Annotated in this window: 51 protein-coding genes and 1 riboswitch (1 of these 52 running past the window's edge); of the genes, 29 read left to right on the top strand and 22 right to left on the bottom strand. The window is 64.3% G+C overall.

From position 1 onward, the window contains the following. Both adh and ACI3K3_RS16635 read right to left on the bottom strand, forming a co-directional pair. Positions 1-405, bottom strand: partial view of an aldehyde dehydrogenase gene (adh, locus tag ACI3K3_RS16640; RefSeq protein ID WP_404915621.1) — the 5' portion only. 1,125 nt of this gene lie to the left of the window's left edge; only the first 405 of its 1,530 coding nucleotides appear in the window; it begins with the start codon at positions 403-405; its stop codon lies beyond the left edge, outside the window. A 170-nt stretch (positions 406-575) separates the two neighbouring features. Continuing rightward, entirely contained in the window at positions 576-1,547 is a 972-nt protein-coding gene (locus tag ACI3K3_RS16635; protein WP_404915619.1) for a GAF domain-containing protein, read from the bottom strand. A gap of 195 nt (positions 1,548-1,742) precedes the next feature. Between ACI3K3_RS16635 and ACI3K3_RS16630 the strand changes: the two genes are divergently transcribed. Genes ACI3K3_RS16630 through ACI3K3_RS16620 form a run of 3 tightly spaced genes read left to right on the top strand, consistent with a single transcriptional unit; the run spans position 1,743 to position 5,325 of the window. Beyond that, a complete protein-coding gene (locus ACI3K3_RS16630; protein WP_404915617.1) occupies positions 1,743-3,341 on the top strand; it encodes a TIR domain-containing protein in 1,599 nt (532 codons plus the stop codon). 9 nt (positions 3,342-3,350) lie between these two features. After that, a complete protein-coding gene (locus ACI3K3_RS16625) occupies positions 3,351-3,833 on the top strand; it encodes a nucleotide synthetase (RefSeq protein ID WP_404915615.1) in 483 nt (160 codons plus the stop codon). 19 nt (positions 3,834-3,852) lie between these two features. Continuing rightward, positions 3,853-5,325, top strand: coding sequence for a TRAFs-binding domain-containing protein (locus tag ACI3K3_RS16620; protein ID WP_404915613.1), 1,473 nt, complete (start codon positions 3,853-3,855; stop codon positions 5,323-5,325). Positions 5,326-5,355: 30 nt separating this feature from the next. Here ACI3K3_RS16620 and ACI3K3_RS16615 read toward each other — a convergent pair whose 3' ends face one another. The 5 genes from ACI3K3_RS16615 to ACI3K3_RS16595 form a co-directional block, all read right to left on the bottom strand. Next, entirely contained in the window at positions 5,356-6,009 is a 654-nt protein-coding gene (locus ACI3K3_RS16615) for a Crp/Fnr family transcriptional regulator (RefSeq protein ID WP_404915611.1), read from the bottom strand. 635 nt (positions 6,010-6,644) lie between these two features. After that, on the bottom strand, positions 6,645-8,315 hold the full coding sequence (locus ACI3K3_RS16610) for a M28 family metallopeptidase (RefSeq protein ID WP_404915609.1): 1,671 nt from the start codon (positions 8,313-8,315) through the stop codon (positions 6,645-6,647). 140 nt (positions 8,316-8,455) lie between these two features. Continuing rightward, positions 8,456-9,298 (bottom strand): LysR substrate-binding domain-containing protein, encoded by an 843-nt coding sequence (locus ACI3K3_RS16605; protein WP_404915607.1) that lies wholly within the window; start codon positions 9,296-9,298, stop codon positions 8,456-8,458. 141 nt (positions 9,299-9,439) lie between these two features. Next, entirely contained in the window at positions 9,440-10,555 is a 1,116-nt protein-coding gene (locus tag ACI3K3_RS16600) for an aminotransferase class V-fold PLP-dependent enzyme (RefSeq protein ID WP_404915605.1), read from the bottom strand. A gap of 3 nt (positions 10,556-10,558) precedes the next feature. Continuing rightward, positions 10,559-11,305 carry a tryptophan 2,3-dioxygenase family protein gene (locus ACI3K3_RS16595; protein ID WP_404915603.1) on the bottom strand — a complete coding sequence of 249 codons (747 nt, stop codon included), beginning with the start codon at positions 11,303-11,305 and terminating at the stop codon, positions 10,559-10,561. A gap of 135 nt (positions 11,306-11,440) precedes the next feature. Here ACI3K3_RS16595 and ACI3K3_RS16590 point away from each other — a divergent pair, with 135 nt between their 5' ends. Continuing rightward, positions 11,441-11,911, top strand: a complete 471-nt coding sequence (locus ACI3K3_RS16590) for an Lrp/AsnC family transcriptional regulator (protein WP_404915601.1) — start codon at positions 11,441-11,443, stop codon at positions 11,909-11,911. A 15-nt stretch (positions 11,912-11,926) separates the two neighbouring features. On the opposite strand, the gene msrB is transcribed toward ACI3K3_RS16590, so the two are convergent. The 4 genes from msrB to ACI3K3_RS16570 all read right to left on the bottom strand — a co-directional run bounded on the left by msrB (position 11,927) and on the right by ACI3K3_RS16570 (position 15,249). Then, complete coding sequence (gene msrB / locus ACI3K3_RS16585; protein WP_404915599.1) at positions 11,927-12,376, bottom strand: peptide-methionine (R)-S-oxide reductase MsrB; 450 nt, start codon at positions 12,374-12,376, stop codon at positions 11,927-11,929. A 67-nt stretch (positions 12,377-12,443) separates the two neighbouring features. After that, entirely contained in the window at positions 12,444-13,739 is a 1,296-nt protein-coding gene (locus ACI3K3_RS16580; protein ID WP_404915597.1) for a glycoside hydrolase family 130 protein, read from the bottom strand. Positions 13,740-13,757: 18 nt separating this feature from the next. Continuing rightward, positions 13,758-14,486, bottom strand: a complete 729-nt coding sequence (locus ACI3K3_RS16575) for a metallophosphoesterase (RefSeq protein ID WP_404915595.1) — start codon at positions 14,484-14,486, stop codon at positions 13,758-13,760. Beyond that, on the bottom strand, positions 14,470-15,249 hold the full coding sequence (locus tag ACI3K3_RS16570) for a hypothetical protein (RefSeq protein WP_313440526.1): 780 nt from the start codon (positions 15,247-15,249) through the stop codon (positions 14,470-14,472). Before ACI3K3_RS16570 ends, ACI3K3_RS16575 begins: the two co-directional genes overlap by 17 nt. Positions 15,250-15,446: 197 nt before the next feature. Between ACI3K3_RS16570 and ACI3K3_RS16565 the strand changes: the two genes are divergently transcribed. Then, entirely contained in the window at positions 15,447-16,787 is a 1,341-nt protein-coding gene (locus ACI3K3_RS16565) for an N-succinylarginine dihydrolase (RefSeq protein ID WP_404915593.1), read from the top strand. Between the two features lie 17 nt (positions 16,788-16,804). Here ACI3K3_RS16565 and ACI3K3_RS16560 read toward each other — a convergent pair whose 3' ends face one another. The 3 genes from ACI3K3_RS16560 to ACI3K3_RS16550 all read right to left on the bottom strand — a co-directional run bounded on the left by ACI3K3_RS16560 (position 16,805) and on the right by ACI3K3_RS16550 (position 20,173). Continuing rightward, on the bottom strand, positions 16,805-17,620 hold the full coding sequence (locus tag ACI3K3_RS16560; RefSeq protein WP_404915591.1) for a universal stress protein: 816 nt from the start codon (positions 17,618-17,620) through the stop codon (positions 16,805-16,807). A 25-nt stretch (positions 17,621-17,645) separates the two neighbouring features. Continuing rightward, positions 17,646-18,842: a Na+/H+ antiporter NhaA gene (gene nhaA / locus ACI3K3_RS16555; protein WP_404915589.1), complete on the bottom strand. Its 1,197-nt coding sequence runs from the start codon at positions 18,840-18,842 to the stop codon at positions 17,646-17,648. Between the two features lie 101 nt (positions 18,843-18,943). Continuing rightward, on the bottom strand, positions 18,944-20,173 hold the full coding sequence (locus tag ACI3K3_RS16550; RefSeq protein ID WP_404915587.1) for a VacJ family lipoprotein: 1,230 nt from the start codon (positions 20,171-20,173) through the stop codon (positions 18,944-18,946). Positions 20,174-20,366: 193 nt separating this feature from the next. Beyond that, a riboswitch (SAM-I-IV-variant riboswitch) is annotated at positions 20,367-20,473 on the top strand. A gap of 35 nt (positions 20,474-20,508) precedes the next feature. Here ACI3K3_RS16550 and metA point away from each other — a divergent pair. Next, positions 20,509-21,450, top strand: a complete 942-nt coding sequence (gene metA, locus ACI3K3_RS16545; protein WP_404915585.1) for a homoserine O-succinyltransferase — start codon at positions 20,509-20,511, stop codon at positions 21,448-21,450. 97 nt (positions 21,451-21,547) lie between these two features. On the opposite strand, the gene ACI3K3_RS16540 is transcribed toward metA, so the two are convergent. Beyond that, positions 21,548-22,177 (bottom strand): LysE family translocator, encoded by a 630-nt coding sequence (locus tag ACI3K3_RS16540; protein WP_404915631.1) that lies wholly within the window; start codon positions 22,175-22,177, stop codon positions 21,548-21,550. A 155-nt stretch (positions 22,178-22,332) separates the two neighbouring features. On the opposite strand from ACI3K3_RS16540, the gene ACI3K3_RS16535 reads away from it, so the two are divergent. Then, entirely contained in the window at positions 22,333-23,469 is a 1,137-nt protein-coding gene (locus ACI3K3_RS16535) for an endo-1,4-beta-xylanase (RefSeq protein WP_404915583.1), read from the top strand. Here the strand turns inward: ACI3K3_RS16535 and ACI3K3_RS16530 are convergent. Further along, positions 23,466-24,239 (bottom strand): class I SAM-dependent methyltransferase, encoded by a 774-nt coding sequence (locus ACI3K3_RS16530; RefSeq protein WP_404915581.1) that lies wholly within the window; start codon positions 24,237-24,239, stop codon positions 23,466-23,468. The two genes, ACI3K3_RS16535 and ACI3K3_RS16530, sit on opposite strands and share 4 nt — an antisense overlap. An 80-nt stretch (positions 24,240-24,319) precedes the next feature. Between ACI3K3_RS16530 and ACI3K3_RS16525 the strand changes: the two genes are divergently transcribed. The 4 genes from ACI3K3_RS16525 to ACI3K3_RS16510 all read left to right on the top strand — a co-directional run bounded on the left by ACI3K3_RS16525 (position 24,320) and on the right by ACI3K3_RS16510 (position 31,143). Then, positions 24,320-25,090 (top strand): helix-turn-helix domain-containing protein, encoded by a 771-nt coding sequence (locus ACI3K3_RS16525; protein ID WP_404915579.1) that lies wholly within the window; start codon positions 24,320-24,322, stop codon positions 25,088-25,090. Between the two features lie 264 nt (positions 25,091-25,354). Continuing rightward, complete coding sequence (locus ACI3K3_RS16520; protein WP_404915577.1) at positions 25,355-28,552, top strand: efflux RND transporter permease subunit; 3,198 nt, start codon at positions 25,355-25,357, stop codon at positions 28,550-28,552. Continuing rightward, complete coding sequence (locus ACI3K3_RS16515; protein WP_404915575.1) at positions 28,545-29,750, top strand: efflux RND transporter periplasmic adaptor subunit; 1,206 nt, start codon at positions 28,545-28,547, stop codon at positions 29,748-29,750. Before ACI3K3_RS16520 ends, ACI3K3_RS16515 begins: the two co-directional genes overlap by 8 nt. Further along, the gene (locus tag ACI3K3_RS16510) at positions 29,740-31,143 is read left to right on the top strand and encodes an efflux transporter outer membrane subunit (RefSeq protein ID WP_404915573.1); all 1,404 of its coding nucleotides are present in this window, start codon (positions 29,740-29,742) and stop codon (positions 31,141-31,143) included. Before ACI3K3_RS16515 ends, ACI3K3_RS16510 begins: the two co-directional genes overlap by 11 nt. On the opposite strand, the gene ACI3K3_RS16505 is transcribed toward ACI3K3_RS16510, so the two are convergent. After that, complete coding sequence (locus ACI3K3_RS16505; RefSeq protein WP_404915571.1) at positions 31,113-32,351, bottom strand: glycosyl transferase; 1,239 nt, start codon at positions 32,349-32,351, stop codon at positions 31,113-31,115. The genes ACI3K3_RS16510 and ACI3K3_RS16505 overlap by 31 nt on opposite strands. 125 nt (positions 32,352-32,476) lie before the next feature. Between ACI3K3_RS16505 and ACI3K3_RS16500 the strand changes: the two genes are divergently transcribed. The 6 genes from ACI3K3_RS16500 to ACI3K3_RS16475 all read left to right on the top strand — a co-directional run bounded on the left by ACI3K3_RS16500 (position 32,477) and on the right by ACI3K3_RS16475 (position 41,197). Further along, positions 32,477-33,154, top strand: a complete 678-nt coding sequence (locus tag ACI3K3_RS16500; protein WP_404915569.1) for a response regulator transcription factor — start codon at positions 32,477-32,479, stop codon at positions 33,152-33,154. Between the two features lie 29 nt (positions 33,155-33,183). Beyond that, positions 33,184-34,557, top strand: coding sequence for an ATP-binding protein (locus ACI3K3_RS16495; RefSeq protein ID WP_404915567.1), 1,374 nt, complete (start codon positions 33,184-33,186; stop codon positions 34,555-34,557). Between the two features lie 108 nt (positions 34,558-34,665). Beyond that, positions 34,666-35,415, top strand: a complete 750-nt coding sequence (locus ACI3K3_RS16490; RefSeq protein WP_404915565.1) for a FadR/GntR family transcriptional regulator — start codon at positions 34,666-34,668, stop codon at positions 35,413-35,415. Positions 35,416-35,502: 87 nt separating this feature from the next. Then, on the top strand, positions 35,503-37,863 hold the full coding sequence (locus ACI3K3_RS16485) for a beta-L-arabinofuranosidase domain-containing protein (RefSeq protein WP_404915563.1): 2,361 nt from the start codon (positions 35,503-35,505) through the stop codon (positions 37,861-37,863). A gap of 8 nt (positions 37,864-37,871) precedes the next feature. After that, entirely contained in the window at positions 37,872-40,706 is a 2,835-nt protein-coding gene (locus ACI3K3_RS16480; RefSeq protein ID WP_404915561.1) for a DUF885 family protein, read from the top strand. A gap of 329 nt (positions 40,707-41,035) precedes the next feature. Beyond that, positions 41,036-41,197: a hypothetical protein gene (locus ACI3K3_RS16475; protein WP_404915559.1), complete on the top strand. Its 162-nt coding sequence runs from the start codon at positions 41,036-41,038 to the stop codon at positions 41,195-41,197. Between the two features lie 80 nt (positions 41,198-41,277). Here ACI3K3_RS16475 and ACI3K3_RS16470 read toward each other — a convergent pair whose 3' ends face one another. From ACI3K3_RS16470 to ACI3K3_RS16460, 3 genes are all read right to left on the bottom strand, one after another. Then, the gene (locus tag ACI3K3_RS16470) at positions 41,278-41,544 is read right to left on the bottom strand and encodes a DUF2171 domain-containing protein (protein ID WP_404915557.1); all 267 of its coding nucleotides are present in this window, start codon (positions 41,542-41,544) and stop codon (positions 41,278-41,280) included. A gap of 129 nt (positions 41,545-41,673) precedes the next feature. Next, on the bottom strand, positions 41,674-42,549 hold the full coding sequence (locus ACI3K3_RS16465; protein WP_404915555.1) for an oxygenase MpaB family protein: 876 nt from the start codon (positions 42,547-42,549) through the stop codon (positions 41,674-41,676). Between the two features lie 13 nt (positions 42,550-42,562). Then, complete coding sequence (locus tag ACI3K3_RS16460) at positions 42,563-42,952, bottom strand: copper resistance protein CopC (RefSeq protein WP_404915553.1); 390 nt, start codon at positions 42,950-42,952, stop codon at positions 42,563-42,565. Between the two features lie 174 nt (positions 42,953-43,126). Between ACI3K3_RS16460 and ACI3K3_RS16455 the strand changes: the two genes are divergently transcribed. The 7 genes from ACI3K3_RS16455 to ACI3K3_RS16425 all read left to right on the top strand — a co-directional run bounded on the left by ACI3K3_RS16455 (position 43,127) and on the right by ACI3K3_RS16425 (position 49,269). Next, positions 43,127-43,396: a hypothetical protein gene (locus tag ACI3K3_RS16455; RefSeq protein WP_404915551.1), complete on the top strand. Its 270-nt coding sequence runs from the start codon at positions 43,127-43,129 to the stop codon at positions 43,394-43,396. A gap of 2 nt (positions 43,397-43,398) precedes the next feature. Continuing rightward, positions 43,399-43,839 carry a periplasmic heavy metal sensor gene (locus ACI3K3_RS16450; protein ID WP_404915549.1) on the top strand — a complete coding sequence of 147 codons (441 nt, stop codon included), beginning with the start codon at positions 43,399-43,401 and terminating at the stop codon, positions 43,837-43,839. Positions 43,840-43,844: 5 nt separating this feature from the next. Next, positions 43,845-44,411, top strand: a complete 567-nt coding sequence (locus tag ACI3K3_RS16445) for an RNA polymerase sigma factor (protein WP_404915547.1) — start codon at positions 43,845-43,847, stop codon at positions 44,409-44,411. A 25-nt stretch (positions 44,412-44,436) separates the two neighbouring features. Next, positions 44,437-46,200 (top strand): copper resistance system multicopper oxidase, encoded by a 1,764-nt coding sequence (locus ACI3K3_RS16440; RefSeq protein WP_404915545.1) that lies wholly within the window; start codon positions 44,437-44,439, stop codon positions 46,198-46,200. Continuing rightward, positions 46,200-47,105 carry a copper resistance protein B gene (locus ACI3K3_RS16435; protein ID WP_404915543.1) on the top strand — a complete coding sequence of 302 codons (906 nt, stop codon included), beginning with the start codon at positions 46,200-46,202 and terminating at the stop codon, positions 47,103-47,105. The genes ACI3K3_RS16440 and ACI3K3_RS16435 overlap by 1 nt, the downstream gene beginning before the upstream one ends. A 208-nt stretch (positions 47,106-47,313) precedes the next feature. Next, complete coding sequence (locus tag ACI3K3_RS16430; RefSeq protein WP_404915541.1) at positions 47,314-47,832, top strand: lipocalin family protein; 519 nt, start codon at positions 47,314-47,316, stop codon at positions 47,830-47,832. A gap of 126 nt (positions 47,833-47,958) precedes the next feature. Continuing rightward, positions 47,959-49,269, top strand: coding sequence for a glycoside hydrolase family 28 protein (locus tag ACI3K3_RS16425; RefSeq protein ID WP_404915539.1), 1,311 nt, complete (start codon positions 47,959-47,961; stop codon positions 49,267-49,269). A 272-nt stretch (positions 49,270-49,541) separates the two neighbouring features. Here ACI3K3_RS16425 and ACI3K3_RS16420 read toward each other — a convergent pair whose 3' ends face one another. Further along, entirely contained in the window at positions 49,542-49,841 is a 300-nt protein-coding gene (locus ACI3K3_RS16420; RefSeq protein ID WP_404915537.1) for a hypothetical protein, read from the bottom strand. Positions 49,842-50,059: 218 nt separating this feature from the next. Continuing rightward, positions 50,060-50,407 (bottom strand): hypothetical protein, encoded by a 348-nt coding sequence (locus ACI3K3_RS16415; RefSeq protein WP_404915535.1) that lies wholly within the window; start codon positions 50,405-50,407, stop codon positions 50,060-50,062. A gap of 628 nt (positions 50,408-51,035) precedes the next feature. Between ACI3K3_RS16415 and ACI3K3_RS16410 the strand changes: the two genes are divergently transcribed. The 5 genes from ACI3K3_RS16410 to ACI3K3_RS16390 form a co-directional block, all read left to right on the top strand. Then, positions 51,036-51,740 (top strand): Crp/Fnr family transcriptional regulator, encoded by a 705-nt coding sequence (locus tag ACI3K3_RS16410; protein ID WP_404915533.1) that lies wholly within the window; start codon positions 51,036-51,038, stop codon positions 51,738-51,740. A gap of 106 nt (positions 51,741-51,846) precedes the next feature. Beyond that, positions 51,847-52,578: a Crp/Fnr family transcriptional regulator gene (locus ACI3K3_RS16405; RefSeq protein ID WP_404915531.1), complete on the top strand. Its 732-nt coding sequence runs from the start codon at positions 51,847-51,849 to the stop codon at positions 52,576-52,578. 154 nt (positions 52,579-52,732) lie between these two features. Beyond that, positions 52,733-52,897, top strand: coding sequence for a hypothetical protein (locus tag ACI3K3_RS16400; RefSeq protein ID WP_404915529.1), 165 nt, complete (start codon positions 52,733-52,735; stop codon positions 52,895-52,897). A gap of 498 nt (positions 52,898-53,395) precedes the next feature. Further along, on the top strand, positions 53,396-55,363 hold the full coding sequence (locus tag ACI3K3_RS16395) for an OPT family oligopeptide transporter (protein WP_404915526.1): 1,968 nt from the start codon (positions 53,396-53,398) through the stop codon (positions 55,361-55,363). Between the two features lie 705 nt (positions 55,364-56,068). Further along, positions 56,069-56,549 (top strand): BapA prefix-like domain-containing protein (locus tag ACI3K3_RS16390; RefSeq protein WP_404915524.1); only part of this gene is annotated, 481 nt, incomplete at its 3' end.

Genomic DNA, 56,549 nt, shown 5'->3' with positions numbered 1-56,549 from the left:
GATCACACCGGCGTAATAGCGGAAATGGTCGATGGCGAGTGGCACGTCGGCGGCCATGGTCTCACGGATTGGCTTGCCGTTGTCCCAGGTCTCGGCAGTGGCGAGGCGTTCGAGGTTCGCCTCCATACGGTCGGCAACGAGGTTGAGGATGCGGGCGCGCTCGGCCACCGGTGTCTTGCCCCAGGCGTCCTTGGCCGCATGGGCGGCGTCCAGCGCGGCTTCGATGTCGGAAGCGTCCGAACGGGCGATTTCACCGATGACCCGGCCGTTGATCGGAGAGGTGTTCTCGAAGTAGCGGCCCGCCTTGGGCGCCACCCAGTTTCCGCCGATGAAGTTTTCGTAGCGGGCAGCGAAGGGAGCCTTGAGTGCGGCTTGTGCGGCGCGTTCCTGAACGGGGGCGTCCATGGGTCTATCCTCTCTAGCGGCGCCTGATGGCGTCTCGTCGAGGAGGAGTGTCGCGCAATGGAATGGATTGCGAAAGAAGCGGGAAGGGACTGTCCCGGCCGACTGTCTCAACGGCGAGACACTTCGCGTGATCTGAAAGGCCCCCAGTTCGGTACCGCCAGGTTGGCCCTTCAGCGCGAAAGACCGGCCCTTGCCATGCGCCGGTAGAACGTAGCGCGGCCCACGCCGAGAATCCGGGCGGCCGCGCTGGCGTTTCCGCCCGCCTGAGCCAGCGCCTGGCGTAGCGCCGTGCGGTCGCTGTCCTCGAAGGACGGGCCGCGGGATTGCGCGCCCAGCACCTGGTCCAGCGGGCGAGGCGCCCGAAGCATGGCATCGCTCAGTTTCAGGCGCGCCCGCGCCCCGCGACTGGCGCCGATGACCAGATCATCCCGATCCGTGGCCAATAAAGCGGTGCCATGGACCGGATCGTCCGCGAGGAACACGATACGCGATCCGACGTAGTGCATGCAGAAATAATCCCGCTCGATCCGCCGTGCCGCGTCGCGTACGAGCGCGGATACCAGTTCCGCCATGGCCGCGCCGTGGTCCTGACGATAGCTCGATACGTCGAGCGCGCCGGCGAGGCGTCCCTGCGGATCGTGCAGCGGGGCGTCCATGCAACTGATGCCCAGATTGCGACTGGCGAAGTGCTGGTCACGGTGGATGATAACGGGCTTGTCCTCGAACAGGCATGTGCCGATGCCGTTCGTGCCTTCCTCCGCTTCGCCCCAGCGGCCGCCCTCGACCAGGCCGACGGCATCGAACTCTGCCGCATCACCGGCGCCTACCCGGCGATCGAGCACGATGCCGGTGGGGTCGCTCAGCACTACCCCGCAGCCCGACCGGCCGACGGAACGGAAGACCTGATCCAGTACGGGAGCCGCCACCGCCAGCAGGGCGGCATGTTCGCTACGCCGCTGGCCCAGCGTGGAGAGATCGACGCGAGCCCGCTTGGCCCCGGTTCCCGGATCGAGCCCATGATGCAGCAGTGAGCGACACCACGAAGCGGTCACCGTGGAAACGCCCGCGCTGCTGGGCGAGTGTACCGCGTCGAGAACCACATCGATGTGGCGCAGCGCGGGGCTGGTGCCGTTCCGACTCATCGCATCTCCTCAGCGGAACATCATGGTTCAAGCCGGTGAAGTCAAACGGCTCCACGATTCGAGAGGCGAATCGGTGAAGACTACCCGCCGACCGATCGAGATTTCGCAACGCTTTTCGCGCGTTGCGCCGTCTTGCGCATCTGGTAGGGAGAGGCGGCGGGTAATGGGGCACTGGCAGATGATCGTTTGTCGCCGATGATGGCGGAAGAAGACATCGTTGAAAGCGGGGAAGCGCGCCATTACCGCGCGTTCCTGAGCTATAGCCATGCCGATGAGCGCTTCGCCGGCAAGCTGCACCGCTGGCTGGAAGCCTATCGGATTCCGGCGCGCCTCGTTGGTACGGTCAGCCGCGTAGGCGCGCGCCCGGTGCAAGTGCCGCGCCGGCTCACGCCGATCTTCCGCGACCGGGCCGAGCTTGCGGCGGCCTCCAGCCTAGACCAGGAAGTGCGCCAGGCGCTGTCGCAGTCCGACGTGCTGCTGGTGCTCTGCTCCCCGGCGGCGAAGAATTCCCGCTGGGTGGACGCCGAGATCGAGCTGTTCCGCAGCCTTCATCCGGATCGCCCGGTGATCGCAGCTTTGCTGGAGGGAGAGCCGGAGGAAAGCTTCCCGACCTCGCTGGTAGGCCCGGATGCGAACGGCGTCACGCACGAGCCCATCGCGGCGGACTTCCGCGCCGATCACGATGGGGCCAGGCTAGCGCGGCTGAAGATCGTCGCGGGCCTGACCGGCATCGCGCTCGACCAGATCATCCAGCGCGACGCACAGCGTCAATTGCGCCGTGTGATTGCCATCACGCTCCTGACCGTCCTGCTTACTCTATCGATGGCTCTGATGCTGATCTTCGCGCTTCGGGCGCAGAGGGAAGCCGAGCACCAGAGACAGCAGGCCGAAGGATTGATCGAGTTCATGTTGACGGACCTTCGACAGAGGCTGGAGGGCGTCGGCCGCCTCGATGTGCTGGGCTCCGTCAATGAACGGGCGCTCGACTATTATGCCGACCAGTCCGACCTGAACGCCCTGCCTGCGGATTCGCTGGAGCGCCGCGCCCGCATCCTCCACGCCATGGGTGAGGACGATCACAAGCGGGGCGAGTACGCGGGCGCCGTGGCCAAGTTCGCGGAGGCCCACCGTGTCACCGGCACGCTTCTTGCGGCCGACCCGCGCGATCCCTCGCGCATCTTCGCCCACGCCCAGAGCGAGTTCTGGCTGGGCTATGTGGATTTCATGGCCGGGCGTTATGAAAAGGCGCTGCCCCGCTTCATCGCCTATCGTGCCTTGGCCGAACACCTTGTTCGTCTCGCGCCGGAAAATCAGGCCTATTGGCGCGAACTGGCTTACGCGGAAGGCAATATTTGTACCATTGCGGTCACGCTGAAAGGACCGGAAGAGCAGCTCGCCGAATGCGGCAATGCCTTGAAGACGATGGAGCGCGTGGCCAGCATGGTGCCGGACGACCGCAGCCTGGATGCCGACATTGCCAATCGCCACGCCTGGATGGCCGACGCGCTGCGGGTGCAGGGCCGTAATGTCGAGGCGCTTGAGGAGCGGTCGCGTCAGGCGGCGATCGTCCAGCGACTGGTCAAGGAAGACCCCAAGAACGCGACCTATCAGCAGGACTGGATGCTGGCGCGCTATTCGAATGCGCAATTGCTCTATAGTCTTGGCGAAAAGAGCCGGGCGGAACAGCTGCGGGAGGAAGCCATGCAGGACGTGGCGCGGCTCATCGCATCGGATCCGGAAAACAATGACTGGCGACTCTGGCAGGCGAAGCTGGCAGCGCCTTTCGAACATTGAGGTGAATTCATGTCTACGCTCAACTATACGCAATACGGCCTATCGCCGTCGTTCGATCTAGGTCTTTCCGATGATGCGCAGGTCGTGCAGTTTCGCGTGACCCTGGCTGTAGAGGATTGCGCGATCGCGTTGCGATACGAAGTGGTCGGCGAGAAAGACCTGCATTACATTCCCATTACTTGCGACAGCAAGGTGGAAATCGAGCTGGTGGGCGATCAGCTCTATTTCTCGAAGGAATGGGACGCGATTACCACAAAGGAAGCCCTGTCTTCCTATTACGGCGGACTTGAATACAGTAAGTATGACAAGGAATTGGACCGCTATAAGGTAGTACGCTTCCAGGCCCGCTTCAATCGCGGCGGCAAGTTAGGGACCAAGCACCCCTTCAACATCAACGTTGATTTGCTTCAGGGGACGCGCTGCGCGCCGCAGTGGATCGGGCTCACCATCGATCCCGATATCAAGAATCCGCCGCCGCAGGGCGGACAGTAACTCGGCCGGAGGTGCACCCGTGACTCTTCCTGCCCTTGCCAGAATCAGGCAGATCGCGCGTGCCGGCGATACCTTGCGGGCCTGGCGGATGTTCGAAGCATCCGCCTTGCCGCAATCGTCGGCTCCCGAAGCGCTCAGTCTTAAGGGCAGGTTGCTCAAGGACCGCGGGCTGCGGAGCGAGGGGGAGGAAGGGCGAGAGCTGTTGCAGCAGGCGCAGGCAGCCTATCTTGCGGCAGCGGGCGATCGCCGGGCAACCTATCCGCTGATCAACGCGGCGACCATCGCCTTCCTCAACGACCGGGTGGACGAGGCTCGCGGCATTGCCCGGCATATCCTGGAAATCTTGCGCAGCGGCGCGCATGAGCAGGAAACCCGCTATTGGCTGGCTGCAACCGAGGCCGAGGCCTTGTTGCTGCTCGACGATGCCAAGGCCAGCCGCGAGACGCTGGAGCGCGCCATGGCCGCGGCACCGGAGGCATGGGAAGACCACGCCGTCACGCTGCGGCAGTTTCGCCAGATACTGAAGCGGTTGGGCCGTTCGCCGGACCTGTTCGATCATCTGGAGCCGCCGCCGAGCCTTTACTTCTACGGCATCATCGGCCTTCCGGACGATGAAAGCGAGGCTCGGGCAAAGCTGGAGCAGGCGCTGGACGAGATAAGGCCGGGCGCGGTTTTCGGTGCCTTGGCTGCGGGCGCAGACATTCTGGTGGCGGAGCTGGCCCTGGCACGCGGCGCTCGCCTGCATGTGGTACTGCCGACATCGATTGCCCGCTTCCGGGACATATCGGTCCGTCAATATGGGATGCGCTGGGTCGAACGTTTCGACCGCCTTGTCGAGGAGGCCGACGTCGTTGACGTGCTTGGCGGCAATTCAGAGCTTTCGCAGGCTGCCATCCTGGACGGTTCGCGGGTGGCGATGGGGCTGGCCTTGCGCCACGCGCGGATTCTGGCGACGCGAGCGCTGGCCTTGCACGTTTCGCGAGGAACCGATGATGCGGGTGGGTGGGAAGCCGATTGGCGTGCCCGTGGTCTGCTAGTGCGTGAGCTTGTGCTGGACGAAACGCTTCCTCCGAGAGGCGGCGGGCTGGCCCCGGCCTCCAGCCGGGCCATCCTGGGATCGCCCGGTCCGCTGCCCCCGATATCCGGCGGCATTCCGGTCGAGGAAATTTCAGGGGAAGGTGGAACGATCCGTGCCTTCGCGGACCTGCCGACAGCGATGGATCATGCGCTTGCCGTGCTCCGCAGCGCACCCGACCTGCAACTCGGGCTCGATCAAAGAGCCGTCGCATTGGACCACAACCTGGAGATCGATGGCGAACTGGCGATCCTGCTGGCCCGCGCGGCTCCGTCGGGCAGCATTTGCGCATCGTGGCCCCAGGCTGCCGCGCTCGATCTGCTGACACCCGACTGCCGCTTCGAATCGGCGGGAGAGATCGTCACCGCGATGGGGGATGTGCCTATCGGGCTGTTCTGTCCCCGATCCGCCTTCTGAAAAAGCTGCAATCGCGTCCACGATTCGTTTTCAGCAGATCAGTTCCGCAAGCATGCGCGGAGCATTGATCGTCAGCTGATCGTCGTCGCGACTGATGATACCCCGCCTGATCAGCGCTGCTATCGCGCGCGAGGCCGTTTCGCGCGTGGTGTTCGCCCCAAGAGCCAGAGTCGTCACGCGAGGGGGCGGCACGATCCGGTCCCGCCCATCGGCGAGGGCGATCAGTTCGGCATAGACGCGGCCGGCGGCGCTATAGGTCATGCGCGTCACCATGCGGTCCAGCGCGCGATCGAGTTGCCGCGCCAGAAGACGCGCCATGCCGGCGGCGATCTGGACGTTACCACCCACCAGTTCGGCGATTTTCGGCGCTTCGGCACAGAGAAGCTGGCAGTCTAGCAAGGCGCTGATCTCCGCCCGGTGCACCGTGGCGGCGGGATAGGCGCCGAAGAATTCGCCGGGCCCGTGCTGGGCAACCTGCTGTCGCTGGCCCTCAAGGCCATAGGTCTCCACCCGCAGGGCGCCGTCGATCACCAGCCAGCAATAGTGAGAGGGCTCGCCCTGGTGCGCCAGGATGTCCTTGGCGGAAAGACGCTGGGGGATCAAGACGCGCGCAAGCGCCTCAGCGGAAGCCCGATCGCACCGGAAGATCGCTCGTATCGCCTCGATCTGAACTTCGAAATCCAATGAGATGCCCCTCAGCCGCAACGATCACTCGCCGCACGACTGATCCCAGCTTAGCCGATTCAAGCCCGGTAGGGGAAGCAGGACAATAAGGTTTCCTGCGAGGATGCATATGAGAATGCTTATCAAGAAATCCGGCCGGGGTGTGATCCCGGTCACGCACGATCACGGTATGGAGGCGTAAATCAATTTTGCGACCCGAAGGCGGCTCGTACAGAGCAGCCCTATTCCTTGGCCCGAAGGTTTTTGCCTTCGGGCCATTTTTTTCAGAGTTTCACGTCGGAAGACTTTGCCTCTCAACATGAAAGTGCGACCCGAGGGTAGGTATCGAACTGCGCGATGTTCTTTGTTTCGTCGCCATGAATTGCTGCCGCAGAGCACCTCTTGGAACAAGTGAAAATAAAGTCGTTGCGGTGTTAAATTCGCAGTATTCCAAAAGACATCCGCGTCTGCCGATAAGGTAAGGCCGCGGTGCGAAATTGCATTGCAAGCCCGAAGCTATTCATATCGCTGGATTAAAAAGCGCAGCAGGGTTCCTGCGTTCAGACCTCTGCCAAGGTTGCCGGATCGGTCCTTTCTGGTTTCGCGGATCGGGGTCCGTTCCGGCGCGGTTTCCCCGGCCGGAACGGATGCTTTCGTCACTTCCGCGAGGCGCCGCTGGCATCGCGAGCGGCGCGGAACTCGCTGTCCTGCGACCAGTTCGGCCAGTCGCGGCTGTTCGCGAGACGATTGCCGACGCTGTAGAGCAGGGTCATGTCGCTGTTCCAACCCGAGGTGTTCCAGTTGGGATCATACTCGTCGGCGGGCTGGTGATACTTGTCGCGTGTGTACGCATCGGACAGTTCCTTGCCGCGCGCATCGCCGCCGTTGGCCAGTTCACGACCCGGGCTGAACGAGATCGCGGGAACGCCGCGCTTGGCCATCGGGAAGTGGTCCGAGCGATAGAAGCTTCCCGCTTCGGGGCGGGCGTCCGGAGTGTAGTGACGGCCCAGCTTTTCGCCTTCCTCGGTGAGCATCGTCAGCAGATCGAGCTTGGCCGCGCCCGAAATGCTGAAGTTGGTGGTCTTCTCGATCGAGAGCGGGCCATCCATGTTGACCACGCCGGCCGTCGTCGCCAGCGGGCGCAACGGATTGTCGGCATAGTATTCGGAGCCGAGCAGGCCCTTTTCCTCGGCGGTAACGGCCAGGAACAGGACCGAGCGTTCCGGTTTGGACTTGGCGTAGGCGCGTGCCAGTTCGAGCAAGGCCGCAGTACCGGAAGCGTTGTCGCGCGCGCCGTTGTAGATGCGGTCACCCTTGGCATCGGGCAGGCCGACGCCGAGGTGGTCCCAATGTGCCGAATAGATCACCGTTTCGTCGGGATATTTCGATCCCTTCACCAGCCCGGCGACATTGTACGACGTGATGACTTCCGACTTGACCCCATAATTCGCGCTCATCGTTGCCTTGAGCGGAATGGGCCGGAAATCCTTCTTGCGCGCCGCGGCCTTGGCCGCTTCGAAATCGATGCCCGACGTCTTGAGCAACTGCGCCGCGAGATCCTTCTGGATCCAGCCTTCCATCTGGGTGTGCGCGGTTCTGGGATCGGCGCGCACGATGTCGAACATCGTGTTGGTGTTGGAGTTCTTTACGGTCGCCCAGCCGTAGGAAGCGGGTTCGCTTTCGTGAACCACCAGAACCCCTGCGGCGCCCTGGCGCGCGGCTTCCTCGTACTTGTAGGTCCAGCGGCCGTAGTAGGTCATCAGCTTTCCGCCGAAATCGCCTTCGCCGCCTTCGAAGTCGGGGTCATTGACGAGAACGACCATGATCTTGCCCTTGAGGTCGACGCCCTTGAAGTCATCCCAGCCGCGTTCCGGCGCCTTGACGCCGTAACCGACGAAAACCAGCGGCAGATCCTTGAAGTCGACCGAATTCTGTCCGGTCTCGGCGGCCCGGACCGCGATCTGCTCTCCCTGCGAAAGGGGCGTGGCCGCGCCGCCGATCGTCATCGACAGCTTAGGCGAACCCTGGATGCCGGACATGCGCAGGGGTACGTTCTGGAACCAGGAGCCGTTGTTTCCGGCAGGCTGGAGCCCTGCGGCCTTCATCTGTGAGGCAATGTAGTCGATCGTCTTCTTCTCGCCGGCGGTCGCCGGTCCGCGGCCTTCGAATTCATCGCTGGAGAGAACCTTGATGTCGTTGGAAATGCGCTGAACGTCGAACTTCGGCGCGGCCGGGGCGGCCATTGCCATGGCCGATGCGCCGAGCAGGCTGCCGACCGCGAGCAAACGGAGCGACTTGCGCGGAAAACGGATCGTTGAGGAAGTCATCGGTACTCCTTGGCCGGTCGGCCGGATGTTGCATGGCGCGCTGAATCGGTTCGATCCGCTGCCACCGATGTTCACGATCCATCACCATCTTGTCGATACGTGCACTGCATATTTTCGACAGGTCCGCAGCCTCACAGACCTTAGGCCGGTTGCAGCGCGGTAACGACCTCCCGCGCAAGTTTCGCCAGTTGGCCGGTCGGTCCGTCCAGGCCGGGGGCAGTCTGCAGGATGCAGGATACGTTCGGGAGCTTCGGCAGGTCGCTCTCCGTCAGCGGGGCATCGCGAAGGAACAGGGGGGTGCGGCAGGTGAGGCCCAGCCCGGCGTCCACTGCGGCGCGCAGCGCGGTGAGATTGGGTGTCTCCACCGAAATGCGATAAGGGCGGCCCGCATCCTCCAATGCCCGGATCGCCGCTTCGCGAAAGCGGCAGGGCGGCTCCAGCACCGCGATCTGGACGACGTGCTGCTGCGCGAGTTCGGGCTTGCCGTACCAGGCCATCGGGGTGCTGGCGATGGCGCTGGGGTCGTTATTGGCCGAAAATCCCAGGACGATGTCGAGCTGCCGGTTCTCAAGCTGGCCGAGCAATTCGGCAGTCCCAGCCACGCGCGAATATAGCTGAGCATCGGGATGAAGCTCCGCAAACCGGGCGAGCAGGCCGGAAAGCAGCATTTCCGCGAAGTCCTGCACCATGCCGATGCGGGCCGGGCCGGTGAACTGGCCGGCCGTGACCGCAGCTACCGCCTCGTCATGCAGGTTCAGCACCTTGCGCGCGTAGTCCAGCATGAGTTCGCCCGAAGGCGTCAGGGTCAATCTTCGCCCCTCGCGATGGAACAGGGCCTGCTGGAGCAGTTCTTCCAGACGCTTGATCTGGAGGCTCAGCGCTGACTGGCTGACGAAGACCCGTTCGGAGGCATGAAGCATCGAGCCGGTGTCCACGATCGCCACGAAGCTGCGCAGGAGATTGGTAGGCAGGTTGACGGGCATGTTCGGCAAGCTCCGGTAAAACGGGAGACAGCCTTATATGAGGCATTCTCAACTGAAACAGTAGAGAATAAGTTTGCAGATGCAAACATTGCCTGCTGTCTTCGCACTTTCCCGAACCTTGGGCAGAACGGGCCGAACAGCCTAGGACGCCACGCGAAACTCCAGTCCGGCTTCGGCAATGGTACGGCCTAGCAGGATCGCTTCTTCCGGGTCGTTCCATGCATGGAATGAGGCGCGCAGGCATTGACCCCGCACGTCGTAGCGGAAGCCGCGCGGGGCGAGCGTTTCGTGAAGCCGTGCCACGTCTTCGAATTCCAGGCAGAGCGTGCCGCCCCGGCCGTCCATGTCGATGGTGCGATCGACTGCCGCTGCGAAGGCGGCGATGCAGGTCCGGTTGTGGGCGAGGATCGCGGGCTGGCCGATCCCTGTTATGGTTTCGATGCCCGCGAGCGCGAGCGCGAAGGGCGCGATCGAGGGGCTGCCGCCCTGGAACCGGCGCGCATCGGGGGCGTGACGGAACGCGCGGATGTCGAACTCGTAAGGATCCTCATGCCCGAACCAGCCGAGGTCGAGGGGCTCGATCGTCGTCGTCAGGCTTTGGCGCAGCCAGAGCCACGCCGCGCCGGGGCCGCCGCAGAGCCATTTCACGCTCGAACCCACCAGCGCGTCCACGCCCCATTCGCGCGGGGTCACCCGCAATATCCCGGCGGACTGGGCGACATCGACGATCGACAGCGCGCCATGACGGCGGGCCAGGGCGGCGATCTCGGGGATGGGCGAGGTGACCCCCGTGTTCGAATGGACATGCATGGCCACGACCGCGGCAACGCCAGCATCGAGGTGTCGCTCCCAGGTCTCGGCATCGCCGGGCGACTGCGCCGCCGGGATCAGCCGGGTTTCGAAGCCCAGCCGTTCCAGCCCCTGGGCGACGTAGCCCACGGTGGGAAACGCCTGTTCCGACATCAGCACCCGGTTGCGGCCATCGGCGGGACGCAGGCCGGAGAGCAGGGAGAACAGCGCGGAAGAGACGCTTTGCTGGGGTGCGACTTCCGCGATATCGGCGCTGATCATGCCGGCCAGCGCGGTGCGAAAGCCTTCGATCGTCTCCAGCCACGGTCCCCACGCGGCGCCGCCCGTGGTCTCCCAGGGCGACAGATAGCCCGCCTCCAGGACGTTCCGGGCCGAGCGGGGCAGGCAGCCCACCGAATGGCTGAGCAGGTAGGGGCCACCCGGCGGAACGTGGAACAGGTCTTTCATCGGTCAGTGGCTCGCCTTTTCCGCAATGCTTTCCCGGACACGGCCGTAGTCATGGCCCCATTCGTCGGTCATTTCCACGCGCACGTCCCAGAGCTGCGGAAAGAAGCGATGCTTCGCGCCGCTCTGCAACAGGTCTACCGAACGCCCCTTGAGCGAGGCGGATCCCATGCCGATCGAACGGTGGATCAGGAACAGGTGATGCCAACGGAACTTGCCGAACAGCTCGTCCAGTTCCATCAGCGCTTCGGCAACGGCATAGGCTTCGTCATGGGCGTAGCCGTGATCGTAGATGTCCCGCACGGTGCGGCCCGCTCCGGTGGCATAGGCCTGGTCGAACGTCTGCCAGAGATCCGGAATGATCCGGAGCAGGACGCGAAAACCGGGCGATTCCTGCCCACTGCCGTTGCCGAGTTGCAGCCGGATCTGCTGGTATTCCTTGGGTGACATCGTCTCCAGCAGGGCCAGCTGATCGGTCATCATGCGCAGGATCCGGTGGCAGCGGCCGAGCAGGGTGGTGACGCGAAAGGCCTGCTTCTCGCGCATGTGTTCGTCCACGGCGACGATCGTGTACGCCATCAGCTTCATCCAGAGTTCCTCGACCTGATGGACGATCTGGAATTGAAGCTCATCCGCATTGGCCAGATCGTCGAAGTGCTTCTGGCAGGTCAGCAGGCGTTCGGTCTGGAGATAGACTTCGTAGTCTAGCACGGCGGGCGCTTCGAGCAGTTCGTAGACCTTGCGGCGTTCCATGTTGTGTCCCCGGAGTTTGTATGGGAGGACAATAGCACTGCGCATGAGGGACATTGGTCCGAATTCATGGAGGAAGGCTGTGATGGGAAGAACGTTCGTGATTGATATTGGTTCATCAAGGGAACGATCGTTCCGATGAGGGGAGTCCCCGCACTCGATGCCGTCGACCGGCGCATCCTCGCGGCATTGGAGCACGATGCGCGGCTGAGCTTTGCGGGACTGGGGGAGGTAGCGGGCCTGTCCAAGACGCCGAGCTGGAAACGCGTGCAGGCTATGGAGAAAGCCGGGGTGATAACCGGCTACCGCGCGGTGATCGAACCTTCCGCCATCGGACTGGCAACGAGCGCGTTCGTGCATGTCTCCATCGAGTTCGATCGTCACGAAGCGTTCGAGAGGGCCGTGGGCGAGGAAGCGGCGGTGTTGACCTGCCATGCCGTCGTCGGGGATTTCGACTATATGCTTCATGTCATGACAGGCGGTGTGCCGGACCTCGACGATTTCCTGCGCAACCGTCTGCGTCGCCTGCCCGGTGTGCGCCACTTCAATACCACGCTGGCGATGCGCAACGTGAAGCCGCGCGCCTATCTAACCGATGCGGCAAGATAGGCGCGCGATCGGATATCAGTCGATTTCCTCGACCTGATCGAGATAGCTGGCGTAACCCTCTTCCTCCATCTCCTCGCGCGGGACGAAGCGGAGCGAGGCGGAATTGATGCAATAGCGCAGGCCGCCGCGATCGATCGGGCCATCCTCGAAAACGTGGCCGAGGTGGCTGTCGCCATGGGCGGAGCGGACTTCGGTGCGGACCATGCCGTGGGTGCGGTCCACCAGGTTGTTCACGTTGGCCGGTTCGATCGGCTTGGTGAAGCTGGGCCAGCCGCAGCCGGACTCGTACTTGTCGGAGGACGCGAACAGCGGTTCGCCGGAGACGATATCGACGTAGATGCCCGGCTTCTTGTTGTCGAGGTACTCGCCGCTGCCGGGGCGTTCGGTGCCGCTGCGCTGGGTGACGTGGAACTGTTCGGGCGTCAGGCGCGCGATGGCCTCTTCGGTCTTCTCGTAAGTGGGCATGGGTGGTTCTCCTTGGAGGCGAACATGGTGATGGCCGGGCGTCGTGGGAAGAGGGGAATTGGTCGGATCAGGCCGGAACGAGGACGCTCAGCAGATCGTCGAGGTCCGCCACCGCGAAGGCGGTAAGCTCGTCTCCCACCCCGTAGGGCAGGAGGACGCGGCGGTTATGGACGAGCGCCCCGCAGCTGTAGGTCACGTTCGGAACGTATCCGCCATGCTGTTCGGCGCTGGGGAAGATCAGCGGCGCGCGCGTGCGCATCAGCACGCGCGAAGGATCGTCGCGGTTGAGCAGGCAGGCGCCGATGCAATAGCCGCGCACCATGCCCACGCCATGGGTGAACACAAGCCAGCCCTCTTCGATCTCTATCGGGGAGCCGCAATTGCCGAGCTGCACGAACTCCCAAGGGTAAGCCGGGGCCATGATCGGCGTGCCCGTCTGCCAGGTGAAGAGGTCTTCGGAGCGCAGGAGCCAGATGTTCTCGCCATCCTGGCGGCCCAGCATGACGTATCGGCCGTCGATCTTCCGGGGGAACAGCGCCATGCCCTTGTATCCGGTCATGTCTCCGCTCAGCGGGCGCATCTCGAACGTCCGCAAGTCGACCCCTCGCAGGATTTCCTGTCGCGTCTTGAGGCCGTCGTAGGCGGTATAGGTACCGATCAGGAAGCGCTGTCCGTCGTCTTCGGTGAAGACGACCATGCGCAAGTCTTCCACGCCCTGGCGCTGGTTGGCAAGGACGGGGAAGATCACGGTTTCCGAAACCTCCCGGCTATCCTCGCATTGTAGCCGGACCCAGCCTTCGTTGTCGCTCTCGATACGGGGCGGGAAGCAATTGGGGCTGGCTGCGTCGATGGTGACCGTTTCGCCGCCGTCCCAGCATCCGGTGCGGAATGTCACGGAGGAGATATGGCCTTCGCCGATGCCGCGCAGCGACAGAAGAAAGCGCACCCCGTCCTCTTTCGCCGCTGCCTCTTCCTCCATGGGCAGGCGCACGATGCTGGGGTTGAACAAGGCTGCTGATTCGAAGGAATATTCCTGGCTCAGATAAGCGCCGAGTAGCAGCCGATCGCGCCGGTTCAGGCCCGAGATGTCGCCCAGCTCATGCTCCAGCCCCTCGATCTGCCGCAGGAAAACCGCCTCTGCATTGCGATGGCGTGCCTGCATCGGACCCATCACGAAGCCGATCATGCGTTCCCGCACGTCGTTCTCCAGCGAGAGCAGGCGCTCCACGATCACACGCGGGCGGGGCGGGCGCTGCCCCGCGAAGGCGGGTGGGTATTCGAAATGGAACGGGCGGATCACCGTCCGGCCGGGATCGGGCCGCAGTTCAAGCTTCAGCTTGGTGAAGACTTCGGCCGCTTCCATCTTGCCGTGCCTGGCGCCTCAGACGTCCAGCAATGCGTAAGGTCGGCCGAACTTCGCCGAGACCACGAACTGGGCGCAGTTGAAAACCGGCACGCCGCGCATCGTCTTGCCCTCATAAGTGCCGCGATGCGCGTGGCCGTGAACCACGGCTTTGACGTTCTCGAACCGGTCGACCGCATCGGCCAATCGCGACGAGCCCAGGAAGGGGAATATTTCCGGCGGCTCGCCTTCCACCGTCTCGGCTATCGGGGAATAGTGCAGCACGGCCACGGTGCGCTCGGTCCTGAGCGAGCGCAGCCCGTTCTCCAGCTTGCGCGCCTCGTTCAGGGATTCGTCCACGAAAGTCTTGATCGCAGCTTCCCCGAAAGCGCCGAGTTCCCCGCGCCCGAAGCCGCCGACGAAACCCTTCACGCCCGCGAAGCCGACGTCCTTCACCACTACCGCCTGCTCGCCCAGGATCGTGACGCCCGCGTGGTGCAGGATATTCGCCACTTCCTCTGGCTGGCCGCATTCGTAGTCGTGATTGCCCAGCACGCCCACGACGGGGATCGAGCAGGCGGAAAGGTCGGCGGCAAGGCGCTCCGCTTCGGCGGTCTTGCCGAAATTGGTGAGGTCTCCGCAAAGCGCCAGCACGTCGGCATTGTCGGAGATTTCGCGGAACAGGTCGCGATAGGAGGCGCCGTCCTGCTCGGTGACGTGCAGGTCGCCGATCGCCGCAAGGCGGAGCGTGTCAGACATGTCGTTCATGCTTCTCGTCCAGTCCCTTGCCCACGAGGTCCGCGAAACCCCATTCGCTGATGTCGATCACGTAGTCTCGCGGAGAGAACAGGCGTCCACGGCAGATACGCACCTCGGCCGGGGGCAGTTCGGCCTGCGCGCGGATGCGCTCCATCAAGGTATCGAACAGCCAGCGGGGGATCGCCTCGCGCTCGGTGGGATAGATGAAGCGGAAATTGAGCACATGGAGCAGCAGCACTTCCCAGTGCAGCTCCATCAGCGAGAGCAGGCGATGCCAGTCGATCCGGTCGTGCATGCGCAGGATGGTGTGGGCAATGTCGGCCCCGTCGTAACGGTAGCGATCCTGGATGAAGGCCTTGGAGACGATGAATTCGGTGGGCGGCGTGATGCGCACTTCCGTACCGTAGACTTCGGCGGTGAAGACTTCGCTGAACCAGGCGTCGGTGATCGGGATCGAGGCCGAGGACATGTTGAAGATGACGTCGAAGAAGCTCTTGCCGGACCAGACCTTGGCGATCCAGCGCTCATCCTCCACGGTTACATCGTAGCCGGCTTCCTTGAACCGGGCGAGCAGGCGGGGGGCATCACCGGGCTTGCAGAACACGTCGATGTCCTTGGTGGGCCGCACCACGCCGGTATGGCAGGTAAGCGCATACGTCCCCGACAGCAGGTAGGGGATGTCCCATGAGCCGAGCAGCTTCAGGCTGTCGGCATAGAACGCCGCGGCCTCGGGCGGCGGGTCGAAGCTGTGAGGCTCGGTGGAAGTCGGCATTTCGAACATGGCAGGGGGACGCCCGATAAAGGAATGTCCTCGATCAACCGTGCGCCGGGCCGCTGGTTCCATTACAGATCATGGCTGGATGCCGCATGGCGCAGGGCGGCTTTTCCCGGCGACCATCGTGGTTCATTCCTGAACTCACTGGATAACCCGTGTTTTCAGGCTTTCTAAACCAGGCGCGATCGGAAATCATGGCGAACAGGCAAATGTCGCAGGAGGCGCCGGGAATGCGTGAGATCAATTTCGACGGGCTGGTCGGCCCGAGCCACAATTACGCGGGCCTGTCGCTTGGCAACATCGCCTCCGCAGTCAATGCCGGAGCGGTTTCGGCTCCGCGCACAGCCGCCTTGCAGGGCCTGGGCAAGATGCGGCGGATGCTGGAGCTTGGCCTGCCGCAAGGCATTCTCCTGCCCCATGCCCGCCCCGACGCCGACTGGCTGCGCAGCCTCGGCTTTTCCGGAAGCGACGATGCGGTTCTGCGGGCCGCGTGGCAGGAGGAGCCGGCCCTGCTGCGCAACGCTTTCTCCGCATCGGCCATGTGGACCGCCAATGCCGCCACGGTGTCTCCCGCGCCCGACACGGCGGATGGGCGCTGTCACCTCAGCGTGGCAAATCTCTCGACGATGCTTCATCGCGGTATCGAGGCGGAGCAGACCTTCCGCCAGCTTCGCCTCGCCTTTTCCGACGAGCGCTTCTTCGCGGTTCATCCGGCACTGCCGGCGGGGCTGGGAGACGAAGGCGCGGCCAATTTCATGCGCCTGGGCGAAAGCCATGCCGCGCGCAGCCTGGAAATATTCGTCCATGGCGAAGGGCCGGTGCGGGCCGGCGACGGACGGATCTTTCCGTCGCGCCAGCACCGTGCGGCCAGCGCCGCCGTCGCCCGGCGGCATGGCCTTGCCGCAATAGACCACGCCATGGTTCCGCAAAGCGAGATTGCCATCGCTGCCGGCGCCTTCCACAACGATGTCGTCGCCGTCGCCAACGAAACCGTGCTCTTCACGCATGAGCAGGCTTTCGGCGACCGTGCAGCCGTGCATAGCATCCTGCGCGAACGGGTGCCCGGCGCGGTGATCGTCGAGGCACCTTCCGATCGGATCAGCCTGAGCCTGGCGATCCGTACTTACTTGTTCAACTCGCAGCTCGTGACGCTGCCCGAGGGCGGCATGGCGCTGATCCTGCCGCGAGAGGCGCGGGACGAGCCTGCCGTCTGGTCGTGGCTGGAGGACGTTCTGGCCGCCGACAATCCGATACACCGGCTTGAGATCGTGGACGTGCGCGAATCCATGCGCAACGGCGGCGGTCCGGCCTGCCTGCGGCTGCGCGTGGCGGTATCGCCGGAGGCGGAAGCCGCGATCGACCGTCGCTTCCTCCTCGACGAGCGGGCCTGCGACCGCATCGAAACGGTGATAGAACGGGAATGGCCGGAAAGCATCGCGCCGGACGATCTCGGAGAGCCCGATCTCTGGCATCGCTGCCGCGCCGCGCGCGCGGCTTTGCTGGAAGCGCTGGGTTTCGGCTTGGGAGAACTATAGGGCCGGGCAGCCGGCCTTCAGTCCTCCCGCTCCCGCTTGATCACGAGCGTATCGGCCGGAATCCACCCGAGCAGGGCGGACGTGTTGCTTCCGAGGGTAGCCTGCGCCAGCCCGCTACGGTCGCGGCTGCCAAGCACGACAAGGTCGGGCCTGAACCGTTCGATCGAGCGTGCCAGCACTTCGTCCGGAGCGCCGAGATCGAGGTGCGAGGTCGTTCGTTCGGCCAGGCTCCGGGGCAGGGCCGGTTCCTCAAGGAAGGTCCGAAGCCGGGCGCTGGCTTCCCGCCGCAGTTCCTCGCGCATGCCGTCAGAATCGATCCATCCGCGAAACGGGACATGGTAGGCATGGACGACCTCGACCGGCACGTCGGGAAAGAGTTCGGCGGCGGCGGCGAGCGTGTGCAGGGCGTCCGGCGAAAGGTCCACGGCCACGAGCATGCGCCGGTAAGCGCCGCGTTCGCGCTGCTTCACCACCAGCACCGGCGCGGAAGCATGGCGGATGATGTGATCGACCGCAGTGCCCAGGAAATAGTCGCCGACATGGTTGAACCGCGCGACGCCGGTGACGATCAGGGAAGGTGCGAGATCCTGCGCGATGTCGGCGATCGTGTCGGGCGCGGGCCCCCTCGGCAGGAGGACGCGGACATCGGCCGGGTTCGATGGCAGCGTGTCACGGACCTGCCTTTCCTCCACGCGCTCCTCGGACCGGAGGGCATGGACGACGCAAGTTTCGACCTGCCACTGAGCTGCCAGCTGGATCGCCCGATCCACGGCGCGATCGCTACGGGCGCTGAGGTCCGTCGCCACGAGTACCGGTCCACGGCGTTCTGTCATTCGCGCTTCCCCTTCCTTGCGTTGATCAAGCCGTTGCGGCGCGTCCTCCGGCCGTGCCGCGATGACGGGCGGCAAACCGCAATACCGCGAAGCCCGAGAGCGCCGACAGGATCGAACCTCCCAGCACCCCGATCTTGACCTCGTCGATCAGCACCGGGTCGCTGAAGGCCAGGCCGCCCACGAACAGGCTCATGGTGAAGCCGATGCCGCAGAGCAGGCACATGCCGTAAGTCTGCACCCAGGTGGCGCCGTTCGGGCGCCGGGCGATGCCCAGGCGGGCGCAGAGCCAGATGGCCAGGAACACGCCCAGTTGCTTGCCCAGGAACAGCCCTCCGGCAACGCCCAGCGGCAGGGGCGCCAGCAGATGTTCGGCGCCCAGGCCAACCAGCGAAACGCCGGCGTTGGCGAAGCCGAACAGTGGTACGATCCCATAGGCTACCCAGCCGTGAAGGCCGTGTTCAAGGCGGTGGAGCGGAGATTCCGTACTGTCCGGCGTGCCGGGGGTGATGCGGATCGGGATGAGGCTTGCGGCCAGCACGCCGGCTATCGTGGCGTGTACGCCGGACAGCAGCACCGCCAGCCAAAGCATCGCGGCAAGCGTGAGGTAGGGCCAGAGTTGCTTCACTCCGATGCGATTGAGCACGAACATCACGCCCATGATCGCGCCCGCCGCCAGCAAGGCCAGGCCGTGGATCTGCGAGGTGTAGGCAAGGGCGATCACCGCCACCGCCCCCATGTCGTCGACGATGGCGATGGTCGTGAGGATCAGCTTGAGCGAGGCGGGGACGCGCTTGCCCAGCATGGCCATGACGCCGATGGCGAAAGCGATGTCCGTAGCCGCAGGGATGGCCCAGCCGCGCGTCAGCCCCGATCCGGGGCCCACGATCGCCAGGTAGATCAGCGCCGGGCAGATCATCCCGGCGGCGGCGGCGATGGCGGGCAACGCACGATCCGACCAGTTGGCGAGGTGGCCGTCCACGAATTCGCGTTTGATCTCCAGCCCCACCAGCAGGAAGAACAGCGACATCAGCCCGTCGTTGATCCAATGCGCCAGCGACATCGGGCCGATCTTCACGTGAAGCGCGTGAAAGTAGCTGTCTGCAAGCGGACTGTTGGCGACAATCAGCGCCAGGGCCGCCGCGATCATCAGCAGGATACCGCCTGAAGCTTCGCTGCGCAGGAAAGCGCGAAGGGCCGAACGGGGACGCCTGGGTAGGATCATCGATGCGGGGCTGTCTCGTCGAAGCAGGTGGGAGATTGCAGACTAGCCGCAATCATCCCGAATGGCCACCCGGCCCCGAACAGCCCCATTGATCCGCCGTATCAGTATGCAGGAACCGGTGCGGGTGCGGGTGCGGGTGCGGGTGCCTGCTCCGGGGCGGGCGAAGCCGGGGCGGTCTCGCCCGCAGCGGGTACGGCGGGAACGGGGGTTGCAGGAGGCGCAGTCTCCGGCGCAGCCCCGGTCTCCGGCACAGGCGCCGTCTCCTGAGCAGGTTCAGCCTCACCAGTGGCAGGCTGCCCGGCTTCACCTTGCTTGTCGCGATCCTTCTTGCCGGGCACTTTCAGTCCGGGGCCGTAAACCGGCACGACGCCCGGCGTCACGCGGCCGTGAAGCGCGTCGATCTCGGCCTGGCGCTGCTTGAGGTAGAGGTCGCGATAGGTGGCGTAGGGTCGGTCTTCCTCGCGGATCTGGTTGATCCGCTCGTCGAAGGCCGCGCGTTCGCCAAGCTGGCGGACGACGGTCATGGGGATCACCACTTCGGGGTTGGTGAAGGGCTTGCCGATGGCGGCGGGCAGCAGCAGCTTGTCGATCGAATCGCCGATGATGTCGCGCAGGGTCGTCGGGCCGATGATCGGAAGATACATGTAAGGGCCGGGACCGACGCCGTAGTAACCCAGTGTGTTGGCCACGCCGTTGGGACGGTACGGCAGGTTGAACGGCTTCTTCTTGGCCACGTCCATCAGCCCGCCCACGCCGAGCGTGGTGTTGATCACGAAGCGTCCGGCCGTCTCGGCGGCCTTGCCGGGTTTCAGCTGCAGGAGAAAAGCCGCGAAGACCACGGGCTCGCCCAGATTGGTGAAGAAGTTGCGCAGGCCCTTGCGGACGGGGCGCGGCAGGCCCTTGTTGTAAGCCTTGGCCACGGGTTCCAGCACGGCCTTGTCGACGGACTGCACCACCTTGAAGGACTCGGCGTTGATCCGCTCCAGCGGATCGCCGGGCGGCGGCGGCTGCGGCGCGGTGACGACGATTTCCGATTCGGGCTGGTCCGGAGCGGCTTGAGCCGGAGGCGTCGGGGCGGGGGCCAAAGGATCGGCGGCAGGTGGCTGAGCCTGAACGGGATCGGAAGAGGAAGGTGTCGCAATTTCGCCCGTCGTCACCGGCGCGGGAATCGCCGCTCCGGCCGCAGGCGCAGCGGCCTGCGCTTCGGCAAGCTGCAACGGACGCGATGCCGCCTGGAGATCGGCCACTTGCAGATCGACCAGATGTACGGGTGCGTCGGGCATCGACGGGCCCGTCATCAACAACGCCACGGCAGCGGCCGGCAAACTCATTCGAAGATCCTTAGCATAGTGCCGTAGCGGTCGCGAAGCCGAATTCAGTTCGCGCGTGATTTTTGGCTTTGCTGTCCGGCCGCTAGGCTCGATTCCGTCATCCGTCAATCGCGCCGGGGCGGGTATGCGGTCATCGCTTCTAGTCCGATCGAGGCGGGCCGTTGCAAGATCGCGCCGAAGCGTCTATCACCCGGCGCAGCATCAAGAGTTGGGACGACGCCCAACGCCAACCTGCCGATCCGGGCAAGGTGGCACTCCCGGCGGGAGGATGTGGCCGAGCCGGCAACCAACGGATCAAGCCACCAGCGTCGTTCCGGAATGAGGACCGACGCAACGTGCCGATCAAGATTCCCGACGACCTGCCCGCCCGCTCCATCCTGGAGAACGAAGGCGTGGCCGTGATGCGCGAGAGCGATGCGGTGCGGCAGGACATCCGGCCGCTACGCATCGGCCTGCTCAACCTCATGCCCGACAAGGTGAGCACCGAGACCCAGCTCGCCCGCCTGCTCGGTGCGACGCCGCTCCAGATCGAACTGACCCTGGTGCGGATCAGCGACCATGTCGCCCGCAACACCTCGCCCGAGCATCTCGAAGCATTCTACCGCCCCTGGCGGGATGTCGAGCACGAGCGGTTCGACGGTTTCATCATCACCGGCGCTCCGGTCGAGCGGCTGGCTTTCGAGGATGTGCGCTACTGGCCCGAACTTCAGCGCATCTTCGACTGGACGCGTACCAACGTCCATAGCTGCCTGACTATCTGCTGGGCTGCGCAGGCCTTCCTCCACCACTTCCACGGCGTTCCCAAGCACGAGTTGCCGGCCAAGGCTTTCGGCGTCTTCCCGCATCGCAATCGCGCGCCGAATTCGCCCTTCCTGCGCGGGATTTCGGACAGTTTCGCCGTACCCGTGTCACGGTGGACCGAAATGCGCGCGGAGGATCTTCCGTCGGATGGCGGGGTGCAGATCCTTGCCGAAAGCGAGGAGACCGGCCTGTGCCTGCTCCATGACCCGCAGGATCGCGCGCTGCTGATGTTCAATCACCTCGAATACGACAGCGACACCCTGGCCGGCGAATTCGAACGCGACGGCGGCCCGGTTCCGGCCAACTACTATCCTGACGATGATCCGGCCTGTGCGCCGATCAATGCCTGGCGCAGCCATGGGCACCTGCTCTTCGGGAACTGGATAAACGAGATCTACCAGAGCACGCCTTTCGATCGGGCCGAGATCGGGGCGACTACACGTCCGGATGCCGCGGCAGACCTGATCCCGGCGTAAGGGCAAGCTCCAAGCCTTTCTTCGGGACTGTTCGGTGCTTTCCTGCTGGCCCGCGACGCTATCCGCTGACGCGGTTCAGGCCGGTTCAGGCCCGGTTTCAGGCGGCCCGCGAGGTAAGCAGCGCCGCTCCGAAGCCGACGAAGATCGATCCGGTCACCCGGTTGAACAGACGCTTCACCGAAGGCCGCCGCAGATGCGCGGAAAGCGTGCCTCCCGCCAGCGCATAGGTGCAGTACCAGAACATCTCGATAACCGTGAACGTGCCCACGAGAATGGCGAACTGCGGCGCCTTGGGCTGTGCGGGATCGATGAACTGCGGAAAGAAGGCGGCCGCGAACAGCAGTAGCTTGGGGTTGCTGATGGCGATCGTGAACCCGCCGCGAAACAGCGCCATCGGCGAATTGCGCCGGGCCATGTCGGCACCGGCCGGATCTTCAGGAGAGACGTCGGCCCTCCAGGACTTGATGCCCAGATAGACGAGGTAGGCCACGCCGAGATAGCGCAGCACCTCGAAAGCGCCCGGTATGGCCTTGAGCAGCGCGGTCAATCCCGCTGCCGAGGCCGCGAGCACCAGCGCGATCGCCAGCATGCATCCCGCCATGGCCGCAAGGCTGCGCCGGAAGCCCAGTTCCACGCTTCGCGTCATCACGTGGAGCATGTTGGGTCCGGGCGTTCCCGAAAGCAGGAAAACGGCGAAAGCGTAAAGCCACCAGGTCTGGAGCGTCATCATGGGTTTTGCCTAGGCGGCCGGATCGCCTGTCGCAATGGTCTTCCGTGCGTACAGCAGCCCGACCGATGAAAACCCGAGGTTGCATGGCTGGCGCAAATAGCCAGATTACGGAGATGCAGGGCTTTCGATCCTCCAGCACTGTCAACAGCAGGATGACGCGTCGCCGCGCCTTGGCGCTCGCGGGCGGGATGGCCGCTTCGACCGTCCTGGCGCGGGAGCTTGTCCGGCCCGCCGCCGCCTGGGGAGCGCCGACGATGCAACTCGATGCGATCGCCCGTACGAAAGGACTTCGGTTCGGCGCGGCGATTTCTGCAAGTCACCTCGACGATCCGACGTTCGTCCAGTTGCTGCGTCAGCAATGCTCGGTGATCACGGGCGAAAACGAGTTCAAGTGGAAGTATCTGGAGCGGGAACAGGACCACTTCGACCCGTCCAAGGCGCTGCGAATATCGCGCTTTGCCGACGAAAACGGCTTGTTCATGCGCGGCCACACTTTCGCCTGGAACCAGGACGATCGCCTGCCGGCCTGGCTGCTGGACATGGAAGCGGATCTCAAGCCCAACGGGGGCGCCAGGCTGATCACGCTTATGAACCGGCATGCGACTTTCATGGCCAACACTTTTCCCAACATCCGCTCGTGGGACTGCGTGAACGAGGCGCTGCAGGTGCGTGACGGGCAGATGAAGAACTCGCTCTACACCCGTGTCCTGGGAGAAGACTTTTTCGACCTTGCCTTCGAACTGGTGCGCGAACATGCGCCGCGCGCGCAGGGGGTCTACAACGGCAACATGTGCTGGGAAGCCAACGGAGCGCACCGCGCGGGCGTGCTGCGCCTGTTGGAACGGTCGCTCACGCGCGGCGTCCGCGTCGAAGCGCTCGGCATCCAGAGCCACCTTGGCAACACGCTGGGCCGCAAGCGTGACGAGAAAGGCTGGCGCAAGTTTCTGGAGCAGGTCCAGGCCATGGGCCTGCAAGTCATCCTCACCGAACTCGACTGTGCCGATCGCAATCTGAAGGACAAGGATCCCGCGCGGCGCGATGCCGAGATAGCCGCTTTCGCGAAGGGCTATCTCGACCTCACCTTGAGCTTCACCAACGTCTCGCAGGTCGTGACCTGGGGATTGTCGGACAAGTATTCCAATCTCAACCGCAAGAGCTACCCGGAGCGGCGAAGAAGGCCCGATGGATTGCCCATGCGCGGCAATCCGGTGGACGAGAATTTCGAACCAAAACCCATGTTCTCGGCCATGGCCGCAGCCCTTGCCTCCGCCCCGGAGCGCTCCTTCTAGATCGCCTCGATCAGCAATGTGTCGAGCGTGAAGGATCCGTCCGCCTCGATGGCGAAGTGGCTGGAGATTTCGCTGCCGGCAGCGCCCTGAAGCGCGCGGATCGCGGCGATCCGTTCGGGTGGGGTGCGCATGCGGGCGGTCCAGTCCGCGAAGTCCATGCGCAGGCGACCGGGAGTGGTCGAGACGATCGAAAAGCCCGCGCTGCTGAGCATCTCTTGCCACTGTGCCGTAGAATAGTCCCGCACATGCGACAGGTCGCGCAGCAGTTCCACCGCTTGCAGGTGCGTATCGGCAGCCGGATCGGCGGGCGCGATCACGTCCATGAACAAGGCAGGCGCGCCGGGCGTCAGCACGCGGCGGGCCTCTCGCAGGCCCGCCTCGGCGCTGCGCCAGTGGTGGGTGGAAAAGCGGCAGGCGAGGAAGTCGAACGTATCATCCGCGAAAGGCAGGGCTTCGGCGGCGGCGGCTTGCGTGACGATATTGGCGAGGGCGCGCCTTTCCGCTTCGGCGGCGATCACGGCCAGCATCCGGGGGGCGAGATCGCAGGCCGTCACCTGCGATGCGTGCCGTGCCATGGCATAGCTGACATGTCCGCCCCCGGCGCCGAGGTCCAGGGCGTGGCGCGGCTGTGCCTCGTTGGCACGAATGGCGATTCGGTCGAGATCGGTGCCCTCCGCATGGACCTTGCTGGTGACATAGGCGGACGCGTTCGAGCCGAACTGGCCGTCTACCAACTGATGGCGGGTTTTGTGGGTGGGATTGCTGGTCATGGATATCTCCTTGCGGAAATCCGTCTGGCAGGATCATAGCCTGTTACAATGAACATAGTTATCCTGTTATAACGGGCACCATGCAATCTGAAGATCAACGCAAGTCGCTTGGCGCTTTCGTCCGCGCCCGGCGGGAAAGCATGACGCCGGAAGGGCACGACCGTCGCCGCAGAACGCCGGGCCTGCGGCGGGAGGAACTGGCGGCGCGGGCGGCCATCGGCACGACGTGGATCGCCTGGATCGAGCAGGGGCGCGACGTTCGCCCCTCGGCCGAAACGCTTGCGCGCCTGGCAGGGGGGCTCAGTCTCTCGGCCGCCGAACGCGATTATCTGTTCTCGCTTGCCGGACGGCACGATCCGATCGACCTTTCCGCGAGGGCCGGGGCGTCGGCGCCTTCCGCCATCGCCGCGCTGGTCGGGCAGATGGACTGGCCTTGCTATGCGCTCGATCCGGCTTGGTCGATCTGTGCCGCGAACGGGGCTGCTCGTCGGCTGTTCATCGGACTTTTCGAGTATAGCGAAGCGCCCAATCTGTTGCGCTACGTCTTCGCTCATCCTGCGGCGCGGCAGCTTCTCCCCGACTGGAGCGGGCGCGCCGCCCGCCTGCTGGCCGAGTTTCGGCGGGATTACGGCCACGGCATGGCAGACCCCCGCGTGACGAATCTGGTTCTGGGCCTTCAGGACGAAAGCCCGGAGTTTCGCGCCGCCTGGAACGCGCAGACGGTGCTGGCGCGCGAAGGTGGAGAGCGTGTGTTCCAGCACCCCGACGATGGGCGACTTCATTTCACCCAGCACACTTTATCGGACGTGGAACGGGGCGACTTCCGGGTCGTTTTCCTGGAGCCGGGCTGAGCGGAAACGCTCGCAAACCGGGGCAAAGCTGTCACCGACCGGAAACAATCATGAAAATCATTCATGAGAGTATTCCGTTCAGCGCATTTTTCTAACGCGTCATGGGTCGTTAGGGGCTGAACTATTCCAGCAGGATTTCCCGTCCGTTTCCGCGCCGCAAGGCGGGGAGGGTAGCAGCGGCGGAAACCAACCAAAACATGAGCCGGAGAGGAATTCGCCTGTCCAGCGTGCTTTCCGCGCGCCGGGCGGCCCATGGAGTTCTCGATGTTAGGTATCGTCAAGACCGCGCTGCACCGCCCACTGACATTCATCGTCATGGCCATTCTCATTGCCATTGGCGGTTTGCTTGCGGCCTTCCGCACGCCTGTCGATATCTTCCCGGAAATCAAGGTGCCGGTCATCGCCGTGGCCTGGACCTACACCGGTCTGGCTCCGCAGGACATGACGGATCGCATCGTCACGCCTTACGAACGCGTGCTGACGACGACCGTCAACGATATCGAGCATATCGAAAGCCAGTCGTTCCAGGGCATGGGGATCGTCAAGATCTACTTCCAGCCCGGCGCCGATATCCGCACCGCGACGGCGCAGGTCACCTCGGTTTCGCAGACGGTGCTGCGCCAAATGCCGCCGGGCATCACGCCGCCGCTGATCCTCAATTACAGCGCTTCGACCGTGCCGATCCTCCAGCTTGCGCTCTCTGGCGAGGGCATGACCGAGCAGCAGCTGTTCGATATCGGCCAGAACCAGATCCGCACCGGGCTGGTCACCATTCCGGGCCTTGCCATGCCGTTCCCTTCGGGCGGTCGCCAGCGCCAGGTCCAGATCGATCTCGATCCCCAGGCGCTCCAGTCCAAGGGCCTCTCCGCCGTCGATGTCGGCAACGCCATCGCCTCGCAGAACCAGATCAACCCGGCGGGCTTCGTGAAGATCGGGGAAACCCAATATTCGGTCCGCCTGAACAACACGCCTGACTCCATTGCCGCGCTGAACGACCTGCCGGTCAAGGTGGTCAACGGCGCCACGATCACCATGCGCGATGTCGCCTATGTGCGGGACGGCAGCGCCCAGCAGCAGAACGTCGTCCATGTGGAGGGCCGCCGCTCGGCGCTGCTCACCGTGCTCAAGAACGGTGCGACGTCCACGCTCTCCATCGTCGACGGCGTCAAGTCGGCCTTGCCGAAGATCGCGGAAACCCTGCCGGACAGCCTCAAGATCCTGCCGGTGGGCGACCAGTCGCTGTTCGTGAAGGCGGCCGTCAACGGCGTCATACACGAAGGCGCCATCGCCGCCGCGCTGACCTCGCTGATGATCCTGCTGTTCCTCGGTTCCTGGCGCTCGACGGTCATCATCGCCCTTTCGATCCCGCTGGCGGTGCTCGCCGCGATCGCCATGCTGGCGGTCTTCGGACAGACGCTGAACGTGATGACGCTGGGCGGTCTGGCGCTGGCGGTCGGCATCCTCGTCGACGACGCGACCGTGACCATCGAGAACATCAACTGGCACCTCGAACAGGGCAAGGGCGTGATGGAGGCGATCCTCGACGGCGCCGCCCAGATCGTGACGCCGGCCTTCGTGTCGCTGCTCTGCATCTGCATCGTCTTCGTGCCGATGTTCTTCCTGCCGGGCGTGGCGGGCTATCTCTTCGTGCCGATGGCGCTCTCGGTGGTCTTCGCGATGATCGCGTCCTTCGTACTGTCGCGCACCCTGGTGCCGACGCTGGCGATGTACCTGCTGAAGCCCCACGCCCCGCATGGCGAGAACCACCATAACGCCGGAACGCCGGCCTCGCGCAACCCGCTCGTGCGGTTCCAGCGCGGTTTCGAGGCCCGCTTCGAAAAGCTGCGCGACGGCTACCTCGGCATCCTGCACCGCGCGCTCCAGGGCCAGAAGGCCTTCATGCTCGGGTTCCTGGCGATCGTCGTCGTCTCGTTCGGACTGATGCCGTTCCTGGGCAGCAACTTCTTCCCGACCGTCGATTCCGGCCAGATCGCGATGCACGTCCGCGTCCCCGTGGGCACCCGCATCGACGAGACGGCCCTGCGCTTCCAGCGGATTTCCGAGGACGTGCGCAAGGTCATCCCGAAATCGGAACTGGGCTCGATCACCGACAACATCGGCCTGCCGGTCAGCTCGATCAACACCGTCTACAACAACAGCGGCACCATCGGTCCGCAAGACGGCGACATGCTGATCACCTTGAATAAGGGCCATGCGCCGACCGAGGGCTATGTCGAGACACTGCGCCGGGAACTGCCGCGCCAGTTCCCCGGCACCCAGTTCTCGTTCCTGCCGGCCGACATCACCAGCCAGATCCTGAACTTCGGTTCGCCTTCGCCGATCGACGTCCAGATCGCCGGCAAGGACCTGGCCGCCTCGCGCGTCTATGCGCAGAAGCTGATGGCGAAGATGGCCCGCATTCCCGGCCTTGCCGACATGCGCCTTCAGCAGCCCGCCAACTCCCCGCAGCTCGACGTCGACGTGGATCGCGCCCGTGCCGGCCAGTATGGCCTCACCGAACGCGACGTGACCACCAGCCTCGGGAACTCGCTGGCGGGCACCTCACAGACCGCGCCGGTGTTCTTCGTGAACCCCGACAACGGCGTGCAATATGCCGTGGTGGCGCAGGCACCGGAATATGCCGTCGATTCGCTGACCAAGCTGTCGAACCTGCCGGTTTCCGGCGCCGCCGCCGGCACGCGTCCGCAGCCGCTGGGCGCGCTGGCGACCGTCAGCCGTTCGACCACGGCGCCGGTCGTCTCGCACTACAACATCGCCCCGGTCATCGACATCTACGGCACCCCGCAGGGCCGAGACCTCGGCGCCGTGGCAGGCGATGTCCAGCGCGCGATCGACGAACTCAAGGCCGACGCGCCGAAGGGCTCGACGATCACCATCCGTGGCCAGTACCAGACGATGAACACCGCATTCTCCGGCCTCGGCTGGGGTCTGCTGGCGGCGGTCGTGCTGATCTACCTTCTGATCGTCGTGAACTTCCAGTCCTGGCTCGATCCCTTCGTCATCATCACCGCGCTTCCGGCAGCCCTTGCGGGCATCGTCTGGATGCTGTTCGCCACCGGGACCACATTGTCGGTCCCGGCGCTGACCGGCGCGATCATGTGCATGGGCGTGGCCACCGCCAACTCGATCCTGGTCGTCAGCTTCGCGCGCGAAAAGCTCGCCGAACTGGGCGATCCGGTGAAGGCGGCGATGGAAGCGGGCCTCGTCCGCTTCCGTCCGGTGCTGATGACGGCGCTGGCGATGATCATCGGCATGGGCCCCATGGCGCTCGGCCTCGGCGAAGGCGGCGAACAGAACGCGCCGCTCGGCCGCGCCGTCGTCGGCGGCCTGATCTGCGCCACCATCGCAACCCTTCTTTTCGTTCCCACCGTCTTCGCCTTCGTCCACGGCCGTCGCCGCGAGAAGGAAGTCCCCCAGGAAGTGCAGGCCGCCCATGCATGATTCTCTCTCCGAACCCGCTCACTCGCCTACCGGACCGCAGACCCGCACTCTGAAGCGGGTGGGGCTGGGCGCGGCGGTGATCGCGCTGGCCGTGGTCGGCGCGGGTATCGCCACGCGCCTCAGTGCCACGCGTGATCTGGAGGCCGTGGCCGCCGAATCCGCCGTGCCGACTGTCGCGGTGGTCACTCCGGCAGGCGCGGGAGATGCCGGAGGCCTGGCCTTGCCCGGCACCGCGCAGGCCTTCAACAGCGCGGCGATCTATGCCCGTACCAACGGCTATGTCCGCAGCTGGCAGGCCGATATCGGCGATCGGGTCGGCGCCGGGCAGACGCTTGCCGTGCTCGACGCGCCGGAAGTGGACCAGCAACTGGCGCAGGCAAAGGCGGACTACCAGACCGCGCTCGCCAACCAGCGCCTGGCCGCCACCACGTCAAAGCGCTGGAGCGGGATGTTGAAGCAGGACGCCGTCTCGCAGCAGGAAGTGGACGAGAAGGCGGGCGATCTCGCCGCCAAGACAGCGCTGGCCAATGCCGCGCTGGCCAGCGTGCGAGAGCTTGAGGCGACGCGCGGCTTCACGCGGCTCTCGGCGCCGTTCGCAGGCGTCGTGACCAGCCGCTCGGCGCAGATCGGCGCGCTGGTGGTGGCGAACAACGCCGCCGCGCAGCCGCTGTTCACGGTGTCCGACGTGCACCGCATGCGTATCTATGTGCGCGTGCCGCAGATCTACTCCGCGCAAGTGAAGCAGGGCGTCGTCGTCAACCTCACCCTGCCGGAATTCCCCGGCCGCACCTTCCCCGGCACCGTCACCCGCAGCGCCGGTGCCGTCGACGCTCAGTCCGGCGCCGTCCTCGTCGAGGTACAGGCGAACAACAGCGAGGGCGCGCTCAAGCCCGGCGCTTTCGTGGAAGCCCATTTCGACGTGGCGGGCGGCGTGCAGGGCCTGACCCTGCCGGGCAGCACGATCCTTTATACGGAGAATGGCCCGAGCGTGGCCGTAGTCGGCGCGAACGGACGCGTAACGGTGCAGCCGGTCAAGATCGCGCGTGATCTTGGCAAGACGGTGATCGTCTCGGTCGGCGTCAAGCAAGGCGATCGCGTGGTGGACAGTCCGCCCGACTCGATGCGCAGCGGCGATCAGGTGAAGATCCAGAAGCCCGCCGCCGCCACGACCGCCAAGGGGGCGGCTCATGGCGGCTAGGTTCCCCGCAGTCGCGGCGCTGCTGCTCGCCGGATGTTCCGTGGCCGGGTGCTCGATGGCACCCAACTATCACGCGCCTGAAACGGCCGCTTCGCCGGCATTCCGCGAAGTCGAGGGCTGGTCGCAGGCAGCCCCGCGCGATGCGGAAGCACGCGGTGAATGGTGGACCGTGTTTGCGGATCCCGCGCTCGACGATCTCGAGAAGCGGGCCGAGGCCGCCAGTCCCACGCTGGCTGCGGCGCTTGCCCGCTACGACCAGGCGCGCGCCGCTGCCGGTGTTGTCGCCTCCGACCTCTATCCCACGGTGGGCGTCAGCGGCGAAGCCTCACGCGATCGCGTATCCGCCGGGCGCCCGCTGTCGACCGGTACGGCGCGGACTTACGACAACTTCGTGGTCGGCGGCAGCCTGTCCTACGAACTGGACCTGTGGGGCCGCGTGCGCAATTCCGTGAAGGCTGCAAATGCCGAAGCGGTGGCGTCGGGCGGCGATCTCGCTTCCGCGAAGCTCAGCCTCCAGGCCTCGGTGGCGGACGCCTACTTGCGCCTGCGCGGGCTCGATGCCCAGGCGGACCTGCTGAACCGCTCGGTTGCCGCGTTCGAACGGGCGCTGAAGCTCACCGACACGCGCCATTCGGGCGGGATCGCCTCCGGCATCGATGTGAACCGGGCCCGCACGGTGCTGGGGAACGCCAGGGCGCAAGTCTCGGCCGTTGCCAACGAGCGCGCGGCCACCGAGCATGAACTGGCCGCGCTGACCGGCGTGCTGCCTTCGGAGTTCTCGCTGGCCGCCCGCAGCGACATGCTGGACGTGCCGGACGTCGCGGTGGGCGTGCCTTCGGAACTGCTCCAGCGCCGGCCGGACATCGCCGCTGCGGAACGTCGGGTGTTTGCCGCCAATGCCCGTATCGGCGTGGCCAAGGCGGCATGGTTTCCTTCGGTCGGCCTCGGTGCCGCCGGGGGCTGGCAGACGACGCATGGCGATCTGCTGAAGACGCCCAACACGTTCTGGTCGCTCGGTCCGCTCTCGGCGCTGATGACGCTGTTCGACGGCGGCGCGCGCAAATCGCAGGTCAGGATATCGCGCGCCGAATACGAGGAAGTGGCCGCCAACTATCGCACCACCGTCCTCGGTGCTTTCCAGGATGTGGAGGATGCCATCGCGGCGATGCACCACCTGGAAACCCAGGCCTCGGCCCAGGGTGAGGCGGCACAGGCCGCCCAGCGCACCAGCGAGATCGCGCTGTCGCGCTATCGGGACGGCGCGGCAGACTATCTCGAAGTGGTGACCGCGCAGACCGATGCGCTCGACGCGCAGCGGTCCTGGATCAGCGTGCAGACAGCGCGGATGCGAGCGAACGTCGCTTACGTGCGCGCCATGGGCGGGACGGGCTGAAACCCGGCAATGCGCGAGACCGTATCGGCGGCTAGATCGATCGGATCGCCTCCCGTCAGGAAGGGCGTTCCATCGGGCTTCCAGTCCAGGCCGCCGATCGAATAGCGCATGCGCTCCTTCTGCCAGGCCACATAGGCGCGATGGTCCGCGAAGGCCTGGTCGATGGCCGCGATGGGGTCGGCGTCGGGCGTGATCACATCGCCGAAGTGCCACATCGCGTAGTCCTCGGACTCGCGCCACTGCGCATCGTGGGCGTTGACGAACAGGCAGGGGCGTGGGCGAACGAGGAATTCGTAGACCTGGCTGCTCACGTCGCCGAGATAGAGATCAGCTCCGAAGGTGTAGGTCATGTCGTTGCAGCGTGGTGAGCCGAGGTCGATGACGACACGATCCGGAACGGCCAGCGCTTCCCATTCGCGGCGCCGCGCGGCGGACCAGCGCGATGCCAAGCGCACATGCGGCGCAACGACCAGATTGTAGCGGCCGTCGCGCAGGACGGCTTCGATCAGCTTTCTGGCGAAGGCATCGAAGGAATTCAGCTTCTTCGTGAAGTGGGGATTGTAGAGGATGGTCTTGCGGTCGTTGGCGAACAGCGGCGCCCGATCGATCCCGGTGCGCAACATCGCGGCCAGCTTGATGGGGCCTGCTGCGGTGCAATTCTCCGGCGTCACCAGCCCGGCTTCGAGCAGCCGGTCGCGATCCTTGGCGCCCGCCACTATGACATGGTCGAACAGCTCGAAGCGCTTTTCGAAACCCACGGCGCGGTCACCCGCGCCATGGGGAATGTGGACCAGCGGTGGGCATTGTTTCCAGAGGCGCGCCAGGATCGTGGACGTCCGTTCCGCGCAGAGGATGACTTCCGCATCGCGCAGCAGCGGCGACCAGTAGATCAGCCGCGCAAGCTTGCGGGCGAAGCCCGGAACGACGGCATTCAGCGCCTTGGGAAGGCGCATCTCCACCAGGGCCGGCAGCGGAAGGCCCATGGCGGCGGCCAGATCCCGGACTGCCCGCGCATCGGTGGATCGCGGCACGAAGATGGTCACCGTGCCCGGATGACGGCGTTCCAGTTCACAGGCCACCGGCACGATATGCGGCAACTGGTGCGCGCCGCCGACCGCCAGCACATGGATCAGGCCAGGCCGGGCGCTCTTGAGGGTGGACGGCAGGGAAGGCATCGGGACAGGGTGCGAGGCTGCATTGGTAGTCATGCCCCCCATTGCCGCAGAGAGGTCTCCGCTTGATTGCGGAAACATTTGTATTTGCCCATGTGAGCCCGGCGGAGGTACGAAGCCCGTTTCCGTCACTTGCCTGACCCGCGCGGACACCTGGAAGCATGCAGATACTGCTAGTCGAAGACGATGACAGCCTTGCCGCCCATGTCGCGGCGGGCCTGAGGGAGGCCGGGCATGTCGTGGAGCATCGCGCCGATGGGCGCGAGGGGCTGGTCCAGGCCACTTGCGAGATGTATGACGTGATCGTCCTCGATCGCATGTTGCCCTCGCTCGACGGGCTCAAGGTGCTGGCGGCCCTGCGCGCAACGGAAAATGCCACGCCGGTGCTGATCGTCAGTGCGCTGGGCGATGTCGACGAGCGGGTGCGGGGCCTGCGCGCCGGCGGCGACGACTACATGGCCAAGCCTTTCGCCATGTCCGAACTGCTGGCGCGGGTGGACAGTCTCGGGCGGCGGAACGCGACCGTTTCCGAACCCAGCGACCATTTGCGCGTGGGAGATCTGGAAATCGATCTGGTCGCCCATGTGGTCTCGCGAGCAGGGCGCCGCATCAACCTTACGCTGCGCGAGTTGCGCATCCTGGCATATCTCGCCCGGAACGCCGGGCGGGTCGTGACGCGTTCCATGCTCCTCGAAAACGTCTGGGACTACAATTTCGACCCGCAAACCAATATCATCGACCAGCATATCTCGAAACTGCGGCAGAAGATCGCGCATAACGAGGAAGCGCCGTTGATCCACACGATCAGGGGGCTGGGCTATGTCATGCGGCCCGAATGAGCTTGCGCAGTGGCCGGGGTGACGCGGCGATGACCCGGCTTTTCCGCAGCCTGTCGTTTCGCCTGGCGCTGACTTACGCAATGCTTTTCAGCCTTTCCGTAGGGCTGCTGTTCGCGGCGGGCTACTGGTTGCGGGTGATCCAGCCGATGTCCGAGGTCCGCGTCGCGGTGGAGGGCGAAGCGGCGCGGATCGGGGCTGTCTACCGCAAATCGGGGATCGACGCCGCGCGCTCGGCTCTGGACCTGCGGGCGCATACCCCTGCTGCCCGAATGCCGTTTCACGTTCTAGTGGCCCCCGATGGCCAGATCGTTGCCGCCAATCTGCCGAGCTGGGCTCCCGCGGCGGCGAGCGGTCTTTCCGTGATCGAGGCGGACAAGTTCGTCGATGGCTTCGAGATCGATCATTCCGCTTTCGTCCGGGATCGAACCATGCCCGACGGCGGACGCCTGATCGTCGGGCGGGACGTTCAGGACATCGTCGATGACGAGGATCTCCTGCGCACCGGAGCGCTCTGGATGCTGTTCGGGTCGCTGGCGCTGGGAATAACCGGAGGCTGGCTGATGAGCCGGGCCATCGGCAAGCGCATCGATTCGGTGACGTCCACCGCGCTCCAGGTAATGGCGGGCGATCTTTCGGGGCGTGTGCCGGTACGCGGCACCCAGGATGATTTCGACCGGCTCTCCGCGACGCTCAACCTGATGCTTTCGCGGATCGAGGGCCTGTTCGAAACGGTGCGCCGGGTGTCGGACAATGCCGCACATGAACTTCGCACGCCGCTTGCGCGCTTGGCGGGCAAGCTGGAAGTGCTGGAGCAGGACGTCTGCAAGGACGCCGCCGCCTCACCGGCAATTGCCGCCAGCGTGGCCGAGGCGATCGCGGAAGCCAATCGGCTGCGCGGGATACTGGCTGCCCTGATCCGCATCTCGCGGCTCGAAGGGGGCAGGGCGACACTGCACGTCCAGCGCACCGACGTGGTGCAACTGCTGGAAGACGTCGTCGAATTCTACCAGCCGGAGGCGGAGCGCCGGGACATCGCCCTGACGCTGGATGCACATCGCCCGCTGGTGGCGGACCTCGACCTGGACATGGTGTTCCAGGCCATCTCCAACCTGCTCGACAATGCGCTCAAGCACGTGCCCGAAGGAAGCCGCGTCGATGTTCGCGCTGGGCGACAGGACGGCGAACTGGTGCTGGGCGTATTCGACGATGGACCGGGCCTGCGCCCGGCGGACCTGGCCCGGGTGACCGAGCCCTTTTTCCGCGCCGAAGGTTCGACGTCGGTGCCGGGGGACGGCCTGGGTCTCAGCATGGTTGCGGCGATTGCGCAGGTTCACGGTGCCCGGATCGAGTTTTCGGACAATCGACCCGGCCTTGTTGTGGTGCTGCGTTTTCCGTTGCGCTAACCGCATTCATCGCTACTCATAATATACGATATATAATCTGCTCATTTTCTGACTAGCTAAATCGGTTTCGATCTCGCAGACCGTAGCCAAATGACGAGAGCGAACATGATGGCCGATAAAATCCGGGGCACGGGATCGAGTGAGACCATGGAACAGATCCCGCTGATGAACGGCCGCCTGCACCATGCGGTGGCTCAGCGGCTCGCTACGCAGGTCGTCAACGGCAGCTATCCAGCGGGACATGTGTTCCCGGCCGAAGTGGAACACGCGGAGATTCTGGGCGTATCCCGCTCGGTACTGCGCGAAGCATTTCGGATGCTGACGGCCAAGGGCATGGTCAGCAGCCGCCCCAAGGCGGGAACCCGCGTCAACGAGCGCCGGCAGTGGAACCTGCTCGATCCGGACGTGCTTTCCTGGCAGATCCAGTGCGGCGTTACCGATGAATTCCTGCGCGACCTTTTCGAACTGAGGATGGTGGTGGAGCCGCAAGCCGCGGAAATGGCCGCCTTGCGCCGTGACGAGCGGCAATTGCTCGATATGGGTAATGCGCTGGAAGCCATGGAGCGCTACACCCTCACCAACCCCAAGGGACGCGCCGCGGACATCCGTTTTCACGAGCTGTTGATGGAGGCGACGCGCAACGAGATGTTGCAGGCCCTTTCCAACTCGATCTCAACGGCGATCGCCTCCACCACCACGATCAAGCACGCCAAGAAGGACAGCCCGCGCGATCCGATGCCGGAGCATTACGCGCTCTACGCGCAGATCGCGGAACAGAACCCGGCGAAGGCGCGCAAGGCGATGATAACTCTCATCGAACTTGCGCACGCCGATACCCAGGTGGCCCTGCGCCGTTAAGCTTGCGCAATTCTGACAAAGAAAGGATTGACTTCGAACCCCCTCAGTTTATCAATACCGTATACGATATTCGATAGGGGTTTTAAAATGCAGGCCAATCGGCGCGAATGGATGGCTGGCGTGGCGGCGCTGGCTATTTGCTCTGTCCCTCTCAAGGGCTTTGCGGCCGTCGTCGCTCCCAAGTTGCCGATCAAGGCGAAGCCGCTGCCGCTGACCGATGTGCGCCTGGCGCCGTCCGACTACGCAACGGCCGTGAACGTCAACGTCGATTACCTGATGTGGCTCAGCCCCGATCGCTTCCTGCACAACTTCCGCAAATATGCCGGGCTCGAGCCCAAGGCCCCGATCTACGGCGGCTGGGAATCGGACACCATCGCCGGCCACACCCTCGGCCACTACATGACCGCGCTGGTGCTGGCTTGGCAGCAGACCGGCAACCCGGAATGCCGCCGCCGCGCGGACTACATCGTCGATGAACTGGCCGAATGCCAGGCCCAGCGCACGGACGGTTACATCGGTGCCCTCGGCCGCAAGACCAAGGACGGCAAGGTCGTCGACGGACAGGAAATCTTCCCCGAGGTCATGCGCGGCGAGATCAAGTCGGGCGGGTTCGACCTCAACGGTTCGTGGTCGCCGCTCTACACCGTGCACAAGTATTTCCAGGGCCTGCTCGACATCAATGCCGCCTGGGGCAATCCCAAGGCGCTTGCCGTCGTCACCGCTTTTGGCGGGTACTTCGAGAAGGTGTTCGCCGCGCTCGACGACAAGCAGATGCAGGAACTGCTCGGCTGCGAATATGGCGGCCTCAACGAGAGCTATGCCGAACTCTATGCCCAGACCGGCGACCTGCGCTGGCTGAAGGTGGCCGAGCGCATCTACGACAAGAAGGTGCTCGATCCGATCGTGGCGCAGGAGGACAAGCTCGCCAACTTCCACGCCAACACCCAGGTCCCGAAGCTGATCGGCCTCGGCCGCATCCACGAACTGACCGGCAAGGACGAACCCGGCCGCGCCGCGCGCTACTTCTGGGAACGCGTGACCAAGCACCACAGCTACGTGATCGGCGGCAATGCCGACCGCGAGTACTTCTTCGAGCCCGACACCGTGGCGCTGCACCTCACGGAATCGACCTGTGAGCATTGCAACACCTACAACATGCTCAAGCTGACGCGTCAGCTCTACTCGTGGCAGCCCGACGGCGCGCTGTTCGACTATTACGAGCGTGCGCACCTCAACCACGTCATGTCGGCGCAGAACCCCGAAACGGGCGGCTTCACCTACATGACGCCGATGATGAGCGGCACCGCGCGCGGCTATTCCGGCCCCGGCGAGGAAGCCTTCTGGTGCTGCGTCGGTTCGGGCATGGAGAGCCATGCCAAGCACGGCGATTCCATCTTCTGGGAAGGCGATGATACTTTCTTCGTCAACCTCTACATCCCCTCGACCGGGCAGTGGAAGGCGAAGGGCGCTGCCTTTACCATCGCCACCGATTACCCCTTCAAGTCGGACGTGAAGATCACGCTCGATGCGGTGAAGCAGGGCAAGTTCGCCGTGGCCCTGCGCATTCCGGGCTGGTCGAACGGCAAGGCTACCGTGGCCGTCAATGGCGCTCCGGTGCCCTCGACGCCTGTCGGCGGCTACGCCGTGATCGACCGTCGCTGGAAGAAGGGCGATGTGATCACGCTCAACCTGCCGCTGGAACTGCGCCTGGAAACGGCGCAGGGCTCGCAGGACGTGGTTGCGGTCGTGCGCGGCCCGATGGTCATGGCGGCGGACCTCGGTCCGGCCGAGATGGAGTTCACCGGCGTCGAGCCGGCCATGGTCGGCGACAATCCGCTGGCCGCCTTCGCGCCGATCGTCTCGGACCGTCCGCGTTTCCAGACCACCGGCATCATCCGTCCGGGCGACCGCATGTTCGTGCCGTTCTACAGCCAATACGATCGCCGCAGCGCCGTCTATTTCAAGCGCTTCACCGAAAGCGGCTGGAAAACCGAGGAAGCTGCGTTCCTGGCCGAGCAGGCCCGCCAGAAGGACCTGGCTGCCCGTTCGATCGACGTGATGCACCTGGGCGAAATGCAGCCTGAGCGCGATCACGAACTGACCTCGGAAATCTCCTACCCGGTCTCCTATCGTGGCCGCAATGGACGCGATGCGCGCTCGGGTGGCTATTTCGAATTCAAGATGAAGGTGAAGCCCGGCCCACTCCTGCTTCAGGCGAGCTATTGGGGCAGCGAGCGTTCGCGCGTGTTCGACATCCTGGTCGACAATGTGAAGATCGCCACCCAGAAGCTCGACAACGACACGCCGGGCAAGTTCTTCGATGTGGACTATCCGCTGCCCGAGGCGCTGACCAAGGGCAAGAGCAGCGTAAAGGTGCGCTTCGTGCCGCATGACCGCAGTTCGGCCGGTCCGGTGTTCGGCGTGCGCCTGTTTACTGCCAAGAAGTGAGCCTATCCTTGAGTGAAGACGTTGCCCTGACGATCGCGGAGGCGGACGAACTCGCCCGCACCGTGCTCGAAGCCTGGGGCCTCGCGCCCGACCACGCCGCCGCCGTGGCCCACACCATGGTGTCGGGCGAGCGGGACGGCTGCACCTCGCACGGGCTTTACCGCCTCCTCGTCGCCGCCAATTCGGTCGAGCGCGGGGTGGTGGTGCCCGATGCGGTGCCCGAAGTGACCGAACCGGCGCAGGCGCTGGTGCGCGTGGACGGCAAGGGCGGTTTCGCCCAGCTTCCCTTCGAGCGCGGCATGCCGCTGCTGGTCGAGAAGGCACGGAAGTTCGGCATCGCCGCCATGGCGCTGAACAATGTGGTTCACTTCGCCGCGCTCTGGCCCGAGGTCGAGGCGCTGGCCGAGCAGGGCCTCGTCGCCTTCGCCTTCACGCCCAGCCATTCCTGGGTTGCGCCTGCGGGCGGGACCAAGCCGGTGTTCGGCACCAATCCGATCGCCTTCGGCTGGCCGCGTCCAAGTTACTCTGATGGAACGAAGCGGGCGCCCTTCGTGTTCGACTTCGCCACCAGCGCCGTCGCGCGTGGCGAGATCGAACTGCATCGCCGGGCGGGCAAGGAAATTCCGCTTGACTGGGGTTATGACGCGGACGGCAATCCGTCGAGCGATGCCAAGGCCGTGCTCGACGGCGCCATGCGCACTTTCGGCGGACACAAGGGCTCTGCGCTCGCGGCCATGGTCGAACTGGTCGCGGGGCCGCTGATCGGCGACATGACCAGCGCGGAATCGATGGCGGCGGACAAGGATCGCGGCGGTTCTCCGATCGGCGGCGAGTTCATCATCGCCATCGATCCGGCAGGCTTCCTTGGCGCGGGCGTGGAAGAGCACTTGCGCCGGGCGGAAGCGATGTTCGACATGATCGAAGGGCAGGGCGCTCGCCTGCCGGGATCGCGCCGCCTGATCGCGCGCGCGCAATCCGACAAGGAGGGGCTGCGCATTCCCGCCAAGCTCCACCAGGACATTCTCGAGGTTCTCGAAAGGGGAAATGACGTGAAGAATTCGGTTGGCCGGGCCATGATGATGGCCGGCGCCGCGCTGGTCGCCACGCCTGCGGTTTCGGGCACGGCAGCGGCCGCTCCCGCCGCGAAGGTTTCCCAGAAGCAGACCGCCGACCAGGCCTTCGAGGCGATCTACACCGCCGAATACGAATGGCGCCAGAAGCAGATCGGCCCTTGCGAGGATACCCCCAAGGACACCAAGATCGTCCTTCCCGAACTTGGCCCGAAGGCCCAGGCCGATCGCCTCGCCTGCTGGACCAGGGTGGAGGGCCAGTTGGCCGCCATCGACCAGAACCAGCTCTCGCCCGCAAACCGGATCAACTTCGCGGTCTACAAGGGGCAGGTCGACGCGCTTCTGGCCTCGCAGCGGTTCCGCGATTACGAAAAGCCCTTCAACGCCGACACCAGCTTCTGGGGCGATCTGGCCGACTGGGCGCGCAACCCGGTGAAAGACCAGGCGGCCGCCGAGAACTACCTGGAGATGCTGCGCGAGATCCCGCGCTACTACGACCAGCAGATCGAGAACATGCGCGCGGGCCTGAAGCGCGGCTTCACCGGCCCGCAGATCACGCTGACCGGGCGTGACAAGGGCATCGAACTGGTGACCCAGGCCAAGTCGGTCGAGGCTTCGCCGTTCTACGAACCGTTCCGCAAGCTGCCCGCGACGATCCCCGCCGCCGAGCAGGAAAAGCTGCGCGCCGAAGCCCGCAAGCTGATCTCGGACGGGGTCGTGCCTGCGCACGTCAAGCTGCTCTCCTTCATGCGTAACGAATACGAGAAGGGCGCGCGCAAGACGCTGGCGGCTTATGACCTGCCGGACGGCAAGGCTTACTATCAGTCCAAGATCGCCGAGTTCGTCACGCTCGACAGGACGCCGGAACAGATCCATGAGACCGGCCTCAGCGAGATGGCGCGCATCCGTTCGCAGATGAACGAAGTGATGAGCCAGGTGGAGTTCAAGGGCGATCTCAAGGCCTTCCTGCACTTCCTGCGCACGGATCCGCAGTTCTATCCGAAGACCCCGAACGAGCTGCTCTATCGCGCGGCCTGGATCGCCAAGCAGTTCGACGGCAAGGCGGACCAGTTCTTCGGCCACATGCCGCGCAGTCGCTTCGCCATCAAGCCGGTGCCGGACGACATCGCGCCGTTCTACACCGGCGGTCGCGGTGGTCCGGGCATCTACCTGGTCAATACCTATGACCTGCCCAGCCGCCCGTTCTACTCGCAAGTCGCGCTGACACTGCACGAATCCGCGCCGGGCCATGCCATGCAGATGCCGCTGGCGATGGAGAACAAAGACTTGCCTGCCTTCCGCCGAGACACCTATCTCTCTGCCTATGGCGAGGGCTGGGCGCTCTATTGCGAGGCATTGGGCGAGGACATGGGCATGTATGAAACGCCCTATGACCGCTTCGGCATGCTGAGCTATCAGGCCTGGCGCGCCTCGCGTCTGGTGGTCGATACCGGCATCCACGCCATGGGCTGGAGCCGCGAGCAGGCGCAGCAGTACTTCCGCGACAATACCGCGCTCTCCGATCACGAGATCGAGACCGAAGTGGACCGCTATATTTCCTGGCCCGGCCAGGCGCTGTCCTACTACATGGGCCAGCTGGCTTTCGTGGATGCGCGCAAGAAGGCGGAGACCGCGCTCGGTCCCAAGTTCAACATTCGTGCCTTCCACGATGCCGTTCTCGAACTGGGCGGCGTTCCGCTTCCGGTGATCGACCAGCGTGTCGACCAGTTGATCAAGGACGGCGGTAAGGGGCCCTATCCCGACGAGGAATGAGCCGGGAGCAACTTCTTCGCGAATGTTAAAGCTCGCGCCGCCGGTCCCTCCGGCGGCGCGAGTTTCTTTTCGCACATGCAAAATTGCGATACTTGCAACAATGATGGCGCGGGGCATTCTGCCGCCCGAAACTTGATCCGTTGCCTCGGGAAATACGTCTGCTCGGAGTTTGCCATCGCTGAATCAACAGGCGTTCACTAGGCGATCCGCTGTAATTGCGCATAATGCAACCCATGACGATTTGCTTGCATTTGCGGCAATCGCGAAAACCAGCCACATCACGGCAATGTTGCATTGCAGCACGATGCTGCGCTTTCAGGTGGTTTCAGATGTTTTCGCTCGTATCGCTTTATTTCGCCTATCGCCGCGACGTCGTCATGGCAGAGCGTCACATCCCGGCATTGGCTCAGGCCCCGGTTTCCGATCTTGCCGAACAGGCCGGTGAGATCGAGGTTTCCGCCGAGCAGCGCGAACTGCCGCTGGCTGCCTGAAACGGCCTGGACCTGACCCTCTTAGGCCCAACCCGCTCCGGTTCAAGCCGAAGGGGAAGGGCGCGATGGGGGACGGGACTTCAGGCGCCGCGTTCGGAGATGCCTTCTCCGCCCTGTTCCTCCTCGAACAGGATAGCCACGTCGCCATTGGCAGATAGCCGCACCTGGCCGTCGTCAATGGCAGCCACGAGCCCTCCGGGAATGTAGTGGTGGTGGCTCTCGTGGGAGCCGCTGTCGGCTTTCGTCAGCTTGATCCTATCGCCCTCGACCTTGTCGACGGTGCCGATATGGACGCCGTCCGCGCCGATGACTTCCATGTGTTCGGCGATATTGCTCAGATCTGCCATTGAGAACCTCCTTGTGGAACACGCCCTCCTGCTGGAGCACGCGTGGTGACACGATGAGGAACGCGCGGAGCGAGCCGATCTATCCTTGCGCGGCGGCCGTTCGGCTTACGCATAACGCCGTTCCTCGCGTCAGCGCGTTCCCGCAAAGGCCCAGCGCACGATCCCGGCCATCGCTTTCGTCCCGGCGAGGGCGGGCAGGACGGACATTCCCGGCCGCCGCAGCCCCAGCATCGTCCGGGAGAACGGTGGCAGCAGATCGACAGCAGCTCCGCCTAGCGTGCGCATGACGGAACCGGGACGGCGGCTCGCGCTCCCTTCCAGCAGGAATGCGGCAACCTCGCGGGTCGCGGGGCTGCTCCGCAGATCGTTTCGCATTTCCGACATGAGCATCTGCGCCTCCGCGCGGCTGCGGGGAACGGGAGCGGCCCCCAGCATTCCGGCGACGACGGCCGTCTGTCGGAAATAACGGTCCTGCGCGTCCGGCGCCATGCCGGGATCGCCATAGGCCAGATAGGCTTCCAGGAAGCTCGTCGTCTCGGCGAGATGGACCCAGCCCAGCACCCGGGGATCGGTTGCGGAATAAGGAGCGCCGTCCGGCAGGGTTCCGCGCACGCGGGCGTGGATCGCGTTCACCGCAGCGATCGCCCGTGCGGCCTCGTCCCGATGGCCATATGTCGTGACGGCGATGAAGCGGGCGGTGCGGCGCAACCGTCCTTCGACATCCTCACGGAAGTCCGAATGGTCCAGCACCCCCTGAAGCGCCGCAGGATGCAGCATCTGCAACAGCAGCGCCCGCATGCCGCCCACCATCATCGCGACGACATCGGCATGGACCATGCGGACAGGACTGTCGGGCTCGAAGAGAGCCTGGGGAGAAGGCAATACCGGCGTTTCGCCCTTGGCACGGTCGTTGAACACGGCGCGCACCTGCCGCCGCAGCAGCGTTCGCAAGGCATCGGCAGGACGCAGGGCATCGGCAAGAGTGGGCGGGTGGAGCGCGGCCATGGCGCATTATGCCTTACCGCACGGTGAAGGTGTAGCTCCCCCGCGCATTCTCTCGGTCCGCACCCGCCGCATGCCAGGTCAGAAGGTAGGTGCCGGTCGGCAAGGGGCGGGGAAGGGCGACGACCAGCTTGCGGCCCTCGGCCCGAGGCGCGATGCCCTTTATCGGCATCGGTTCATGATGCGCCATGCCGGGCATGGCGGTCATCACCAGATCGATACCGGAAAGCGGTGCTTCCAGCTCTTCCGAAAAGGTCAGGACGATCGATACCGGCTTCGCGACCGTTCCATCTGCGGCGGGGGTTGCGGCCACAAGCGCCGGACGGGCCTGAGCGCTTGCGGGGATCACGGCGAGGGTCGCCGCGATGGCAGCGGTCAAAGCAGCGATAGAGCCATTGGAACGCATGAAAACTCCCGGATTTCGATATGCGGGCAAACCTGCTTGCCCGAACTTGCTGGAACCCATACGCAGAAGGCGATCCCCATCCCTCGTTCCGCCACGCTTTTTTGCTTCGGCCGCGAGGGATGCGGTGCGATCCGCGCGTAAGGTAGATCGGAAGCGCAATTGGAACCGGGCCAGATGAAACAAGTCGATCAAATGCTGTCGCTGCTGCGCAACGAGCCGCTGCCGGTCGCGCTCAGTACGATCGAAGTGTCGGTCATGGCGGGGCTGGCTGCGGGACGCGAGCGGGTGGCAGGGCGGCGCGGGTTCGCCCTTGCCTGCGGCGTGGCGGCGGTGGTGGGGCTCTGGGGCGGACTTTCCACCCCGGCTTCGAGCTTGCGGGATTCTCGCGCCGAACCGGTGCTGGGCGTGCCGGCCGCCGCGCCTTCGCACTTGCTGGCATCCTGATCATGGCGCAGGCCTACCGTTATGTTCTCGTGGCGCTGCTCTCCTTCCTGGTGGCTCTGGGCGCGCTCTGGATCGGGCGAACGCTGCGCGCGGATGTGCCTGACCGCGGCCCCATTCATGCCGTCATTCATGGCGACCTGGACCTCGATCGCGACCAGAAGCTGCGGATCGAGGAACTGGAGAAAGGCTTTGCAGCGCGTCGCGGCCAGTTGGAGCGGGAGCTGAGGGCCGCCAATGCGGATATCGCCCGCGCCATCGAGCACGAGCACGCCTATGGCCCCGATGTCGAGAAAGCGATCGATCGTTCTCACGTTGCCATGGGCGAATTGCAGAAAGCCACGCTCCGGCACGTCCTGGCAATGCGCGCGGTACTTCGTGCCGATCAGACCCCCCGTTTCGACCGGGCCGTTGGCCAGGCACTGACTGCCGCACCTCAGGATTGACCGGGATGGCCCGGCCAGGACCGTCGTCGGCTTCCGATGCCGACGCCGTCGAAGCGGCGCTCGCCGGCCGGCAGGCAGGCTTCGCCGCGCTGATGGAGGTGCATCGCAGCGCTGTGTTCCGCATGGCTCATGGGCACCTGGGCAATGAGGCCGATGCCCTGGACGTAACGCAGGAAAGCTTCGTGGCCGCCTTCATGGCCCTGCATCGCTACGATCCGGCGCGGCCGTTTCGGGCGTGGATACTGCGCATCGCGCTCAACAAGTGCCATGATTGGGCGCGGCGGCGGAAAGTGCGGCGTTTCTTCGCTTTCGCGCTGCCGATCGAAGAAGCTGCGGGCGTTGCCGACGAGGGAGGCGATCCCGAGCAGGCGCTTGCCTCGCAGCGCGAGGTGGCACAGATCCACGCCGCCATCGCCGCCTTGCCGGATGCACTGAAGGAACCCTTGCTGCTCTGTGCCGTGGAGGGCCTGTCGCAGGAAGAGGCCGCGTCGGTACTGGGCATCAGCCGCAAGGCGGTGGAAACGCGGATCTATCGCGGCCGACAGAAATTGTCGCACCTGACCGAGGGATAGCCGCCGCGCAGCCGTATGGGTTTGCATGGCATCTCAGGATAATTCGCAAGGCGCCCTGCTGGAACGCAGGCGCTTTCTGGCACTCGGCGGCGGTCTGGCTGGAAGCCTGGGCATGTTTCCGGCCTGGGCGAGGAGCGGCACGCCGGGAACGGCCCATGCCAAGACGGGCTTCGAGACCCTTTCCGGCGATGCCATCGCGCTGGAAATCGGCGAGACCCACTTCTCCACCGGTGGGCGTTCGGGCCACGCAGTGACCGTCAACGGCACGCTTCCGGGGCCCCTCCTGCGGCTGCGCGAAGGGCGGACTGTCCGCATCGCCGTTACCAATCGTCTCAAGGTGCAGACCTCGATCCACTGGCATGGGCTGCTGGTGCCGTTCCATATGGATGGAGTTCCGGGAGTGAGCTTTCCCGGCATCGATCCGGGCGAGACGTTCGTCTACGAGTTCCCGCTGACCCACTCGGGCACGTTCTGGTACCATTCGCATTCGGGAATGCAGGAAGCGGAAGGCCTGTTCGGGCCCATCGTGATCGATCCGGCGCACCTCGACCCGATGGCGTCCGATCGGGAACATGTGCTGGTGCTGTCCGACTGGAGCCCGATCCACCCGCATGAACAGATGCGCCGGCTCAAGATGATGGGCGGCTATTTCAACCGGCAGCGGCAGACCTTGTCGAGCCTGCTGGCAGGCAAGGACCAGTCGCTGGCCGACCGGCTCGCCTGGGCCCAGATGCGGATGGACGCCACCGACATTTCGGACGTGACCGGGTCGACCTACAGCTTCCTGATCAACGGTCACGGCCATGCCGAGAACTGGACCGGCCTTTTCGCCCCCGGCGAGAAAGTGCGGCTGCGGGTGATCAATGCTTCGTCGATGACCAATTTCAACGTTCGCATTCCCGGCCTGCCGATGACCGTGGTCGCGGCCGACGGCAATCCGGTCGCCCCGGTCGAAGTCGACGAGTTCCAGATCGCCATTGCCGAGACTTATGACGTCGTCATCCAGCCCGGCTTGGCGGACAGCTACGGCGTGATCGCCGAGGCCATCGATCGCTCCGGGCTCGTGCGGGCAACTCTGGCGCAGCGGCCGGGCCTCATTGGCGCAACGCCGAAGCTGCGCGAACGGCCCGTCCTCACCATGCGCGACATGGGAATGGACATGGACGGCATGGACATGGGGGAGGGCGGCGTCATCGACCTCAGCCAGCCCGCCAATTCCTCGATGAGCGGCCACTCGATGTCGATGCGCGATCCTTCGGTGGCGCCGGGCGTGAAGATGGGGCCGGGCGTCGCCACGCTTTCGCCGATGCCGGTGGACCGACTGGCGGACCGCCCGACCGGGCTGGAGAACGTCGAGCATCGCGTGCTGACATATGCCGACTTGCGCGCGCGCGATCCCAATCCCGATCCCCGCGTGCCGAGCCGGCAGATCGATGTCCACCTGACCGCCAACATGGAGCGGTACATGTGGTCGATGGACGGCGTGGCGATGTCGGAAAACCCGGAACCGATACCATTCCGGTTGGGCGAGCGGGTTCGCGTCAACCTCGTCAACGACACGATGATGCCGCATCCGATCCACCTGCACGGCCACTTCTTCGAACTCGTCAGCGGGGAGCCAGGGCATCGTCCGCGCAAGCATACGGTCAACGTCCTGCCGGGCGGCAAGGTCTCGTTTGACCTCACTGCCGATGGCGAGGGAGACTGGGCGTTTCACTGCCACATGCTGCTGCACATGCATGCCGGCATGATGCGCGTGGTCACGGTTCGTCGGGAGGGCCAAGGCTGATGGCGCGCGCCATTTCGACCATGGCGGCCCTGATGCTGGCAACCACCCCGCTCGCAGCGCAGGCCCAGTCCGGCGCCTTGCCGCATACCGGCGATCATTCCGCCATGGACCATTCCACCATGGATCATGGCGATCACGTCATGGAATCGGAGGCGATGGCCGATGCACCGGGAGACGCTCCTCCGCCGCCGGTACCGACGGACTTTTCGGCCGAACGCTTTTTCCCGGCCGATCGCATGAAGGCCTCTCGCGAAGCGATGGTCAAGGAAATGACCTTCTCCACTTTCGCGCTTCAGGTGGATCGCCTGGAATATCGCACCGGCAAGCACGGTGACGGTTTCGGCTGGGAGGGACAGGCCTGGTACGGCGGCGATATCGATCGTCTGGTCCTGGAAAGCGAGGGAGAGGGTACGTTCGCCGAACGGGCGGAGCGCATCGAACTGGCGGCTTACTGGCGCCACGCCCTGGACCCCTGGTTCAATCTTCAACTGGGCGTTCGGCAGGATTTCCGCCCTGATCCGCAGCGCACCTATGCGCTGGTGGGCATCGAAGGGCTGGCGCCCTATTGGTTCGAACTGGGCGGACAAGTCCTGATTTCGAACCGCGGTGACGTTCATGCGCGCGGCAAGGCGGGATACACGCAGCGCATCACCCAGTCTCTGGTGGTGGAGCCCGAGGCGGAGCTGGACGTCGCGTTCCAGGACGTGCCCGAGCTAAACGTCGGCGCGGGGTTCGAGCGGCTCGAACTCGGTGCGCGCCTGCGATACGAGCGGAACCGATCGCTCGCGCCCTATGTGGGCCTTCATTGGGAGCGGAAGCTGGGCGCAACGGCGCGATCTGCGACCGCCGCGGGCGAAGAGGTCTCGGGGCTTTCGGCAGTATTCGGCATGCGCGCCATGTTCTGAGCAGAACGGACGAAAAGCGCCCAAAAAGAAAGCCGGCCCTGAGGACCGGCTTGAAAAGTTTGGGAGAGGATGCCTGAAAGGCCTCGCCTTCATGCGGTATGTTGCATTGCAGCGCAATATACAAAATTGCATGTGCAGTTGCAGCATCGCGAGGGCGTTGACGGAACAAGTCGACGCAGCCTCCGTTTCCCCGGAAAGGGAGATGCCCATGGCTCATCACACGCATGACGTCGCTACCGTGCCCGCGCTGGATCTCGATCGCTATCTTGGAACCTGGTTTGAAATCTGCCGGCTGCCGCTGAAGTGGGAAGACGCCGAAGCGAGAGACATCACCGCCACTTACGCCCTCAATTCCGACGGTACGGTGCGGGTTGAGAACCGCTGCATCGACAAGGATGGCAAGCCCGACCGATCGATCGGACAGGCCGTGCCCGTCGACGGCAGCAACGCGAAGCTGAAGGTCAGTTTTCTGCCGCAGTTCCTGCGATGGATACCCTTCGCCAAGGGCGATTACTGGGTGCTGCGGATATCTCAGGACTATTCGGTAGCGCTGGTTGGGACGCCAGACCGCGAAAATCTCTGGCTGCTTTCGCGTAGCGCCGATCTGGCCCCGGAGATCAAGGCCTATTTCCTGGAGGCGGCGAAGGCCGAAGGGTTTGATCTTTCCGCGCTCATCACGCCGGTGCAAAGCGGATATGTCGTCCCGGAGGCCGCCTTTAGCGATTGACGGGCCGCCCCTTCGGAAGCGCTTTTCTTACGACCGGGGTCGTGTATCATGGGATCACATAGCATAATATGGGATCGAATGCTTGCGGATCGGTCTGCCGACTTTCGCTCCCGAACGGGAGCCAAGATGTCCACCAGCCCCTGCGATCGCCGTACCTTTGCGTTATCCCTGCTGGCGTTGCCATTGTTGACCACCGGCACGGACGCCCTGGCGCGATCCGCCACGCCGGTTTCCATCACGCAGTTCGGTGCCAAGCCCGACGGAAAGACGATCAATACCCGAGCGATCCAGACCGCCATCGATCGCCTTGCAGCAAGGGGCGGGGGAACGGTGCTGGTGCCCAGGGGCGTGTTCGTCAGCGGGGCCCTGTTTCTAAAGCCGGGGGTCCACCTCCATTTGAAGGAGGGCGCGGTCCTGCGCTGCACTACCCGTATGGAGAATTTTCCACCGCGCCGCACTCGCATCGAAGGTCATTTCGAGGCCAGCTTCACGCCCGCCTTGCTCAATGCGGACGGATGCCACGGGCTGCGGATCACCGGCAGCGGCACGCTGGATGGCGCCGGCCGGCCGATCTGGGATCTGTTCTGGAAGCTGCGCAACGCGGCGCCGGTGCCGGACGAATTTCCCAACCTTGGCTTGCCGCGCGCGCGCCTCGCCCTGATCGAGAATTCCAGGGGGGTGCTGGTAGAGGGTGTGACCTTCAAGGACTCGCAGTTCTGGAATCTCCACCTCTATCGGTGCGAGGACGTGCTGGTGCGCAATGCGCGCTTCGAAGTGCCCGATGACTATTCGCAGGCGCCCAGCACCGACGGCATCGACGTGGATAGCAGCCGAAACGTCACGGTGGACGGCTGCGTGTTCTCGGTCACCGACGACTGCATAGCGGCGAAGGGATCGAAGGGGCCGTGTGCGCTGGACGATCTCACCAGTCCGCCGGTCGAAGGGCTGCGCGTGCGCAATTGCCATTTCCGGCGTGGGCACCATGCCCTGGCCTGCGGAAGCGAGGCCACCGTGGTGCGGGACGTCGTGATGGAGGACTGCCGCGTTACCGGGAATATCGTGCTGGCTCGGTTGAAGCTGCGTTCCGACACGCCGCAGCGGTATGAGGACATTCGCTTGCGACGCATTCAACTGGACAACGCGGCGGGGACCGTGATCGCGGTGCAGCCGTGGAGCCAATATACCGACCTCAAGGGCATGAAGCCGCCCATGTCCCGGGTAAGAGGATTGGAACTTACGGAGATTTCCGGAAGGTTCGGTGCGCTTGGCACGATCCGGCCCAATCCCGGCCAGACCGAGATCCGTGACGTGCTTCTGAAAAACATCGACTTGCGTCTGGCAAGTGATGCTCTCGATACCGCCGGCGTCGAGGATCTGGTTTTCGATCACGTCATGATCAATGGACGGGTGCGGAGGGCTCCAGGAAAGAGCGCCTGATCGGGCCTTAGGCCGTAAACTCATAAATGGCACCATCGAGGTTTGAGGCAAAATGGCTCAGCGCAAGAAGGCAGGACGCAGGAATATGTCGATATTTCAAGTCCTGCCGACGCCGCGATGGGCCATTTTACCTCAAATCCGAAGGACGCCCAAATGGCTTCCATCTCGAACCGAACCAACCTTGGACGGGCAACCAGCCCGCCCGGCGGTCGCTTCGGCCCGAGTTGTTCGCCATTTGGACGCCTCGATGGTACCATTTATGAGTTTACGGCCTAATGGGCCGAGGGAGCGGGTTTGTCGTCGATTGCGGTATCCAGCGCGGCGCGGGCGCGGCCCAGTGCCGTCGCGAAGTCTGCACGCCGGATGTCGGTCGTGGCGCGGACCAGCTTGCGCAGTTCCCGAGCGGTCAGAGCGCGCAGCTTCACATCTTCCAGGCGCTCGAACTGCTGGGCCAGCCATTCGACCGAGGCGGGCTTGGCGTTGCGATGCGATCGCAGGGCCAGTTCCACGGGCGGCACCAGGAAAGCCAGTGTAGCAATGCCTTCGTATGGCGGAAGACCGAACAATTCCACGACCCTGAACCCTTTTTCGACCGCGCTGCGATGCGCTCGATATCTTCATAGGATCAAGGCGGTGAACTTGGTCGCGACTTCAGACGAATAGTTAATAACGATTGCGGGGTTCCTCTCACCCGCAACGAAAATGCGGCCCCGCGCGGCTTGCGCACGAGGCCCAGTCAGGGTCGCTCTTCCAAATTCTTCGAACGGGTTTTCCGTCCAGACGGTGTCGCCTACTCGGCGGGCGCCGTGCCTGGGACCGCTCCATCCAATCCGCGACGATAGCTGCGCAGGATCAGTTCGCTCCATTCCGCCATGTTCTGGCCATAGGCGCGCAGGGAATCGGAGACGTAGGAGGCGCCGATCTGCGAGGCGCGAGCCGGATCGCCGGCGCTTGCCAGCTCGTCCAGGCATGTCAGCAGGCGTTCGCGCGCGGTCGAGGCCTGACTGGCCAGTCGCGTCCCGATTTCCTGGCCATTCTCGAGCATCTGCTCGGCGGCGGTGCGGGCGGTGGAGGCGAAATGCTCGTTCATCGACCGTGCGCGTTCGATGCCCTGTTGAAAACCTGCAAACTCAGTCATCCGTAGTCCTTGCCGTTAAGATCGTTCATAATGACGCTCTGTCGCGAGCCGTCGTCCTGCCCGCGGGTCTGTTAATCCGCGTCCAGCACTGCCCAGAGGCGCTGCTGCAGAGCCTGCGATTCAACGGGAGACAGCGTCGTCCGTTCATCCTTGTCCGAACGGGACCAGGATCGATGGGCAGGCGGGGCGACATAGGATGCCGCGCGCAGGTTTGACCTTCCTCTTCTTGAGGCGATGCTCATGACGATCCATTCCCTCCTCGAAACGATCCGGAAGAGCGCGCCTGTACCGGCGCCATTATCCTCCTGTCCGGCGTAGATCGTATAATATAACTATAGATGAACCAGTCGGTTACCTTGTGGAGGTCTATCTACAGACGCTGATCGATTAAAAAAAGGGTAAAACTTTGTACGGCGGCGTACATATAAACCCTTTAATCCGAAAGTATTATTCTCTGTTTTGTTATCGCTAGCATTTCATATTGATGTGAAATTACAACAGCTTAGCAGAGGGTGGCTAAAGTGTTCCAAATCGGAACCTCGGCCACGATCAATCGTTGTATTAACCCGATAAAATAGAATATCTCTTGGCTACGGCCAGGGGGAGGGCTCTGCCGATGACAGGCGGAATGATACGTGAAACAACGTGCAACAAGCTGTTGCTGGGGATGTCTGCCGCGGATCGCGCAAGGCTGGAATCCTGCGCCAAGCGAGAGAAAATCCCGGCGATGACCTATCTGGAACGGCGCGGCGTGTTCCAGGAGAGGGTCTACTTCATCGAATCCGGGGTCGTTTCCAATCTGGAGACGAGCGACATACCTACCCCGCTGGAAGTCGGGGTTATCGGCTGCGAGGGCATGGTTGGCGCCAGTTCGACTTGCGCGTTGCTTCCGCAGAGAGACAGTCGGGTCCAGATCGAAGGGGAGGCGCTCAGTCTCGATCGCGCGGCGTTTCAGTCGATGCTGGAGGCAAGTCCATCGATGCTCCACTATTTCCTGCGTTATATACAGACCCAGATCGTCCAGTTGAGCCTGGCGGCCAGCGCGGGCGTAAGGGCGACGGTGCAGCAGCGGCTCGCGCGCAAGCTGCTGATGTATCGCGACCGGATCGGCAACGATGATCTTCCGCTTACGCATGAGAACATGTCCGTTATCCTCGGCGTGAGACGGGCCAGCATTACGCATGCCATTCACAACCTGGAAGCCGAGCGGTGGATCAGGGCGCAGCGCGGACTCGTCCAGATCCGCGACCGTGCCGGACTGGTGGCTTATTGCGGGCCGTTCTATGGCGTGGCCGAAGCGCGATACGCGGAAATCATGGGCCACCGCTCCTGAAGGCGATACCAGCGCCCGCCCGCCATCCATACCGCTTCAGGCAACTTCCGGGGTTCTGGTACATTGTGTTCACAAGGCATGACGAAACCCATCCGGGAGACAAGCAGTGCAGAGCCATGGCGCCGTCGCGCTGTTCGTGCGGCGGCTTTCGCTGAGAAGCGTGTTGACGCCGGATGAAGTGGTTGCCCTTCACGAACTGGGCGGTCGCCGGGTTTCGGCCTCGCGCGGGCAGGATCTTGTCCTGCCGGGGCACGGCGTGAACCACTCTACCTTGCTTGTTTCCGGCCTGCTGGCCCGCTTCGACCAGATGGCGGACGGCAAGCGGCAGATTACCGCATTGCATATTCCCGGCGACATGGCCGACCTGCATTCCGTGCCCATGCCACTTCCGGCCTGGGGCATTCAGGCATTGATGCCCTCGATCGTCCTGCAAGTTCCCCACGTCGACATGCGGCGTCTTGCCGAGAGCAAGCCAAGCATCGGGTTGGCGTTCTGGCGCGATACGGTGGTCGATGCCTCGATCCTGGCGAAATGGACCGCGAACCTCGGCAGGGCCGATGCCGTCACCCGCACCGCGCACCTAATTTGCGAGATGGGCATGCGGATGGAAGCCCATGGCATAGACAACCGCACCGATTTCCTCCTGCCGGTAACCCAGGCGCAACTGGCCGATGCATTGGGCCTGACGACGGTCCACGTAAACCGCACGGTTTCCACTCTGCGCCAGGAATGCGGCCTGGTGTTCGAACAAGGTCGCGTCCGCGTCTCCGATTGGACGAGGCTGGCCCAGCGCGGGAATTTCGACGACAGCTATCTGATGCTGGATATCCGCGCCTGAAACGTGATGTCGGTGCGGGCCATCACGGACCATCTCGCGAAAGGGGATAGCGCAGGCAGGTGGCTTGTAGAGAGCGTAGCGGAACATTAGCGGCGTTGTTCGGATGGGGCCGAGCTTGTCGGTTGCTCCATCGGTACAAGAGGATGCGCCTGCGATGACCGACGACGAATTGATCGACCATGCCCAGCGGCTCTACGATCTCGCCGCATCGCGCGTGGGATCGCGCCTCGACCTGATCCAATTGCGCGATGTCGTGCCCGATCTGCTCGAACGCTTGCGGGAACGTATCGGTGCCGGGGATGGCGCGCCCTCGGCCTGAAACTGCCCTCTCGGGCATTTCCAAACAATCTCTGACACTGGTAGAATGGCCGAAGAAAGGGGGCGGCCGCGCGGATAACGCCGCCGCCCCCGGTCCATCGGTGTTTAGAGGCGAGGACCGGGCGCGGCCTCTAAAGCGGCTTTGCCTCGACAACAAGCGCTGCGGCGCGGAATTCCTATGGAAAGGCCGCCCGCCATGTCATGGGGGCGGCCTTGATGGAGTAGCGGGGCTCGGTCGGGGGTGGGGGAAAGAGCCCTCGCATTGCCTGCCTCTACGGAGCAGTCTTCTGTTCAACACCCGTGTCGGCATGTGGTTCCTAAGCAAGCTCGACAATGTCGGGTTCCGGGGAATGAGCGTGGCCCGCGCTGGACGCCCGCGCAACAATATGGCAGCGGTCGCTACGCCCGGGCTGCAGCAGGCCAGGGCGTGTTCCACCAGGGGCGAGGTCTAGCGGGACAAAGCGAGACCGGCCTCTTCACGATCGACCGGACGGTATACATGGCGAACGAAACTGGCGGCGCGCGCGCGGGATCTCCGCTCGAGCTAACCTTGCGCGGGGTGCTGCTGGGCGGCATCATCACGCTGCTTTTCACGGCCGCCAATGTCTATCTCGGCCTGAAGGTGGGGCTGACTTTCGCCACCTCGATCCCGGCCGCGGTGATCTCCATGGCGATCCTGCGCGGGTTCAAGGACTCCACGATCTTCGAGAACAACATCGTTCAGACCGTCGCCAGCGCGGCGGGCACACTGGCTGCGATCATCTTCGTGCTGCCGGGGCTGGTCATGATCGGATGGTGGCAGGGCTTTCCTTACTGGACCACGGCGGCGATCACCGGCACCGGCGGTATCCTGGGCGTGCTGTTCTCGGTGCCGCTGCGCCGCGCACTGGTGATCGACACGCCTTTGCCCTATCCCGAAGGCCATGCCGCAGCGGAAGTTCTGCGCGTCGGTTCGCAATCGCGCGAAGGCGCGGAGGAAAGCGCGAAAGGGCTTTCCGTCCTGCTCTGGAACGCGCTGGTCTCAGCCGGTTTTGCGATCCTCACCCAGACGCGTCTCGTCGTGGCGGAAGCCTCCGCCTGGTTCCGCGCGGGGCCGGGGGCCACCGGCATTTCCGGGGGGCTCTCATTCGCCTTGATGGGCGTCGGCCATCTCGTGGGGATCTCGGTCGGCATGGCTATGTTCCTTGGCCTGGTGGTGGGCTGGTGGGCACTCCTGCCCATGCTCACGGCCCAGAATCCGCTGCCCGGCGGGGCTGAGGTCTGGGCCTTGACGGTCTTCTCCGACAACGTGCGGTTTTTCGGCGCAGGCGTTATCGGCGTGGCGGCGGTCTGGACCCTCCTGCGCATAGCCGGGCCGGTCATCGGCGGCGTCCGCTCGGCCATGGCGGCAAGCCGTGCGCGGCAATCCGGTCAGGCACTGGCGGTGGAGGAGCAGGATCTGCCCATCTCGATCGTGTTTATCGGCACCCTGGCGATGCTGGTGCCGATCGCCATCCTGTTGTGGAGCGTGGTTGGAGCAGGCCCTCTGGCGGGTTCGGAAATGCTGCTGATCTCCGGAGCGCTTCTGTTCATTCTGGTGATCGGACTGCTGATCGCGGCCGTCTGCGGTTATATGGCCGGTCTGATCGGCGCTTCCAACTCGCCGGTCTCGGGCATCGGCATCCTCTCGGTGGTGGCCGCCTCGCTGATGCTGGTAGGCCTGTTCGGCCGCGACCAGCCGCCGGGAACGACCGACGCGCTGGTCGCCTACGCGTTGATCGTCACCGGCATCGTCTTCGGCGTGGCGACGATCTCGAACGACAACCTGCAGGATCTCAAAACCGGCCAGTTGATCGGCGCAACGCCCTGGAAGCAGCAGGTGGCGCTGGTGATCGGCGTGGTGTTCGGTTCGCTGGTGATACCGCCGGTGCTCGATCTGCTGAATACCGCTTTCGGTTTCGCCGGGGCGGCCAATGCCGGGCCGAATGCGCTTCCCGCGCCTCAGGCCGCATTGATCTCCACTTTGGCCAAGGGCGTGCTGGGCGGCAATCTGAACTGGGCGATGATCGGCTGGGGCGCGGTGGCGGGCGCGGCGTTCATCGTGCTCGACGAGATCCTTGGCGTGATGGGACGGCTGCGCCTGCCGCCGCTCGGCGTGGGCATCGGCATCTACCTGCCGATGAGCGTCATCCTGCCGACGGTCATCGGATCGGTACTCGGCTTTTTCTACGATCGCTGGGCGTCGAAACAGCGTGATCCCGAATTCGCAGAGCGAATGGGCGTGTTGACCGCCACCGGCCTGATCGTGGGAGAAAGCCTGTGGGGCGTGGGCTTCGCCGCGATCGTCGCCGCTTCGGGCAGCGATACACCGCTGGCAGTGGTCGGCGACGACTTTGCGGGGCCGGCCCTGATCGGCGGCACCTTGCTGTTCTTCGTTCTCGTCCATGGCCTCTATCGTCGCACGCGCAAGTTGGTGACTTCAGATTGACGCGTGAAAGCCGGGGCGGTTTGCAGGCGCGTCCCGGCATCTCCGTTAGCCCGGCAGCAACCCTCCGTGCCGGTATGGATGAGGGGTTGGTCGACGCAGGTCATTTCGTTATCGCGAGTTCGCCAGCCTCTGACTGGAAGCCAGTTATGTGCGCTTCGAAGCGCAGTAATGGCGCATGTAAGTGCCGGAAACAAAAACCATTTCGACCGAAATTATTACCGCCGGATCGAATGTAAAAGTTATCCTTTCTGCTGAAGTAACGAAGCGGATGAATAACGAGTTTTCGTTTTTATTCAGTTCTTTGCTTTGGCATGCAGGTGGCTGACGAGCAGACTGTCCGAATATCGTAGAACAGTTTTTCGGTCCGAAAAGTTCACAAGGCGTCGGTCAAACGTGAGTTCCAAGCGGTAAAGCGTTCCATCTTCATCGGAAACTTTCAGCGGCGATTGCGTTGGAGGTCGTGATTAGGTGATAAATCCTAAGTCAAAGAACCGATGAGGCTGGGCCGCTGATGTATTGATGAGTTGGAGGGGCGCGTAAACCTGTGGCCGTGGGGGATTCCATCACGGCTTGTCTTGCAGGTATTCAGTTAGTTTATAAAACTAACTTCACGACGACTTTTCCGTCTCGTTCGTTATCCGGACCAATCTCGCGCAACGAACGGCAGCACCGCCGATCGGCGGTGCTCGATGCTGGAGCAACGAGATGGACAAGCGGGTCGAGATCGTCAATCGCGCCACCAAGGCAACCACCACCTCCCTGGCCCGAGAGGGTGAAGCGCGGATTTCGGTTCCCGCCGGTTCCAACGTAAACATCGCCGCACCACCCAGCACCGTGGCGTCGATGGTGCGCGAAGGCGATGATCTCATCCTGAAGTTCGCCGATGGGTCCACTATCCGGCTGGAAGGCTATTTCGGCTGCTCGCCCGAGAACCTGGGCCAGTTGACCCTGGACGATCCGGCGACCGGGGCCGAATGGTTGGTGAACCTGAGCGAAGCCTCCTGCTTTGCGCCAGGAGACGTTTCCAGCGAACCTCTCAGCTATAACCTCTCCTCGCTCGACACCGCTGCCGCAGCCACCGCGACCAGCGCCGCTGCCGGGGGCGGCATCAGCAATGGTCTGCTTATCGGCCTGGGTGCTCTGGCCGTGGGCGGCGGCGCTGGTCGCGGTGGCTGCGGCAGCGGTG

It is taken from the genome of Novosphingobium sp. ZW T3_23, assembly GCF_044987305.1.
In the GTDB taxonomy this organism is placed as follows: Bacteria; Pseudomonadota; Alphaproteobacteria; order Sphingomonadales; family Sphingomonadaceae; genus Novosphingobium.
The sequence above is the reverse complement of the archived record's forward strand: the minus strand, read 5'-3'. Positions and strand labels throughout refer to the sequence as shown.

What these genes read in the sequence shown, in the direction of transcription:
- ACI3K3_RS16635 (WP_404915619.1), bottom strand. Translation starts at nt 1,547, where the DNA reads ATGAGTCGGAACGGCACCAGCCCCGCGCTGCGCCACATCGATGTGGTT.
- ACI3K3_RS16630 (WP_404915617.1), top strand. Translation starts at nt 1,743, where the DNA reads ATGATGGCGGAAGAAGACATCGTTGAAAGCGGGGAAGCGCGCCATTAC.
- ACI3K3_RS16625 (WP_404915615.1), top strand. Translation starts at nt 3,351, where the DNA reads ATGTCTACGCTCAACTATACGCAATACGGCCTATCGCCGTCGTTCGAT.
- ACI3K3_RS16610 (WP_404915609.1), bottom strand. Translation starts at nt 8,315, where the DNA reads ATGACTTCCTCAACGATCCGTTTTCCGCGCAAGTCGCTCCGTTTGCTC.
- ACI3K3_RS16605 (WP_404915607.1), bottom strand. Translation starts at nt 9,298, where the DNA reads ATGCCCGTCAACCTGCCTACCAATCTCCTGCGCAGCTTCGTGGCGATC.
- ACI3K3_RS16600 (WP_404915605.1), bottom strand. Translation starts at nt 10,555, where the DNA reads ATGAAAGACCTGTTCCACGTTCCGCCGGGTGGCCCCTACCTGCTCAGC.
- ACI3K3_RS16595 (WP_404915603.1), bottom strand. Translation starts at nt 11,305, where the DNA reads ATGGAACGCCGCAAGGTCTACGAACTGCTCGAAGCGCCCGCCGTGCTA.
- ACI3K3_RS16590 (WP_404915601.1), top strand. Translation starts at nt 11,441, where the DNA reads ATGAGGGGAGTCCCCGCACTCGATGCCGTCGACCGGCGCATCCTCGCG.
- msrB (WP_404915599.1), bottom strand. Translation starts at nt 12,376, where the DNA reads ATGCCCACTTACGAGAAGACCGAAGAGGCCATCGCGCGCCTGACGCCC.
- ACI3K3_RS16580 (WP_404915597.1), bottom strand. Translation starts at nt 13,739, where the DNA reads ATGGAAGCGGCCGAAGTCTTCACCAAGCTGAAGCTTGAACTGCGGCCC.
- ACI3K3_RS16575 (WP_404915595.1), bottom strand. Translation starts at nt 14,486, where the DNA reads ATGAACGACATGTCTGACACGCTCCGCCTTGCGGCGATCGGCGACCTG.
- ACI3K3_RS16570 (WP_313440526.1), bottom strand. Translation starts at nt 15,249, where the DNA reads ATGCCGACTTCCACCGAGCCTCACAGCTTCGACCCGCCGCCCGAGGCC.
- ACI3K3_RS16565 (WP_404915593.1), top strand. Translation starts at nt 15,447, where the DNA reads ATGGCGAACAGGCAAATGTCGCAGGAGGCGCCGGGAATGCGTGAGATC.
- ACI3K3_RS16560 (WP_404915591.1), bottom strand. Translation starts at nt 17,620, where the DNA reads ATGACAGAACGCCGTGGACCGGTACTCGTGGCGACGGACCTCAGCGCC.
- nhaA (WP_404915589.1), bottom strand. Translation starts at nt 18,842, where the DNA reads ATGATCCTACCCAGGCGTCCCCGTTCGGCCCTTCGCGCTTTCCTGCGC.
- ACI3K3_RS16550 (WP_404915587.1), bottom strand. Translation starts at nt 20,173, where the DNA reads ATGAGTTTGCCGGCCGCTGCCGTGGCGTTGTTGATGACGGGCCCGTCG.
- ACI3K3_RS16540 (WP_404915631.1), bottom strand. Translation starts at nt 22,177, where the DNA reads ATGACGCTCCAGACCTGGTGGCTTTACGCTTTCGCCGTTTTCCTGCTT.
- ACI3K3_RS16535 (WP_404915583.1), top strand. Translation starts at nt 22,333, where the DNA reads ATGACGCGTCGCCGCGCCTTGGCGCTCGCGGGCGGGATGGCCGCTTCG.
- ACI3K3_RS16530 (WP_404915581.1), bottom strand. Translation starts at nt 24,239, where the DNA reads ATGACCAGCAATCCCACCCACAAAACCCGCCATCAGTTGGTAGACGGC.
- ACI3K3_RS16525 (WP_404915579.1), top strand. Translation starts at nt 24,320, where the DNA reads ATGCAATCTGAAGATCAACGCAAGTCGCTTGGCGCTTTCGTCCGCGCC.
- ACI3K3_RS16520 (WP_404915577.1), top strand. Translation starts at nt 25,355, where the DNA reads ATGTTAGGTATCGTCAAGACCGCGCTGCACCGCCCACTGACATTCATC.
- ACI3K3_RS16515 (WP_404915575.1), top strand. Translation starts at nt 28,545, where the DNA reads ATGCATGATTCTCTCTCCGAACCCGCTCACTCGCCTACCGGACCGCAG.
- ACI3K3_RS16510 (WP_404915573.1), top strand. Translation starts at nt 29,740, where the DNA reads ATGGCGGCTAGGTTCCCCGCAGTCGCGGCGCTGCTGCTCGCCGGATGT.
- ACI3K3_RS16505 (WP_404915571.1), bottom strand. Translation starts at nt 32,351, where the DNA reads ATGACTACCAATGCAGCCTCGCACCCTGTCCCGATGCCTTCCCTGCCG.
- ACI3K3_RS16500 (WP_404915569.1), top strand. Translation starts at nt 32,477, where the DNA reads ATGCAGATACTGCTAGTCGAAGACGATGACAGCCTTGCCGCCCATGTC.
- ACI3K3_RS16495 (WP_404915567.1), top strand. Translation starts at nt 33,184, where the DNA reads ATGACCCGGCTTTTCCGCAGCCTGTCGTTTCGCCTGGCGCTGACTTAC.
- ACI3K3_RS16490 (WP_404915565.1), top strand. Translation starts at nt 34,666, where the DNA reads ATGGCCGATAAAATCCGGGGCACGGGATCGAGTGAGACCATGGAACAG.
- ACI3K3_RS16485 (WP_404915563.1), top strand. Translation starts at nt 35,503, where the DNA reads ATGCAGGCCAATCGGCGCGAATGGATGGCTGGCGTGGCGGCGCTGGCT.
- ACI3K3_RS16475 (WP_404915559.1), top strand. Translation starts at nt 41,036, where the DNA reads ATGTTTTCGCTCGTATCGCTTTATTTCGCCTATCGCCGCGACGTCGTC.
- ACI3K3_RS16470 (WP_404915557.1), bottom strand. Translation starts at nt 41,544, where the DNA reads ATGGCAGATCTGAGCAATATCGCCGAACACATGGAAGTCATCGGCGCG.
- ACI3K3_RS16465 (WP_404915555.1), bottom strand. Translation starts at nt 42,549, where the DNA reads ATGGCCGCGCTCCACCCGCCCACTCTTGCCGATGCCCTGCGTCCTGCC.
- ACI3K3_RS16460 (WP_404915553.1), bottom strand. Translation starts at nt 42,952, where the DNA reads ATGCGTTCCAATGGCTCTATCGCTGCTTTGACCGCTGCCATCGCGGCG.
- ACI3K3_RS16455 (WP_404915551.1), top strand. Translation starts at nt 43,127, where the DNA reads ATGAAACAAGTCGATCAAATGCTGTCGCTGCTGCGCAACGAGCCGCTG.
- ACI3K3_RS16450 (WP_404915549.1), top strand. Translation starts at nt 43,399, where the DNA reads ATGGCGCAGGCCTACCGTTATGTTCTCGTGGCGCTGCTCTCCTTCCTG.
- ACI3K3_RS16445 (WP_404915547.1), top strand. Translation starts at nt 43,845, where the DNA reads ATGGCCCGGCCAGGACCGTCGTCGGCTTCCGATGCCGACGCCGTCGAA.
- ACI3K3_RS16440 (WP_404915545.1), top strand. Translation starts at nt 44,437, where the DNA reads ATGGCATCTCAGGATAATTCGCAAGGCGCCCTGCTGGAACGCAGGCGC.
- ACI3K3_RS16435 (WP_404915543.1), top strand. Translation starts at nt 46,200, where the DNA reads ATGGCGCGCGCCATTTCGACCATGGCGGCCCTGATGCTGGCAACCACC.
- ACI3K3_RS16430 (WP_404915541.1), top strand. Translation starts at nt 47,314, where the DNA reads ATGGCTCATCACACGCATGACGTCGCTACCGTGCCCGCGCTGGATCTC.
- ACI3K3_RS16425 (WP_404915539.1), top strand. Translation starts at nt 47,959, where the DNA reads ATGTCCACCAGCCCCTGCGATCGCCGTACCTTTGCGTTATCCCTGCTG.
- ACI3K3_RS16415 (WP_404915535.1), bottom strand. Translation starts at nt 50,407, where the DNA reads ATGACTGAGTTTGCAGGTTTTCAACAGGGCATCGAACGCGCACGGTCG.
- ACI3K3_RS16410 (WP_404915533.1), top strand. Translation starts at nt 51,036, where the DNA reads ATGATACGTGAAACAACGTGCAACAAGCTGTTGCTGGGGATGTCTGCC.
- ACI3K3_RS16400 (WP_404915529.1), top strand. Translation starts at nt 52,733, where the DNA reads ATGACCGACGACGAATTGATCGACCATGCCCAGCGGCTCTACGATCTC.
- ACI3K3_RS16395 (WP_404915526.1), top strand. Translation starts at nt 53,396, where the DNA reads ATGGCGAACGAAACTGGCGGCGCGCGCGCGGGATCTCCGCTCGAGCTA.